This is a genomic window from uncultured Corynebacterium sp. (assembly GCF_945649885.1).
GTDB lineage: Bacteria > Actinomycetota > Actinomycetes > Mycobacteriales > Mycobacteriaceae > Corynebacterium.
The window spans coordinates 1-49,038 of sequence record NZ_CALZFS010000004.1; the positions used below are offsets into that span (position 1 = coordinate 1).

The following is a 49,038-nucleotide window of genomic DNA, read 5'->3' on the forward strand; positions in this document are numbered from 1 at the left end:
AGATCAAAAACAAGATCAAAGCCATCCGCCTCCTGGTCGAAGATGATGGTGGTCCTGCACCCAGCGAGAAGAAAACCTTCGCTGTTACCGACCAAGGTGATGGCACCTGCGAGATCTCAGCCAGCGTTGATGAAATCCAAGGACAAGCCATCAAACAAGCCGTCCAGGCCCATGCTGAAGCCACCGGCATGAATCAAGGTGAGGCTTTAGCGGACCTGATCTTGAACAAGATTGATCTGCGGATCGTCCTCAACATCTACCAGGCCAGTGACCTTGCTCATGCCCCGGTCTGGGTCAGTGGGCCCGGGTGGGTTGATGAAGCAACTGGCAAGAAGTGGGTTGCTAAAGCCACCAAGGTCCAGGACATGGATAAGGTGCGTGGCCAACAGATCAAGGGCCATGACCCATCCCCTGCAATGCGGGCAGCAGTTAAAGGCCGTGATGGTGGTTGTACTGCCCCTGGATGTGGGGTGAGTAGTCGGTACTGCGATCTGGATCATCGGATCAATTTTGATGATGGTGGGGAAACCAGTTTCTGGAACCTGCATGAGAAGTGCCGTTGTGATCATAACGGCAAGACCTTTGAACGCCAGCGCTACTGTGTGGATCCGCTGACGGGAATCATGGTGACGGTGTTCATGGATGGCACCTGGGCAGTGACCGTCCCGGAAGGTCCGTTGACTCCAGGTGGTGCCCGGTGGGCGCAGACGGTGTCGCAGTACCGGGCAGCCCGTCACCAGCGTGCCAGGGAGCAGGCAGCAGCGGTGAAAGCGACAGCCACCGCAGCCCAGACCCCACCACAGGAGGATGAACCACCCTTCTAGTGTGATGCGTCAGCCGGTACCACCGGCGGGGGAACCCTACCCCACAAGGGGCCACTCAGCCATGCCCTGGATCAGAGAATGGATGGGATGGAGCCACAGAAGTACATGGATTGTTAGTTCCAGCACTTAGATATCCAAGGCGTCTTGGCACTGATAGGATTTCCTGGTTGCAACTGCCTTCCGTGCTCACCTTCCGGAGGCAGGGCCACCTCCTCGCGAAAGCGCCATATTTTTAGTTGAAAGGATCTGGAGCCTTCAATGACCTCCAGTGAAAACAGCATGAACAGTGCTGTAATCCCAAAACCTATTGTCCTCATCCTGGCTGTACTTGTCTTCACAGCCTTTGTGATGATGCTCAATGAAACCACCCTCGCGGTGGCACTCCCGGCGATCATGTCGGATTACTCCATCGATGCCAATACCGCCCAGTGGCTGCTCACCGGATTCATGTTGACCATGGCCGTGGTGCTGCCCGCCACCGGTTGGATGCTGGAGAGATTCACCACCAGGTCGGTATTCATCTTCGCCACCGCGATCTTCCTGGTCGGCACGGTGATTGCGGCCGTCGCACCGACCTTCGCGATCATGCTGGGAGCACGCGTGGCGCAGGCGATCGGCACGGCAGTGATCATGCCCCTGCTGATGACCGTGGCCATGACAGTGGTGCCGATCCCACGCCGTGGTGCAGTCATGGGGCTGATCGCCGTGGTTATGGCTGTGGGACCGGCCTTGGGACCATCCGTGGCCGGTGTGATTCTGAGCTTTGCCTCCTGGCACATGATCTTCTGGGTGATGGTGCCCCTGGTGGGCATTGCAGCGGTCTTCGGTGCATTCAAGATCGGTTCCATCAATGAACCACGCTCCACCCCCTTTGATGTGCTCTCCCTGGTCCTGTCCGCCTTTGCCTTCGGCGGCCTGGTCTATGCGTTGAGTTCTATTGGCATCATCCTCAAGGGTGGGGAAACCGCCCGCAATGCCTTGATCATCCTGGCTGTCGGCGTTATATCTCTCGTGGTGTTTGTCTGGCGTCAGCTTTCCCTGGCCAAGGTGGATCGTGCCCTGTTGGATCTGCGTCCATTGGCTATCCGCAACTTCACCTTTTCACTCATCGTGCTGTTGGCATTATTCGGGGCACTGCTCGGCGTGATGAATACCCTGCCGTTGTACATGCAGGGTTCCCTGTTGGTGTCCGCACTGGTCACCGGCCTTGTGCTCATGCCCGGCGGATTGTTGGAAGGTGTGCTCTCCCCATATGTCGGCAGGCTTTATGATCAGCACGGCCCCCGTCCCTTGGTGGTCAGCGGCATGGTCGTGGCCACCGGGTCGTTGTTCTGGCTTGCCACCGTGGATGAAAACACCGGGGTGGGCATGCTCGTGGCCGTCCATGTGATCTTCTCCATCGCCCTGGCATTGCTGTTCACACCTCTGATCACCACTGCACTGGGTTCTGTGCCCAAGAACCTCTACGGTCATGGCTCTGCAATCATGAACACCCTCCAGCAGCTTGCCGGTGCTGCCGGCACAGCCGTCATGATCGCGGTTTACAGCACCGTCAGCCAGACCGGGATGTCCCACGGTGTGAATGAACAGGTGGCGCTTGCCGACGGCGCCAACTCCGCATTCTTCGCCTGTGCCTGCGTTGCGGCCGTTGCGCTGATCTTCTCACTGTTCATCACACGTGTACCCCAGTACGCTGATGAGGCAGAATAAGTTCTCATGATCACCATTGGCACCGACCTCGTTCACATCCCCGCCTTTGCCGAACAACTTGCACATCCGGGAAGTTCCTTCATTGAGGTGTTCTCAGCAGGGGAGCGTCGTCTAGCATCCACCCGGGTGGGTAACCGCCAGGCTGAACACCTCGCAGGACGCTGGGCAGCCAAGGAATCCTTCATCAAAGCCTGGTCACAGGCACTCTATGGACGTCCACCCGTGATTTCGGAAGAAGATGTCCAGTGGGCGCTCATTGAGGTGCGTGCCGACCGTTGGGGACGCGTCACCCTGAGTATCGCACCGTCGTTGGCTGAACAGGTGCGTGAGTCCATCGGGGACTTCACCACGGCACTGAGCATCAGCCACGACGGTGACTACGCCACCGCCACGTGCGTGCTGACCCTTCAGCCTTAGCCAGTGGCTACAGAGAACAGGTAGGACACCAGCATGCGCTTGATCTCCACGACGATCGCCTCAAAAGCTTCGTCGGGGATCTCCGCATCGCGCACTGCATAGTTCAGCAGTGAACTCACCGTGTGCACCAGCAGGCCAGCCAGTGACATACGCTCCTCATAGGAGGCACCACGGGCCAGAGGCTTCATCACGCCTGCGATGATCTCCAGCATCTCCTTCTCCGTGGCAGCAGCCGTGGCACGGGTTGCCGGAGTGGACTGGATGGCATGCCACACCGCGCGCCGGGAGGGATCCTCACGCCAGAGACGCGCCAGGTGCTCAATGAACTCATCCAGGATATCCGGCCACTGGAGGGCTGGAACCTGTTCGGAGAACTTCTTCAGCTCGGCAACAGCCTCCGCGTTATCCACACGGTCCAGTTCACAGATCAGAACGTACTTGTTGGCGAAGAACTGGTACAGCGTGCCAATCGGCACCTCAGCCCGCTTAGCCACCTCATCAAAGGTGAAGGACTCAAACCCCACATCAACCAGCACGGAACGCGCAGCGGTGAGGATCCGGTTGAATCGCTCACGACTGCGTTGCTGAGCCGGGCGACGCCTGGGGACCAGGATCTCTGATCCATCCAATAACGCGTCTGCTTTATCAGTGGTGGTCATATCGTGTGGCTGTTAAACAGCCTCGAGGTCACGCAGGATACGTGCGACGTGGCCGGTTGCGCGAATATTGTATTTGGCCATACCCACGGTGCCATCAGCTTCGATGACGAAGGTGGAACGGATGACACCCTGGACGACCTTGCCGTAGTTCTTCTTCTCCCCGAAGGCAGCCCAGGCGGTCATGACGGACTTATCCTCATCAGAGAGAAGAGGGAAGTTGAGATCGTGGTCCTCACGGAACTTCACCAGCTTGTCCACTGGATCAGGGGAGATACCAACAACCTTGATACCCAGGTCATTGAGCTGGGAAAGAGAATCACGGAAATCACAGGCTTCCTTGGTGCAACCCGGGGTGTTGGCCTTCGGGTAGAAGTACACCACAACCCGTTCACCGGCGAAATCACTCAGTGAAGTGGTTGAGCCCGAATCATTCGGGAGGGTGAAAGCAGGTGGGGTATCTCCAACATCAAGGCGCGTCACATCAGTCATATCCTCAACAATAGCCGGTGCCGTGGACTCATGGACATCTTGATCAGGGTGTTGTTTTAGGGGATGGTCTCACCCCAGTTGCGGGAAGTAAGTAATATGGTCTCCCAGTAACGGGTTTTCATGACGCGTTAAGACAAAAGCAGTTGATCGCAGATACACCAATCCAGGAGTGGCCCCGTGGCACGCAACATTGAAGACATTCAGCGCGACATTGAACGCACCCGCCATCAGCTGGCGAACACCCTCGACGAGCTGGCTGACCGCAGTAAGCCTGCGAACCTCGTTGATGATGCCAAGACACAGGCAACCGCCAAGCTGCAGGAGCCAAATGTTCAGAAGATCCTGCTGGGTGTTGCCGGCGTAGTGGTAGGCGCGGTGCTGTTCAGCGTTGTCCGCAGCCGCAAGAAGTCCAACGATTTGAAGGAAATCCAGCGACTGCTCTCGGAGCGCTAGGGTTTAGTTTTCCCAATAGTCTCAAAAGCCCGTGCCATCGCTGTAGTCAATTACAGCGGTGGCACGGGCTCTTTGTTATTTACTTAATCGGGTGATGTCAGAGCAGTTCTGCGCCTGCGGTGTGCATCTCTTCGAGTGCGGCATCACCGGATTCAATGCCCACGGCGGAACACATTCCTGTCAGTATTCGGACGGAGAAACCTGCCTTGAGGGCGTCCAGGGCGGTGGCACGGACACAATGATCGGTGGCAATGCCCGCGATATCCAGCGTGGTGATGTCACGGGATGTCAGCCAGTCAGCCATGGAGGTCTCGCCATCTGCTTTGGCGTGGCCTTCAAAACCGGAGTAGGCGGCGGTGTGCTCACCTTTAGGGAAATATTCCGTGATGAGGTCAGTGCGGATCTTTTCATGCATGGCCGCGCCTGCTGAGTCAGCGACACAGTGCACAGGCCAGGTATCTATATAGTCCGGGGTGTCAGAGAAGTGGCTGCCTGGATCGATATGCCAGTCCTGGGTGGCGATGACTGCGTCATACTCGGAGGCATGGGATAGCTGGTAGGCGCCGATGAGGCCTGCCACCTCATCACCACGGTTGGTGGCCAGGGATCCACCGGGACAGAAATCTTTTTGAACATCAACGAGAATCAGTGCGTGTGCCATGTGGTGAATAAAGCCCTTTCACTTTCTTAAACGTTTTCGTGCGGGTTGCGCTGTTGTGCTTTTGTGCCCGAGCTTAGTGAAATGACAGTGACGGCAGGGGGATGCAGAGGTGTCTTAGGGGGCGTTGCGGATCCACTTCGCGGCATCAGCAACGATGTCTTCCACGGTGTCAGCAATATCGAAGACCTTGGCATCCTCATCGTCATCGAGGTGCTCAAGGGTGTCGAACTGGGAATCCAAGAGAGTCGATGGCATGAAGTGATCCTCGCGGGAATTCATCCGGGAAAGCAACAGATCGTAGTCACCGTGAAGGTGGACAAACACGGTGCCTGGGCATTTGGTGCGGATCAGATCACGGTAGGAACGCTTGAGCGCGGAGCAGGCGATGACACCCTGGTTATGTTCGCGCAGCCACTTGCCCACCTGCACCAGCCACCAGGCACGGTCGTCGTCGTCAAGCGCTTGGCCGGAGGCCATTTTATCGATATTGGACTGAGGATGGAGCTCATCGCCATCCTTGTAATCGATACCGAGTTCAGCAGCGAGTTTCTCGCCCACGGTGGATTTACCGCAGCCGGAAACACCCATGACCACGATGTGTGTGCTGGTGGTGTCTGTCATGTCAGTTCCTTTCTGTACGCAACGATAAGGGGGGGGGGGAGATGTTGCGCTATGAGGGGGTGAGTTTAGGGAAAGTAGTGCTGTGGATTGATGGGAGGCAGCCCGAGATCATCTCCCCTAAAAACCATGCAATGGTAGTATCATATCTTGTTTAGATGAGGAAAAGAAGAGCTGACAATAAATCTCTTCCGTGCGATTACTCACAGGAGGTAGCACGGTGAAGAAGACAATGACAAAGGCAGAGCTCCTCTCCGCAAAAAAGAGAGAAACTCTGCCTTGAGATCAGCGGACTAACCCACCAACGTTCTGAAGAATCAGACCAGCTGACCCACCTGCGTGCGGATGAGCTCAACTACCGCATCGTTCTGCGCGAGGTCCGTATCCAACACCGCAATCAGTGCCTTCACCACATCATCCTGTTGCTTTGCCACGATGATCTCATCAACGCGGGTATCGCGGATCTCCTCGGTCCCCAGGACAAAAGCAATCCATGCCGCGATGGAGAAGGCCGCACCTGAACCACTACGTCCAGTCTCAAGCTCCGACTTCAGGATGGGGACGGCACGCATGCGCTGCTTGGTGGCACCATCAATGGCGATCTGAGCCAGATTGTGCACGATCCGTGGGTTTTCAAAACGCTCAATGAGTTGCTTACGGTACTGTGCAACATTGAGCTCCTCCACCGTCAGATGCTGGGCAGCCTCATCCCACAGCGACTCCACACGCGCCCGGCACTGATCATCAGCGATGGCATCCGCCACAGTGGTGTGCCCCAGCAGCTGACCGTAGTATGCCATCAGGGAATGCGAACCATTGAGCAGCCACAGCTTGCGACGTTCAAAATGCTCAATATCATCGACGAACTGAACACCAGAATTCTCCCAGTTAGGACGACCAGCAGGGAACTCGCCCTCAATGATCCAGGAGGCAAAAGGCTCAGCAACAACAGGGGCGCCATCGTGGAAACCGGTCTGCTTCTCAACATCAAGGATCAGAGCGGCCTCAGTTGCAGGAGTGATCCTGTCAATTGAAGTCGATGGGAAACTCACATGCTCACGGATCCAGGCTGCCAGCTCTGCATCAACCTTGTCCGCCATGCCCAGGATCGAGGCCCGGGTGGTTTCACCGTTGGCAGCGATATTGTCACAGCTCATGACAGCCAAGCCACCAACATCGGCAGCACGACGGGCCTCCAAACCGTGAATGATCTTGCCCGCAGCAGTGGCCAGTGCGGTCACCTTTGAACCAGAGGTCAGCATGGCAATATCATCCTGCACCGCCGCATCACTGCCGTTGAGCTCGCCAGCTGCATCAAGGTGATAACCAGATTCTGTGACCGTCAGGGAGACAACAGCCACCTGAGGATCTGCCATCAGTTCAATCAGACGCTCAATATTGGTGGCCGGCTGCGCCTCCACCAGAGCATTGATCAACTCTGGGACATCGCCCTCACCAGAACGGGTGACCAGGGTGTACAGACCATCCTGCGGGGCCAAGGCCTCAGCCATGGTGGGACGCCGCCCGGTGAAAGACACATACCCCCACTCCGGTGCCTCTGGATTGGCCTCTGCCTTCTGGGTGTACCACACCTGGTGAGCCCTATGGAAAGCACCCAGACCCAGGTGTACCAGGCGGGCAGGGGCCGGGGCGGCAGTCACTACTGCTGCTGCATTGGTGCGATTCAACTGCGTGGATTCACTCATAGCTTGAAGACCCTCCGTGGGGACGCATCGATCAGATCGACAATGATTTCAGAGGCACGTTCCTCAGAGATACGGTGCTCTGCGACAAGACGTGCCAGGTAACCGGCCTCCACACGACGGGAGGTGTTGTGGCGCGCCGGGATGGAACAGTAGGCGCGGGTGTCATCAATGAATCCGGAGTAGCGGGAGAAACCGGTGGTGCCGGTGGTGGAGGCACGGAAGCGATTCATCGCATCGATCTCATCAATGAACCACCATGGTGCACCCACATAGGCGGCAGGGTAGTAGCCAGCCAAGGGGGCGATCTCACGGGAGTAGACGGTCTCATCGATGGTGAACATGACAAAGTGGAAGTCCTTGTTCTCACCGAAATCGGACAGTAGGGGACGCAGACCGTTGGTGAACTCCAGCTGGAAGGGGATGTCCGCGCCGATGTCAGCACCGAACTTCTTCTGTGCAGAGGCGGAGTGGTTGCGGTACACACCTGGGTGGATGGTCATGACCAGACCATCGTCCTGGCACATCTCAGCAAAGCGGTAGGTGGTGTTGGCCTCAAAGGCGCGCATCTCAGCAAGTGTTGCAGTACCGGCCAAGCCCTTATCCAGGAGCTTCTGGGCATCCTCGTGGGAAAGCGGAGTGGTGTCGGTGTCATGCATGCCGTGGTCAGCGGAGGTGGCACCGTGCTCGATGAAGTACTGGCGACGGTTACGCATTGCCTGCAGGTAGCCTTCCCAACCGGCCTTCCCATCACCGGCGACATCAATCAGCTTGGTGGTCTTTTCAGCCCAACCGGAGTTGTACATCTTGGTGTAAGCATCCGGACGGAAGGTGGGAAGCACACGTGGGGAGAAGGTCGGATCCTGGGCAAGTGCCTTGTGGTCCTTCAGATCATCCAGTGGGTCATCGGTGGTAGCCAGGATCTCCAGGTTGAACTGCTCCGCCAGGGCGCGTGGGCGGAAGTCCGGCTTGGCCAGGATCTCGGAGAGCTCATCAAAGATATCATCAGAGTTCTCTGCGTTGATGCGATCTGGGTTGATACCGAAGACGTGTTCAAACTCCTGTTCCACCCAATAACCGGTGGCGGTGCCGGTGTAGAGATCCCAGTTGGAGGTGAAGACGCGCCAGGCCTCACGTGGGCTCTTGCCCTCGGTGCCACCGACGCGGAGGTCAGCCAGATCCACACCTGCGGAATGCAGCATGCGGGTCAGGTAGTGGTCCGGGCTGATCAGTAGTGAGGTGGGATCAGAAAAAGCCTCATCCTTGACGAACATGGAGGCTTCTAGATGGCCATGGGGGGAGATGATGGGAAGGTCTTCAACGTGGGTGAGAAGGCGGCGGGCAATGTCGCGGGTGCCGGGGTCCGCAGGAAGGAGCCTGTCGGGGTTGGCAGCGTGTGAAGTACTCATATCCTCATGATTGCCCGGTGGGAGAAGCTAATTCAATTTGTTGCCAATTGTTTCAGTGGGACACACGGGAATCTGACGCAGTTGAGTGATGATTCACATGAATTCAGGAGGTGACCTTCAAGGTGGACTCTCGGATAATGAGCCTGGTGGGCAATTCACGGGGTTTGGCCATCAATGGAGCTTTCATCCCTTTGATCAGGGCGATCAGGTTGGCGGTGCCTACCCGGCCCACAGCTCTGAGGGGTCCTGCGACGGTGGTGAGTGTGGGGGAGCTGAGCACGGAGATCTCCGTATTATCGAATCCCACCACCGCCACATCCTGTGGGATCCGCACCTTATTCATCCGTGCCTGCTGCATGAAGCCCATCGCCACCAGGTCGTTGAAACAGATCACGGCATCGGTGGGATTCTTTGCCCACACTTCAAACGCTCTGCGGCCCCCGATGAAGGAGGGCTCCTCCACGGGCAGTTGACGCAGTGTGGGCTTGGCCAGGTTACGCATGCGGGCTGGTTGCAGCGTCACGGTCCGGGACACCTTGAGGGAGGTTGCTCCCGCATTATCTGTGAAGAGGGAACCCAGCGCATTGGCGGCATCCACGATGCCACGCCACCGGGTGGAATCCGACCAGGAGTTGTAGGGACCTGCGATATAGGTCAGGGAGGTGCACCCCTGATCCACCAGGTGAACCACAGCCTTGACCGCGCCGTCGTAGTTATCCACCATCACACTCGGGATGCCGGAGACCGGCCTGCTCAACATCACCGTGGGCAGCCCGCGTGCAATCTTCTGGATCTCACTGGAATCCATCCGTGAGGACGCCAGCAACAGACCATCCACATGCGGCAGGATCCGAGCGATGGCCTCACGCGCCCTGGGCACAGATTCATTGGTATTGATCAGGGTGACCATCATGTCCTGGGCGGCAGCTGCATGTTCAGCACCGCGGAAGATCTCCACGAAGAAGGGATTAGATATGTCAGTGGCCACCAATCCGATCACACCGGTATGGCGGGTCTGATCAGAACGGATATCTGAACCGGTTTGGAGATCATTGCCATATCCGACCTCCTGGGCCGCCAATCTCACCTTTTCCGCAGTTTTGAAACTCACACGACCAGGCTGGGAGAATGCGCGGGACACTGTGGAGGGAGAAACACCCGCAGCGCGGGCCACATCATAGATGGTGGGCTGCTGCTCCACACCACCGTCAGTACCCCGCTGTTTCATGAATCTGAGTATATCGCCCGGGGCGAAGTTCGTCCCCGATGCACCAGGTGCAGGCCCTGAGCACTTCTCTGGGCGGTGAGCCCAACCCGCAAACGCCAGTAGGGTGGACGTTTACCGAAACCATAGAACAGACCATAGAACCGGACCTGTGAAGGACCCAGTCATGAGCACACATCCTTTGACCATGCCCATCCCGGAATATTTTGCGGAAATACTGGACTCTGTCCGAGGGGACAGGTCTGGAGAGGTGGCCCAGTACATACCGCAGCTCAAGGTTGCAGACCCCAACAGGTTGGCGCTGGCGATGTGTACTGTCGACGGCCATATCTACAGTGCAGGCGATGATGACACTGAGTTCACCATGCAGTCACTGTCCAAGCCCTTCGCTTATGCGCTGGCACTTCAAGAACACGGTCCGGACAAGGTTTTCCAGACCGTGGGGATGGAACCCTCGGGTGAGGCCTTCAATGAATTGTCACTGGATGGGCTCACCAACCGCCCGGTCAACCCCATGATCAATGCCGGCGCCATCGCCGTGAACCAGCTGATCAACGGTGAGGACTCCTCTGTGGAAGACCGCGTGGAGAAGATCCGTCAGTACTTCTCCGACCTGGCAGGTCGTGAGCTGACCATTGACCGCCAATTAGTAGAAAGCGAGATGGAAGGGGCCGAACGCAACCTCTCCATCGCCCACATGCTGCGCAACTACGGGGTCATTGAAGATGATGCGCATGATGCAGTGCTCAGTTACACCCTGCAGTGCGCCATCAAAGTGACCACCTGCGACTTGGCAGTGATGACCGCAACCCTGGCTGCCGGTGGCACCCAGCCGCTGACCGAGAAAAAGCTTGTCGACGCCAAGGTTAGCCGTCTGACCCTGTCCATCATGGCGTCATCCGGCATGTACGACGAAGCAGGACAGTGGCTGGCCACTGTGGGCATACCGGCAAAATCAGGTGTCTCAGGAGGGCTCATCGGGGTGCTCCCCGGCCAGTTGGGGCTGGCCACCTTCTCCCCACGGCTCAACAAGCAGGGCAATCCGGTCCATGGTGTTGAGGTGTTCCAGCGGCTATCTGATGACATGGGCCTGCACCTGATGTCTGCTGAGCTGCTCACCCAGCACGCGATCCGGTCCATCTCTGAGAAAAATGGTGTCACCACCATCCAGCTGCAGGGTGCGGTGAACTTCTCAGCTGCGGAGAATTTCCTCTTCTCCATCACAGAGCATGACTTTGTGGGGGAGACGGTGGTGTTGGATATTTCCCGTGTGCCAATGTTTCGCCCCATGGGACGCCGTATGGTCAAGGAAGGGCTGCGGCGTATCCGGGACCACGGTTTTGAGGTGGCCATTCTTGATCCCGAGGACCTCCTACCGGATTTCACCTTTTCTGATGGGACGGTCTGTCGGCAGATCTCCAGTCTCAGGGAACTCTGACCTCAGGTAGTTTTGTCGGGGAGTTGCACGGTAATCTGCACAGCACTATCAAACAGGAGTTTTCATGAATAAGAAGATGTTCAAAGCAGTGCCCGTCCTGGTCGGTGGCCTGGTGTTTGGTGCAACGCTGACCGCCTGTGGAAGCTCAGATGGAGTTGATTCTGTAGAGGCGCAAACCGGCACTCAGCTGCAGGAACTCCTGCTTACTGCCGAGGAAAGTGGCCTGGACGGTGCCACGGAGACAAATGACACCGTTCTGGAAGGCGAGACCATTCCCCTCGTTGTGGTGTCGGAGGCTGAAAAATTTGATGGTGCTTGTGGTGAAGCACTCCAGGCAGCTGAAGCGGCCGAGCTGAACACCGTCGCTTCTGCGGCACGCACCCTGGACCGTGGGGATGGTGACACCGGGGTGGCGATCGCACAGTTCTCAGTGGCTGATTCAGATATTTACCCGGCACAGCTTTATGCCGATATCGCTGAGGCCTGTACCGATCCGATCAAGGATGATGAAACCGGTGCAGAATACAGCTTTACCCCACTGGGCTCAGATGTTGATGGTTTCATCTTCGACATCAAGGTCACCCCAGGTAATGAATCATCCAGCGTGATGATGCTTGAGGATCTGGGCAACCACCATATTCTTGTTGCAGGCATGGACGCTGATGAGGACACCACCCGACAGGTTTTCGATGCCCAGGTGAAGAAGACCCGGGATGGGTTGACCTCAGCAGGGGAGTAGATCCCTTAGCGGTTCTGGTACCAGATCGTGCCGCTGAGAACTGTGGCAAAAGCAGTCCACGCGGCATAGGGGAGAAGGCAAGCACCACGTCGGCTATCCACAGCCATCGTTTTCTGGACCAAGCCTGCGCTTGAAGCTGCCAACGCAGCTGCCTCCAAGGTGGCGGTCCCTGCCTTTTTGCCGGTGAAGAACAGAATACTCCATCCCGTATTGAGGACAAGGTTTACTGCGAGTGCGTCACGCAGTTTCTTGTGCTCCACCACCCTGTCCTGTTCCTCCAGATCAGCCAGGGTCTGGCCCACCACTGTTGCGATGTCGATGTACAGGGCAGTCCAGGCCAGGGGGAAACCCCACCCGGGAGGCTGGATTGCAGGCTTTCTTAACGATGTGTACCAGGCTGAGGAAGTATCGGTTGCCGCAGATCCCACAGCAGCAGTGGTGAGAACTGCTGCAGATGTGAGTCCAATGGTGCGGTAGCGCCGCTGTTTGCGCGTACCCAGCTGTTGATAAGCTTGGCGGAGTCGGGTGAGAGGCGTGAAAGTATCCATAAATAAGATTCTATGGAAACTGGGTTACGTACGCTGCAGAAATAAAAATAACCCCCGTTCCTGATGTCAGGTAACGGGGGTATGTGGTGCGCCATCCTGGGATCGAACCAGGGACCCTCTGATTAAGAGTCAGATGCTCTACCAATTGAGCTAATGGCGCATGATGCTTGTTAAGATACCTTCAGTTGGCTTCAAGAAGCAAACCGCAGCCTGTGGGAACAGGCTGCGGTTCATTTCTTCGCTGTGCGCCATCCTGGGATCGAACCAGGGACCCTCTGATTAAGAGTCAGATGCTCTACCAATTGAGCTAATGGCGCAAGCTGCCTGAGATGAATACCTCGCTTGCAACGAGGAAAAATATAGCAGTTTCTTCAATCTCTTGTAAAGTCTGCAGGTCAGGGCGCACTTTTGGGTAGATGCGATGGTGCCTGTCGGGCGACTTGCTGTAGGGGTTGTGCTACGGTGATTGGGGACTATTTGTTGCCAAAACCGTATTCACTGTTTGATTGGGTAACGTTCCCTTGCAGTGAAGCGATGATTAAAGCAGTTTCTTCATGGGTCTGCGTGTAGTCTGAGCAGTGTTTCGGCCTGGGCGCAGAGTGAGTGGCTTCGGGAATATTTTCTGCATGATTGCTGTTGAGTGTTCCTGGATGTTTGTAGCGTTATTTGAGGATCGGTCTGTGGGGTAGTCCTGCAGGCAGCTGTGTTGTGTTTGTGCCGGGAGGGCGAAAGCAGTTGAAGAGGGTTCGTGGAATCGTGGCGGGCTCGGCGTTGGCGTTGCTGACGGCGAGCGCCCTGCTGCTCAGTGGCTGCACTATTGAGCGAAACAGTCACGCGCAGGAAAACAACCCGGAGATGTCCTCTTCTGGTGTGGATGGTGGCGAGGTTGCAGAGGCCCTGCCGCCGGTGGCTTCTGTGGAAGACGGTGCCGTGGATGTTGATCCTTCTGAAGCTATCATCGTGAAGTCCCTGGGTGAAGGCCTGAAGGAAGTAACCATGGTCAATGAAGAGGGCTACCAGGTTGAGGCCGCATACTTCGACGATGAGCCAACCTGGGCCACTGCCGAGGCGCTCGGATACAACCGCACCTACACAATTACCGCCACCGACCGGAATGGGGAGACCTCCACCACGGTGTTCTCCACCGCACAGCCTGCAGCCACCACCTCTGTGGCGCTGTCGCCACTGGCTGATTCCGTCGTGGGGGTTGGCCAGACCATCGGGTTCCGCTTCGGTCAGGTCATCTCAGACCGCCATGCTGCTGAAGCAGCAATCACGGTGACCACCTCCCCGGAGGTCGAGGGCGGTTTCTACTGGTTGAATAACAGGGAGCTGCGTTGGCGCCCGGCGGAGTACTGGGAGCCGGGCACCGAGGTGACTGTCACCGCAGACATCTATGGAACTGAACTCGGTGATGGGGTGTGGGGTGCGTCTGATAACGCCACCAACTTCACCATCGGTGACCGGGTGGAAACCGTGGTGGATGATGCTACCAAGTCCATGTCCGTCTACCAGAACGGAAATCTGCTGCGCACCATCCCGGTATCTCTGGGACGCGATAACTCTGAGTGGGCAACGCCCAATGGCACCTACATCATCGGTGACCGCAACCCGGAGATGATCATGGATTCCACCACCTTCGGTCTTGGATATGCAGAAGGTGGTTACCGCACCCCGGTGAAGTATGCGACCCAGATGTCCTATTCCGGCATCTATGTCCACGCGGCCCCGTGGTCTGTGGGGGCGCAGGGCAATACCAACACTTCCCATGGTTGTATCAACGTGACCACTGAGGCTGCCGAATGGTTCCAGAATGTGGTCAAGCGTGGGGATATCGTGACGGTGAAGAATACCGTTGGCACCACACTGAGTGGTTATGACGGATTGGGTGATTGGAATATTCCATGGTCCGTCTGGGGCGAGGGCAACGCCGACGAGACTTCGGCCTGGTAGCCCGTCATCAGGGTCTGCTGGAGGGGTGGCCATAATCCCTCCAGTGATATTAATATTGCCTGCATTAATACTCTGAACTAGACTGACAATCTGTTTTTCAACCGGCGGACAATCTCCCGCGCCCAGCACTTTTTATTGCTGGTGCGATGAGGGGGACTGACTGCCGGTATTGCGTGTTTTGTAGCTTAAATTGTCGAGTGTAGGGCCAAGGGGATAACTAGATGCCACCGTTGAGGCAGATCGGGGAGTGGGTGGACCGTTTCGGTTTCACCCACCAGGAGCTGTCTCCAACTGTGCCGCCAAGCGCCCCAATCCGCCAGACACGCGTCCCAGGCCCCATTGAAAAGGCCTGGTCACAAGCATTGAGCATCGGTGGGGAGCAGGCAGCCCGCCAATGTGGCGACATGGCTGTCACCGCGCTGGCCCAGCCCAATCCCATCATCTCTGAGGATCCAGACGGCGATCCTGACATGCGGCTCTACACCTGGGTGGTGGAAAGCCCCGGTGCCCATTCCGTATTGATGTGGGCCAACGGTGTATTTGATCACGCCAATGTTCAAGACTCAGAAATGCACCGGCTGGAGGGCTCTGATCTGTGGACCCTCACTCTGCGCATGCCCGCTGATTGGCGCGCCAGCTACACCATCACCTCCTGGGACCATGAGGAGGTACCCCCGTGGAGTACCGCAACTGACCGCTCAGAGATCCGTCGGGCCGCGATGGCCAACGGGCGTCTTGACGAGCGCAATGTCGGTCGCGTCATGAACTCCTCCCTGGTGGAAGGCCCCGCGGCGCTGGTGGACCGGTGGACGGCGACGTCGCAAAGCACCTGCACCAATGAGCACACCCTGGATGACACCCGGTTCTGGGTCTATGCGCCGCAGGACGTAGCGGAAAAGACCCCACTGCTGATCCTGTTCGACGGTCAGCACTGGAATGGTGCCCTGCATCTGCCAGCACAGGTTGATGCGGCGATCCGCGCCGGCATCTTGCCACCCGTGCACATCCTCATGATCGATGCACAGGACACCGACCACCGGTGGGACACCGTCGGTGTGCCCGGTGGCCAGGTGGATACGCTTATCGACGCCATCCTCCCGCACGTCCGCGAGAACTACCGCGTTTCCCCGCGTGGCGAGGACACCATCGTCTCCGGTGTCAGTTTCGGCGGCCTGGCCTCCCTGTGGGCGCTGGCGCTCTCTGATGGCGAGATCGGCCATGCCATCGCCCAGTCACCCAGCCTGTGGCGTTTTGATGTCGCTGATGCCCTCTCCGCTGCTGAGAACTGGGTGTCCATCCACCTGCAGGCTGGCAAATACGAAAATGAAATGCTCCGCCTCTCCCACAAACTGGCAGAAGATCTCTCCGGAGACATCCGTGATGTCCGCGTGCAGAAGGTCCACGGCGGCCACGACTGGGCCTGGTGGCGCGTTCACATGCTGACCGAGCTCACCAAGCTCCTCTACAGCCGTTAGTCTTCGAAGTGGCTGGCGAAACGTTCATTTGCCGCTGTCGCAGCAGTCTCACATTCTGTAGAAGTAGGACCGGGCTCCGCAGCAAAGAAGGAACGACGGTAATAATCCAGTTCACGGATGGACTCCACGATATCGGCCAGGGCGCGGTGCGCCAGGCCCTTCTGCGGCTGCTTGTAATACACCCGCGGATACCAGCGGCGAGCCAATTCCTTCACCGAGGACACATCCACCATGCGGTAGTGCAGAGCAGCATCTAGACGCGGCATCTGCTCACGGATGAAGGCACGGTCCGTGGCAATGGAATTACCAGCCAGAGGCGCCGGGTGGGCGGGATCGCAGTGCCTCTCAATCAGCGCCAGAACCGCATCCTCAGCCTCCTTCAGGGACACCGTGGAGGACTTGATCAGCGGGGTCAGACCGGAGGAATCATGCATGTTGGTGACAAAGTCATCCATCTGCGCCAATTCCTCCTCAGTGGCATGAACCACCAGATCAACACCCTCACCGAGGATGTTGAGGTTGGCATCGGTGACAAGTGCTGCAACCTCCACGATGACGTGGCGCTCCAGATCCAGACCGGTCATTTCAAGATCGACCCACACCAAGCGGTCATCGCGGGCAGCAACAGTGGGGAAATTATCCCCATTAACATCAGACATTAAGAATTCTTTCTAACTCATCTTTGAATAGACCCAGCCCATGACGGGGGAAAGCACAGCCGTCGGGGCAATGGCGGATACTGCATTCATGGCCTTGGACAATGGACCCGGCACCACACGGCGACGGTTCTTCGACAGTGCACGTAGTGTCTCGGCAGAGCAGGACTCGTAGGTCGTCCACAGGAAATCAGGCACCACCTTGTCAATGATGGACTGTTCAGCCTCAGGGACCACGGCCTCGCGGACAGGTCCCGGAGCCAGCAGGGTGCAGGCCACACCCGTGCCACGAAGCTCATAATGAAGTGCCTCGGTAAACGCATTCACACCGGCCTTGGTGAGAACATAGGTGGCATTGTTGGGGATCGGCACGTTGCCGGCAGCAGAGCCGACATTGCAGATTGCGCCGGTGCCACGCTCAATCATACCGTCGAGAACTGCACGGGTTAGCTCAAAGACAGCAGTGGCATTCAGATCGAACTGGGCTGTTTCATAGGTCCAATCCTGATCCTTGAAGGGACCGAAGCTGGCGATACCGGCGGAGTTGATGATGATGTTGATCTCGCGACCCTTGATTTCATCAACCAGTTTTCCCCGCTGCTCACGGTCAGCCAGATCCACAGCACGGACCTCCACGATCACGCCGTGCTTGTTCTCCAACTCACCGGCGATCTCCTGCAACAGCTCACCGCGACGTGCTACCAGGATCAGGTTGTGTCCATAACGGGCCAGATCCCGTGCTATCGCCAGGCCGATTCCCTGACTTGCGCCAGTGACAACTGCGCGGGCGCTCTGGCTTGGGATTGGCAATGCCATGAAAGCTCCTTGAATTTGATGATCACTAACGGACTAATCGTACGTTATAACGCACCCAACCAGCCGAGTCCCTCCACAGTGGTGCCAGCAGGATGATATTCAGCACCAATGGCACCGGTGTAGGGGAGGGAATCAAGAAGCTGGAAGATATGAGCATCGTTGACCTCGCCTGTGCCAGGCTCCGTGCGCGCCGGAACACTGGCCACCTGCACATGTCCCAGCAGGCCGGCATCATGAAGGGCGGTGAGGTGGCGGCTAAGATCCCCGTGGATCTGTTGGACATGGAAGATGTCAAAGAGGATCTTCGCATTGGGGATATCGCGGATGAGGCTGATGGCTTGACCTAGATCACGGAGGAAATACCCTGGCACCGTGTGGTGGTTGATCGGCTCCACCACCACGAGCACCCCCTGTTGAGCAGCCATCGCGGCAGCGGTACGAACATTGCGGACATAGGTTGCAGTTACATCTGGAGTGGTGGGTGCGATACCAGCCATCACATGAAGCTTGCTGGCACCCAGGGTGGTGGCATAGTGAAGTGCTACTTCAATGGACTCTGTGAAGTCTGTGGTTTCCAGTGCGGCGAGCCCGAAGGAGTCACCGGGAGGCGCATTGATGAGTGCCACTGGCAGACCAGCCCGGTGGACGCTGGCGGTGAGCTTATCCAGATCATGCTCGTAGGGGAACTGGAATTCCACAGCATCGAAGAGACCGGTATCCGCTGCAGCCTGAAATCTCTCCAGGAAGGGCAGTTCAGTGAAGAGAAGCGAGAGGTTCGCGGAAAATTTTGGCATTGATCAGTTTCCTGGTGACTAGGTTCATAAAATTGACTCAAGGTTGGGTTAGCAACAAATTTAGCCAAGAAACCACAGCAGCACCGCCGGGAAGAACTCCTCAGGTCAGTATTTCTCTGGTGGGGGTGTGCTGGTCAACGCGAGGGCTCCGTGATCCCTTTTTAGGTAATTCTCAGGTGATGTTAGAGTAGGTCTCGGATTCAGTCCCATTTCTAGAGTGGGATCAGCGAGGTTGTCCTTCGCCTGGATCCGGTAGGGGCGAGGGCCGCAATCTGTAGGGGGTTGCGGTCCTCCTTTGCATTTCCATGGAGAGCTGGCGGAGTCTGGCTCCCGAACAGGCCTAATTTTTGGTGGAAATGCAAGAAAACCCCTGACTTTGTTTCCAAAGTCAGGGGTTCTTCATCTTGGGGGTGGCTGACGGGGCTCGAACCCGCGACACCCAGGATCACAACCTGGTGCTCTACCAGCTGAACTACAGCCACCATTGCTGCATCAAATGCAGCGAGATTAACTCTAGCCCACTCTTTTGAAATAACAAAAACGCCAGGTAGCTGCGTTATTCGGAGGTTCCGACGGAAGATTTGTTGCTGTGGCGACCATTGTGGAAAATGAGGCTGGGAACTAAAAGACGAGACCAACCTGCTGGTCTTTCCGGCAGCTCCAACCAGAGGCTCATCGATTGTCCCAGCCTCTCGTGCCACTGGGCATCCCACCTGGCGCCGGGTTGTATCCTTGTCCCCATGAGTCTGTGGATCGATGCAAGTGCCGGGGTAGCTGGAGACATGTTGTTGGGCGCACTGGTTGATGCCGGAGCAAACCTGGAACAGATCCTCCAGGTCATTGACGCCGTGGTCCCAGGCGAGGTGCAGCTGAGTGCTGAGCAGGTCAATCGCGCCGGGCAGCGCTCGTTGAAGGTTGAGGTGGACACAGTTCATGAGCATCACTCGCACCGTACCTGGACCACCATCCGCACCATGTTGATTGATGCAGATATTCCAGAGCCGACCCGCAGCGACGCACTGGCTGTCTTTGAAAGAATCGCCCATGCTGAGGCCGCAGTCCATGGGGTGAATCCAGAAACCATCCACTTCCATGAGGTGGGCGCCCTTGATTCGATCGCTGACATCGTCGGGGTATGTGAAGCCATGAGACAACTGGGGGAGCAGGAGATCTTTTCGTCATCAATCGCTCTGGGCTCAGGCCGTATCCGGGCGGCCCACGGTGATATTCCCGTACCGGTGCCGGCTGTAGCCGAGTTGATGCGGGGATGGCCTGCGACCTCTGGTGGTGAGGGAGAACTGGCCACCCCGACCGGTGTCGCGCTGATCCGGCATTTCGCACAGGCAGCAGGACCCCTGCCCGATGGCGTGATTGCTCGTATCGGTGTGGGGGCCGGCACCAAGGATTTTCCCAATCGTCCCAACATCACTCGGGTGATCATCCTTGTGCAGGAGTCCGTGGCCAACTCTGATACCGGCCAGCTGGTGCAGCTGGAGGCAAATATCGATGACATGGATGCACGCCTGTGGCCAGGAGTGTTGGAACAGCTCTTTAGCATGGGGGCCCGTGACACGTGGCTGACCCCGATTCTGATGAAGAAGGGCAGGCCCGCACACACCATCCATATCCTGGCCCTGCCACAGGATGTAGCGGCCATCAAACAGGTGCTCTTTGCCACCACAACCACCTTCGGGGTGCGCTCCTGGACAGTGGAGCGGGAAGGCCTGGACCGCCGCTTCGAAACTATCACCGTGGATGGTCATCAGGTGCGGATGAAGATAGGTTCCCGCCAGGGAGTGGATCAGACCGCACAACCCGAATTTGACGATATCCAGGCAGCAGCAGTGGCCCTGGGCATCAGCGAGATGGAGGTACTACGCCGAGCCCAGCAGAGTTAACGCGCTGAGATCTGGGCCGCGAGATGCCCCGCGCCATAGCCATTATCGATATTGACCACCCCAACCCCCGGAGCACAGGAGTTGAGCATGGTCAACAGTGGCGCGATGCCACCGGAGCCTGCGCCATAACCCACAGATGTCGGCACCGCCACGATGGGGCAGGACACCAGACCACCCACCACACTCGGCAACGCACCATCCATGCCGGCGGCGATGATGATGACACCTGCCCTGTGCAGTTCCTCCTCATAGCTGAGCAGACGGTGAATACCAGCCACACCCACATCCGCAATCAGGGAGACAGCACGGCCCAGGTAACGGGCAGTATGCATGGCCTCCTTGGCCACCGGAAGATCAGAGGTACCAGCACACAACACCAACACCGAGACCCCGGTGGGTTCAGGTGCCACCGCAGGATAAGCCAGGAAACGGGCATCCGGATCATAGAAGACATTGTTCAACACCTCCATGACAGCAGCAGCCTGCTCCGGCTTGACCCGGGTGAACAACGTCGTCTGCTCCGCATCACGCAGACTCAGCGCAATGGCTGCCACCTGCTCGGTGGTTTTGCTCTCGCAATAGATGGCTTCCGGATAACCACGGCGGCGAGCCCGGTCAAGATCAAGATGGGCGAAATCGCCGACCTTCCTGGTGCGCTCCTCGCTCACAGGCTCCCCTTCGCATTGAGAATGGACAAGGTCATCGCCCCGGATTGAATACCCCGAAGATCAACCACCGCATAGGTGAAACCAGCCCGGGCCGATGAAGCCTGGATCTCCGCGGAAACCTCAGGGGCGTTGGCGCGGGGGATTTCGCCCACAAGCAACTCAATGCGGGCAATATCATCATGGTGGCGCACACGGGAATCACTGAAACCAAGCTGATAGAGCGTCAACTCCAGAGCCTCAACCTGCTTGAGTTTCTCCTCCGTGACCTCATGACCATGTGGGATCCGTGACGCCAGGCAGGGAGCCGCAGGCTTATCCGCAACCGGCAACTGGAAAGCACGTGCAACACTGCGCACATCCGCCTTGCTCAAACCAGCATCAGAAAGCGGACGCAGGACACCATGTTCCGTGGCAGCACGCGCGCCGGGACGGTCAATGCGCGTGGAATCATCAGCATTCTCACCATAAGCCACCGCAGAGAGCCCATGGGCCTGGATGAGGGAATCATCGATGACCTCAAACATCTCCTTCTTGCAGAAGTAGCACCGGTCCACATCGTTGGCGCGGTACCCCTCCACCGCCTGCTCATCAGTGGTGATCTGAATGACCTGCGCACCAATGAACTCAGCAGTGTCCAGCGCCAGGGCCTTTTCCCGGGATGCCAGGGAAGGGGAGACCGCCATGATCGCCAGGACCCGGTCAGGCCCCAGAACATGGTGGGCGATGGCCAACAGGGTCGCGGAATCAACACCACCGGAATATGCGATGCCCAACCGGCCCTCAGCGGGAAGATGCTTTGCGACGCGGTCGATGAGTTTGCCAGCTACTGCAGCTGGCTGGGGAAGAGGCATGGTGAGGTGACTTGAACCTTTCGGTGCTGAAGATTTAACTGGTGCTTACAGGACTAAATTCTTGGTTTCCAACCGGTGCAGGATCTCACCGGCATTTTCCATGATCAGGGTATCCGGATCAGCGGCAAAGCCATCCCAGTCCAGCGTGTTGGGATCTGCATAACCAAGGTTGTAGGCAGCACAGACCTCCGGGGAGACCTGGGACGCCAGGGTGACGTTGATACGCAGCTTCTCCTCACCGGTCTCCGGATCATATGTTCCAAGGCCACGGACGTGGGTGGAATGTGCGATCTCGCCCCAGGGGTGGTCCTTGAACTTGTCCCACTGCTTGGTGAAATACTCGATGCAGTGATAACCGATATCACCGATACCGGGGTGCATTTCTGAGATCTCCGTGATGTGTGGGGCATAAACAATGATCTCACCCCCATCAGCACACACCGGTTCCATCTTGTACACGCCCTTGGCGCCGGTCCAGAGATCCTCATACATCTCCGGAACCTTCGACACAATGCGCTGATAAGGCTCATCCACCCACTTGATGTGGGTACGTGATGCCACCTGGGCGTTGGCAGCCCACGCGGAACGGGTGGTACCAAAAGCAACCGAATGCAGGTTGGTGGCACCATCATCACCGGAGGTGGCCACATAGGTGATGGCCAGTTTCTCGCCCTGGATCATCTCGGCGGAAGTGTCGATGAGCTGACGCACCGGGGTGATGCCCAGAGTTCCGATGATGTCAGATGCGGTGATCAGGGCACCGACCCAGTGAGAGATATCAATGACATCATGAACGGAACAACCCGGGAAGAAGTACTTATTACCACCGGAGAAACCCACCACCTCATGCGGGAAGACCGGGCCGACAACCAGGTTCACATCAGACTCAGCGACGATCTTGTTGATCTGCACGGCCATGTCGCGGTCAGTGAGCAGCCCGCGGGTGAGACGCTCAATCTCTGCTGCCGGAACAGTGCCCAGAGTGGCGATGGCCTCCGGGTTCTGCCAATCATGATTGAGCACGGTGGCCTTGGGAAAACGCTGCGCAATGGTCTGGCCTGCAGGAACATCCAGCAGCTTTGCGATGGCGGATTCCTCCATCGCCGCGTGGGTACCCAGGGCGATCAGGATGGTGATGGACTTCGCCCGATCTGCGATGGCATCATAAGCCGCCTGGATCATCAGGCCATGCGGACCGGAACGGGTCCCATCAGGAATGACAATGCAGACACTCTTGCCATCCACATCAGTGGTGGCCAGCTGCTCCGTGACGAAGCTACGAGCCTGCTCTGCAGTGAGCTGATCAGTGGCACTACCCAGCAACGCTGCGGACTCAGCGAGACCCTCCGGCACGGGAAGGGTGAGACTTTCCTTATTCATACCTTTCAGTGTCCTTGGTGCCCACCAAGTTTTCAACACCTTGCCAGTTGTTGCAGGCGATGCTCTGCACGGGAGCACCACCGAGATTGGCAGCGAAACCCTCTGTGATCTGAAAGATAGGGGCCATGAAGACTCATAACATCGCACGTCCGTGGACTGTGGTGACAACCGCAGAATGGGAAGGGCGACCCCAAGTCTGGTCTTTCATTAGAAAGGCCTCCAGCACCATCGTCAATACTGGTACCGTGTGGGCAGCGTCGGCCGTTGGGGTCGGCTACCTTTCCTGGCGCTGGTGGAAGCCTTCGTCACCGGGAAACTCACCCCCTAGAGATCATGCCTTGGCCGCAGTACTACGCACTCCTTGTCTGCGGGGTGTTCCTGGTTTGTGCCGGTGAATGTGGTTTCATCTGGGTGCTATGGAACCCGACTAGAAGGATGGCCACGGTGTGCCCAGGAGTGGGTAAAGGGCCCTTTCTAAAGCTAAGAAAGTGCCCTCTACCTGCAGATATATTGTGCCCCCAGCAGGATTCGAACCCGCGACCAACCGGGTAGAAGCCGGTTGCTCTAATCCACTGAGCTATGGAGGCGTCGGATGGAAATACGGTCTACCAAAAGTGGTGAACCAAGCCATCCAAGAAACACACTATATAGGGTGCGCACAGGAAATCATCACAGACCCCCTGTGTGAATGGCCACAAAATCAATCCACCAAGGAACTTTAGCGCACACCCGTGTTCGGCTACCAACCAGATTCTGAAAACTGCCCGACTAGGGATACCAGTGGGAGCGGGGTTAGATTGGGGAATATGGATGAGCAGGTCGCAGACAGTGGTACCCCGGGACACACCCCGGTGGCCCCTGATGCAAGAAGTGAATCAATTATCTCGAATACACATGGTGGGGGAGCAGCCCCGGTGAAGAACCGGAGGGTTCGTTCCACCTGGCCTCTCTATGTGCTCTTTGTCATTGTGGCGGGCATCGTCGGTGGAACCATCTCCTGGGGTTTCCTGTCTGATTCGCTGGCAGCACTGGGTATCCCGGATCCAGGCACCATCACCACCGCAGGCCTTCCCTTCCTCCGGGGATCAGCCTGGATAGTTGCCGCACTGTCTGTGGGCAGCTTCCTCACCTCCACCTTCCTCATCAGTCCGCGCACCGTGGATGGGGTCAATGACTTGAAGCGGGGTGTGCTCAACGTTGATGGCACACTGGCTGCCCGCACAGGCTCTGTTGCGGCGATCTGCTTTGGCCTCATCGGTATTCTGATGATCCCCCTGGTCATGTCTGATCTATCTGGTCAGCCCTTCTCCACGGCGGTGCAACCAGCCAACTGGGCAGTGGCTTTTGAACAGGTTGCTCTGGCCAAGGCCTGGGGATGGTGTTCCGTCTTTGCCTTTGTCACCGGCATCGCAGGACTATTCACCCACCGCTGGTTAGCACAGCCACTACTGTTCATCGGGTCGATCGCCATGATCATCCCTCTCGGATTGGAGGGGCACTCAGCAGCAGGTGGTGACCATGATTATGGCACCAACTCCCTGCTGTGGCACCTGTTGTTCATGGTCCTGTGGGTCGGTGGGCTCATGGCTCTCATCGCGCATTGTCGACGCCTCGGACCGGACCTGGATCTGGCAATCAAGCGCTATTCCCATATCGCCACCTTCGCTCTGTTCGGTATCGCAGCTTCAGGCGTGGTCAACGCAGCACTTCGCATTGAATGGTCTGACTGGTTCACCACCCGTTATGGACTGATCGTGGTAGCCAAGGCTGTTGGTGTGATTGTGCTGGCGGGCTTCGGTTTCATCCACCGCGCAGCAGTGATCCCGAAGCTCCGGAAGGATCCAAGTAACTCCAAATTGTTCGCCAGTGTGGCCATCGTTGAAGTCATCGTGATGGCTGCAGTCACCGGCATTGCGATCTCCATGGGACGCACCCCGCCACCACCACCACGTGACCCCAACCTGTCCTACATGGCCATTGAGATCGGCTATGACCTCTGGGAAGAACCAACACTGACCTCGGTGTTCACCATGTGGCGTTTCGACGTCATGCTCGGAACCATTGGAATTCTGCTGGCCGTGTTCTACCTGCGTGGTCTCTACGTCCTGCACCGCAAGGGCAAGAAGTGGAACCATTTGCGCACCTTCTGGTGGATCCTGGGCTGCATCACCCTGGTGGTCACAGTGTCTTCCGGTATCGGAATGAACATGCCGGCAACCTTCTCCATGCACATGGTTGCCCACATGCTCCTCTCCATGGTTGTACCGGTGTTCCTGGTTCTGGGAGCACCACTGACCTTGATCCTGGAATCCGTCGATGCCGGTGAACCAGGCCGCCCGAATATGCATGACTGGGTGAAGGCGATGGTGGATAACCCACTGATGAACTTCATCATGCACCCGGCTGTGAACACCATCCAGTTCATCCTGATCTTCTACTTCCTCTACCTGACCCCGCTGTATGACGTCATGGTTTCTGAGCATGCCGGCCACCTGATCATGAACTTCGTCTTCGTGATCTCCGGTTATGTCTACTACTGGGAAATGATCGGTCCTGACATGAAGCCGGTGGAGCGCACCCACGTCTCCCGTCTGGCCTGGCTGACCTTCTCCATGCCCTTCCACCTCTTCTTCGGCGTTTATCTCATGCAGCTGCAGGAGATCCTGGCAGAGGACTTCTATGCACGCCTGGATCTGCCGTGGCATGTGGATCTCGCCTATGACCAGCTGGTTGGCGGTGGCATCGCCTGGGCATCAGGTTCCTTCCCACTCATCGTGGTCTTCGGTTACCTCTTCCGTGGCTGGCTCCGTGAAGAGCGTGTTGTCGAGGCGAAATATGAGCAACGTGCAGCGGAAACTGGCTTTGCGGACATGGAGGAATACAACCAGATGCTGGCCCGGATGAACCAGGGACATGACATGCACAGTGACTACTACAACGAGGAATTCAAGAAGGAATAACGAGTTATTCGAACGTACCCCCTGTCAAGTGTCCAGGGGCTTCGGCGGCGCCAATCTGTGGATGGTTTTTTCTATCCACAGAGTGGCGCCCCATCTGTTTTACCAGTGGTGATATTCCTGCCAGACTGCGCGGTGAAAGCACAAACAACATTGCAGAGAAAGGCACATCTACCATGTTTAACTCACCGATCACGATCACTGGACGCATCGTGGAAGACCCGACCTACTACGTGAATAAAGACAACACCGATGGCGTGCTGCGGCTCAGGATCGCCAGTTCCAGGTCCTTTCTGAAGGAACAAGAATGGAAGAATGTCGATCAGCTCTACATCACCGTGGAAGCCTGGGGCAGGCTGGGTATCAATGCCCATCAGGCACTGCTGAAGGGAACTGCGGTGATCATTCACGGCACGCTCTACACAAACAGCTGGAAGGTCCCGGCTCCAGAAGGAGAATCCCCAGATAAGGAATCATCACGGCAGGAAATCCGTTTACGTGCCTCATCCATCGGCGTGGACATGAACTACTACAAGGTGGGCTTCAAGGATGCCCGCCCGCTGCTGGAAAGCAACCTCCATGGGGTGGAGATCCCCGGAGGAGATGGCGAAACCTACCCAGATGTCAGCAGGAGGACTCAGGTAGAGAGGAAGGATCCCGCTGCAGAAACCACACCGGAACCCGCACCAGATGCCACATCAGAGACTTCAAACCCCGCTGCAGCCTCTGCTCCAGGTTCAATAACCGCCCAGACTTCGATGCCGGACTCCGAGACCAAACAGGAGCAAACTGGAAAACCACATCGTGAGCTTGTCGGAGCTACAGCACGGGTGGGCAATACCAACCCACCGTTTTGAACTGAAGTCTGAAAACCCACCATGCCAGCACCTGCCTGAGCAACACTGGCAGTCAGCCTCCCCACCTGCCCCGGTGCGTGCCGGGAAAGCGACTGGGGAAGCTGCTGTTATCGGTGGGTTTTCCCATGGTTGGCAAATTTGATCAATACCTATTATCTCGGGGTGCCGTTATCGGTCCAGCTCATGTAATCTGTAGCGTTGAGTACTCAAACGCAATATCGCAAATAAGGGGATACATTGGGCGAGTTCATCTACACGATGAGAAACGTGCGCAAGGTCGTTGGTGAAAAGGTCATTCTTGACAACGTCACCATGGCTTTCTACCCAGGCGCCAAGATCGGTGTCGTCGGCCCGAATGGTGCTGGTAAGTCCTCGATTCTGAAGATCATGGCCGGCCTGGATCAGCCGTCGAACGGCGACGCATTCCTCGATCCGGGAGCCACCGTTGGCATCCTGATGCAGGAACCAGTGCTGAACGAAGAAAAGACCGTTCGTCAGAACGTTGAAGAAGGTCTCGGCGAGATCTTCGAGAAGAAGCAGCGCTTCGAAGCCATCGCTGAGGAGATGGCCACCAACTACACCGACGAACTCATGGATGAGATGGGTGTTCTGCAGGAAGCACTTGATGCTGCAGATGCCTGGGAAATCGATTCCAAGATCGAACAGGCTCTTGACGCACTACGTTGCCCTCCGGGAGACGAGCCTGTCACGCACCTCTCCGGTGGTGAGCGTCGTCGTGTTGCACTGGCCAAGCTGCTGCTCTCAGAGCCTGACCTGCTGCTGCTGGATGAGCCTACTAACCACCTGGACGCTGAGTCCGTGCTGTGGCTGGAGAAGCACCTGGCTGATTACAAGGGTGCTGTCCTGGCTGTCACACACGACCGTTATTTCCTGGACCACGTTGCTGAGTGGATTTGTGAGGTTGACCGCGGAAAGCTGCACCCCTATGAGGGCAACTACTCCACATACCTGGAGAAAAAGGCAGAGCGTCTCGAGGTCGCAGGCAAGAAGGATCAGAAGCTTCAGAAGCGTCTGAAGGACGAGCTCGCATGGGTTCGCTCCGGCGCCAAGGCACGTCAGGCCAAGAACAAGGCCCGTCTGCAGCGCTACGAGGAGATGGTCACAGAAGCCGAGAAGTACAAAAAGCTCGACTTTGAAGAAATCCAGATCCCAACCCCACCACGCTTGGGCAACAAGGTTGTGGAGGTCGAGAACCTGATCAAGGGCTTCGACGGACGCACCCTCATCAAGGACTTGTCCTTCACCTTGCCGCGTAACGGCATCGTGGGCGTCATCGGACCCAACGGCGTGGGTAAGACCACCCTGTTCAAGACGATTGTCGGTCTGGAAGATCCGGATGCCGGCGACGTCACGGTTGGTGAAACCGTTCAGCTGTCCTATGTTGACCAGGGCCGTGAGAACATCGACCCGGAGAAGAGCGTGTGGGAGGTTGTTTCTGACGGACTGGATTACATCATCGTCGGCCAGAACGAAATGCCATCCCGTGCCTACCTCTCCGCTTTCGGTTTCAAGGGCGGCGACCAGCAGAAGCCATCCAAGGTTCTTTCCGGTGGTGAGCGTAACCGCCTGAACCTGGCGCTGACGCTGAAGCAGGGTGGCAACCTGATCCTGCTCGATGAGCCTACAAACGACCTTGATGTCGAAACCCTGGGTTCACTGGAAAACGCACTGGTTAACTTCCCAGGTTGCGCAGTGGTCATTTCACACGACCGTTGGTTCCTGGACCGTACCTGTACCCACATCCTTGCCTGGGAAGGCAACATTGCTGAGGGACAGTGGTACTGGTTCGAGGGCAACTTCGAGGACTACGAGAAGAACAAGGTTGAGCGCCTCGGCGCGGATGCCGCACGTCCTTCCCGTGTGACTCACCGTAAGCTGACCCGCTAAGGATTTTCCCACGGTGGGGGCGTCAACCCCCCCACCAGGTTTAATTCATTACCCGCATCTCATCTCCTTTTCAGTGATTGAACAAGGGATGAAATGCGGGTTTTGCACTCCCAGAACAACCGCGCTCCCTGGAGGGAAATACTGTGCACAAGAGAAATCCTCTTAGCACCACTTAGGTTTTCCCCAGTTCAAAAATCAGCCATACGCCACCATGACCGCGTCACACACCACAGGCTAGAAAAAGAATCTACGCAAAGCAGCACTGGTGCTCAATCACCTGTTCTTCCTGGCTGATACCGCTCCGGGAGTCGACATCCTCGCATCGATGGACACTCAAGCCTCTGGACGCACTCATCATGGGCCCGCTCGGGGACCGTTATGGACGCACATTCGCCCTCGGATGTCTTTCCACCTTTAAGCAGGCTGGGTATCTTGTGCCACATCATCCAGGGGGGGGCTGTCCGTTTCAGGACGTCGTGCACTGTTCGCCGTGGGTGCTGTCGGTTCGGGTCTAGCCATGAGCGACTACTTGGGAGCTATCCACTCTGGAAACTAGGTGGGCATCTTCGCCGCCGGCACCATTATGTCTGGACTGTTGTACTCCTGCTTCAATGCTGTGTGGCCACCCTTTTACACAGAGATGTTCCCACTGCAGTCAGGAGCACCGGACTGGCCCTGGGTACCCAGATTGGATTCGTGGTATCTCATGGCTTTGTCCCGGTGATCGCCTCCTGGATCGCGGGTGGTGCCGGTGACAACTGGGCAGGCGTGAGAATCTTCGTGACAGTGGTGTGCGTACTTGCAGCTGGGGCTGCATTGACAGCCAAGGAAATCACTCCACTCAACCTGGATGAGATCGATGCGCTGCACCTGGAACGTACCGAACAGGATGACCTTGTTCGGAGCAGAGCGAATGTGGAAAAGCGTCAAACATCCGTGGTTGTGGAGTAGCAAGTACCCCGCAGCACCAGATGGTCGGTAGAATGCTTGCGAGACGCATGAACACCCCTATAGAAAGAGGCCGAGGCTAACTCCATGGCAGCCAGCGAAGATAAGAACCTGAACTCTCTCCACACCGCAGAGATCAAGCTGCGATGGTCTGACTTTGACCGTTTCGGACACGTCAACAACGCCGCTCTCATTGAGATTGCGCAGGAAGCCCGACTGTCCTTCGCAGAGGATCAGTTCCGCGAGCGTGGCTATGAGATCCCTGCAGTGTTTGTCCGCCACCTCGAGGTGGACTACTTGCGTGCGATCCTGCCTGACACTGTCACCGCAGTAGTGGAAACCCTTGTCACCAAGATCGGCAATACATCCTTCACCACCCGCCAGGAAGTCAAGGACCGTACCGGACGGGTCTGCTGCGTCGTCGAATGCGTACAGGTCACCGTCAACATTCAGACTGCTGCACCGCGTTCCATCAGCAAGGTGGAGCGCAAGGTCCTGACACGCGTTGCCAGCTCCGAGGTCCAGGAGAAGGAAGCCCTGGAAGTCTAGTGGCTGAATTTCTCACCATTGAAGCCGGTGCCCAGAATCTCCAGGTGTTGGTGGCCCGTGCCGTGGGCATTGAATCAACCGCCAGCGCACGTTTCCGTCAGCTGACCCCGGACATGGTGGATGTTTTTGTCACCACTCCTTTCGGGGTGACTGCCGCCCGCCGGATCAAAGGTGTGGCAGGACGTGACGGTGCCACCGTCGGGGCATCTGATTTACTCAACGCACTCACGGAGGGATCTTCAGAGATCGGTCCGGCACGTGATGCCAACTGGCCAGGGTCCCTTCCTCCCGCCAGCGGGTTCATCCTTGTTGATGACATCCCGGTCAGGGTTGTCCGTCAGCTGGCGGATCAGGGACAGGCTCTGGCGCGCCAGTTTTCCGGCCCGATGGGCCCGCCAACTTCACTGATGGACCAGGAGGTCATCAGTTTGGAGGGCAATGGGAAGACTGCACAGATCCAGATGCGAACCATCTTCACCTGCACCTCTCTAGGCCTGATCCCGGGGTACGCAGCACCTGAGGATGTACCACGGCATCTGCGTGTGTCGGTCAACGGTCGATGGACACGGGTGGATGCCCCCTACGGCAGCGTCTACCATTCCGCAGGTTTAGGGCTCAGCGTTTTCTAGCCAAGTAACACCCATCCCGCCAGGGCTGATCCCACTGCGATCGCCCAGGGCGGGATTTTCCATTTGGCCAGTCCCAACCAGCACACTGCTGTAATGCCCAGGGAAGCAATACCTGTGATGCCGTGGGTGAAGACAGGGTCGTAGAGTGCTGCACCGAGTAGACCCACCACTCCGGAATTCACACCCTGTACCGCAGCCTGCAGCACCTGGTTCTTACGCCACCTGCCCCAGAAGTGGAGACCTGCCACCATGAGCAGGGCACCGGGGATGAAAATCAACACGGTGGCGATGACAGCACCGATGACTCCGCCGTGAACAGCACCGATATAGGTGGCGAAGGAGAACATCGGGCCAGGTACTGCCTGGGCTGCGGAATATCCGGCAAGGAAGTCGGTCTGTGTGATCCAACCGGGGATGACCACAAGCTGTTCAAGAAGAGGCAAGACCACATGACCACCACCGAAGACCACCGAACCGGCATGGAAGAAGGCCGGGTAGAAACCACCCAGGAGCACTGCTGCAATCAATCCCACGGCAAAGAGCATCAGGGCTCCAATACCGGCCCAGGTTGGGACCGGACGGATACCACTGGCAAGCGCCTCACCCTTATCTGCACCACCGCGCAACAGGATGGCACCGGCTACTCCCGCCGCCAGAATCACCGCAAGATGCGTGAAGGTGGAGGGCACAGCCAGTACTGCGATACCTGCCACCACGGCGATGGTGGCGGTGATCTTTGTGTTGGCCATATTTTTAGCCATGCCGCTGACGGCGTGGAACACCACTGCCACGGCGGCAGCCAATAGACCCATGGTCCAGCCAGCAGTGGGGGAATCAAAGAGCAGCGCGAAAGCTGCCATCAACACTGCAGCGGGCAGGGTGAAGGCCAACCATGCAACAGCCAGGCCACCAAAACCTGCGCGGTGGTACCCCAGGGCCATACTCACCTGAGAGGATCCGGGGCCGGGCAGTAGTTGACTGATGGCTACGACCTCGGCGTAGTCGGAATCATTGAGCCATCTACGACGAACCACAAATTCCTCACGGAAATAACCGAGGTGCGCAGTCGGGCCACCGAAGGCGGTGAAGCCCAGGAGCCCGAAGGTGCGCAGCACTTCAAGAATGCGGGATGGAGAAAGAGTCACGAAGTGTCACTCTATGGTGGATTTACCCACTCTGCTCATGTGGATCTGGGTTGGAGTTGATCAGCATATTTGCCACCTTCAGCATGTGATCCCAGAGTGCCGCACGCTGGTCGTCGTTAAGCGTCTCCTTATCGATGGTGTCCAGAGACTTCTGCATCATCTCCAACCAGCGTTCCGCCGCGGTGACGCCGATGGGGTAGTGGGCATGACGCATGCGCAGACGTGGGTGGCCACGTTGCTCGGAATAGTCGGTGGGGCCACCCCAGTACTGGACCAAGAACATTTTCAAACGCGCCTCGGCACCTTCCCAGTCATCTGGTGGGTACATCGGGCCGAGGATGTCATCCTTGCGTACCTGCTGGTAAAAGCGGTGGACGATGAGGGAGAAGGTCTCCTCCCCGCCGACGCTGTCATAGAAATTTTCTGGGACTGTCATACCTGCCAGTCTAGGCCCTGCCGAGATGGTCCTGGATGGTGCGGGCTGCTATGAGGGCCCCTTGTAGGGTGATGGGTATGACCGATACAGCTGCCGATAGCCTGGTTTTTTCTGATGTCACCGTGCGCCGCGGTGACAAGCTGTTGGTGGAGGGGGTCAACCTCCGGATTCCGCAGGGTTCACACTGGGCGATCCTGGGCCCCAACGGGGCGGGCAAGACCACCCTGCTGAAAATGGCCGGCACCATGCTGTTCCCCTCTGAAGGCAGCGTGGATGTGCTCGGCCACCGTTATGGACGGGTGGATACCCGCATGCTGCGTCGCCACATTGGTTATGTTGATCCCAAACAACGGTTGGATGACATGCCGGCACATGAGGCGGTGTTGTCTGGTGTCACTGCAACGAACGGTCTACTTACCCGTTGGGAACCCACCCGTGCAGACCTGATCCGACGTGATCAGTTGCTGGAGCTGGTCGGCATGGGCGACCGCGCTGATCGACGCTGGTCCGCCATGAGCCAAGGCGAACGCGCAAGAACCCTGATTGCCCGCGCGCTGATCCCCTCACCTGAGCTGATGCTTCTCGACGAACCCAGCACCGGTCTCGACCTACCAGGACGAGAGACCCTGCTGAAGGTCATAGATACGCTACGCACCGAGGTCCCCCGATTGACCACGGTGATGATCACCCATCATGTGGAGGATATCGCCGCTTCCACCACTGATGTGCTGATGATGAAAAATGGCCACATCACCTCAGCCGGGCCTGTGTGCGATGTGCTGACCGCAGAAAACCTCGGGGAACTCTATGACATGGAGGTCCAACTGGAGCGTGTCCGCGGCCGGTGGTTTGCCTTTGAAGCATGAGGGGTCGCCTGAATGTAATGGGGGGAGGGTTTGCCCATAAATGAACAGCTTGGTCTAGTATGGCCCACAGCCCCGCAGTTTATTTTTCAGGAGTTGATCTCACGTGTCCACCAAGCCCAGCAAACAGGGTTTCTCAACCGCCTCGATTCACGCAGGATATGAGCCGGACGATTACTATGGCTCGATCAACATCCCGATTTATGCGTCCACCACCTTTGCGCAGGATGGCTTGAACGAACTGCGCCGTGGTTATGAATACACCCGTGTCGGCAATCCGACCATCACCGCCCTGGAGCAGACTGTTGCCGCTCTGGAGGGTGCTGAATATGGCCGTGCCTTCTCCTCTGGAATGGCTGCCACCGATATCCTCTTCCGTATCCTGCTCAAGCCTGGTGACCACATCATCCTGGGTAATGATGCCTATGGCGGAACCTTCCGCCTCATTGACACCGTCTTCACTGTCTGGGGTGTTGAATACTCCGTGGTGGACACCTCTGTGGTGGAGGAAGTCAAGGCTGCACTCAAGGACAACACCAAGCTGATCTGGGTGGAGACCCCCACCAACCCGGCGCTGTCGATCACTGACATTGAAGCTGTGGCCAAGGCTGCTGAAGGCACCAGTGCCAAGCTCGTGGTGGATAACACCTTTGCATCCCCGTACCTGCAGCAGCCGCTGAAGCTTGGTGCTCACGCCGTGCTGCACTCCACCACTAAGTACATCGGTGGACACTCGGATGTTGTTGGCGGGCTTGTTGTCACCAATGATCAGTCCCTTGATGAGGAACTGCTGTTCATGCAGGGTGGCATCGGTCCGATCCCGAGTGTGTTTGATGCGTACCTGACTGCCCGTGGTCTCAAGACCCTCGGTGTCCGCATGGATCGCCACTGCGATAATGCCGAGAAGGTTGCAGAGTTCCTCGATGGTCGTCCTGAGGTGTCCCAGGTGCTCTACCCGGGTCTGGAGTCACACCCCGGACATGAGGTTGCGGCACGTCAGATGAAGCGTTTCGGTGGAATGATCTCCGTTCGTTTTGCTGGTGGTGAGGAAGCAGCCCGGAAGTTCTGTACCTCCACCAAATTGATCTGCCTGGCAGAATCGCTCGGTGGCGTGGAGTCCCTCTTGGAGCACCCGGCCACCATGACCCACCAGTCCGCGGCAGGTTCACAGCTTGAGGTGCCACGCGATCTGGTGCGTATCTCCATTGGTATTGAAGACGTTGAGGACCTGCTCGCAGATGTCGAGCAGGCCCTCAATGAGCTGAACTGATTGTGATTACTGCCCGAGGAGCTTTTCCACGTAGGCGATCCGGGCCTCAATGATCTGTTCGAAGAGTTCGTCAGCGGTGCTGACGGACTCTTCTGTTGCTTGACGGCTCAAGGGAGCATCAAGCTCGGGGTTCTGATCCAGCCAGGGCTTGGGAACCGGATGGAAGGTGGTTTCCTTGCTCTCCTCATCACGGTTGTCATAGTTGTAATCAGAGGTCAGGGCGAAGCTGAAGAGGTCAGCCAGCAGCATCTCGCGGACAATGGTGGCCTGTTTCAGACTGAGCCCGATGTCGGTGAGGAATTTGAGGGACTTTTCCGCCACCGCGATGCGGATGGGGGAGGTGCCTCGTGGGGTGATGTGTTCATCAAGTGCCACCAGGAGCACCCGGGGGTGCTTGCGGAACTGATTGCGGAGGCTGCTCCACAGCAGGTGGAAGGAGTCACGCCAGTTGGTGGGATCTAGGTCGGGTATAACGATGTCTTCAATGAGACGAACCCAGATCCTGTCGATGATCTCCTGGCGGTTGGTCACATGGTTATAAAGGGCGCGGGGGGTAACGCCCATGTCTCGCGCCAGACGGTTCATGGTGACCGCGGTGAATCCCTCCTGCCCAGCAATGTTGAGGGTGCGTTCCACAATGGCATCCACGGTGAGGATACGTTGGGTGGGGCGTCCCGGGCGGCGACCGGTGGAGCCGACGGTGGTGGAAGAGGGGGAGTCTACTACAGGCTTTATCGTTTCGCTTGGCATGATTGTTCAGATTACGCCTTTGGGACGACTTAATCCATAGGATTGTTTCAGAGTAGACCTGCAGTTTTAGGGATGTACCTAAATTTGGGTGTGAAAATAGTTTGGAAGGGAAATATTATGGCTGATTCTGTGGCTGTAGTCACCGGGGCGACCGGAGGAATGGGAATTGAGATTGTCCGGGACCTGGCCCGTGACCACGTGGTCTATGCACTGGGGCGCAATGAGGACGTATTGGCAGAAGTGGCGGAACTAGACAATGTCATTGCCGTGCACACCGATATCGTTGCGGATGTGATGGGTGGCAATGGTGTGGAGGCACTTGCCGGGTTGGACCGTGTTGATGTCCTGGTTCATGCGGCAGCCATCGCACGCAATCTCTCTGTTGAAACCGCCACCGTGGAAGACTGGAATGCCCACCTGAATCTCAACGTGGTGGTGCCGGCAGAACTCAGCAGGTGTCTGTTGAAGCCACTGCGTTCAGCGGAGGGGCAGATCGTCTTCATCAACTCAGGTGCCGGCAATGGTGCGCACCCGGGTAATACTGTTTATGCAGTGAGCAAGCATGCATTGCGGGGTCTGGCGGATGCCCTGCGCAAGGAGGAAGCTAACCATGGTGTGCGGGTGTCCACCGTGAGCCCGGGACCCACTGATACGGCTATGTTGCGTGGTCTGATGGATGCCCAGGGCAGTGATTATCAGCCTGAGCTGTACATCGATCCGGTTGAGGTGGCCTCTGCCATCCGCTTTGTGGTGGATGCGGGAAAGAGCACCCAGATCACCAATGTGGATGTGCGTCCCAGGATAGAACTGGGCGATCGCAGGTAACGCAGGAGGATGTCCCCTTCAGGTCAACGTCTCGGCCCTTTTTAGCTCTTTAATCATGGCAAAAGGCACAGGACGTTGACCTCGGCACACAACCCTGGATCAGAGTGCCGCGTCAACAGCAGCTGCAGCGGCATCGATGGCATCCAGCAGCTGGTTCAGCTCTTCCGCAGAGGTGATCAGGGGTGGGGCGATGTGGAAGCGGTGTCCGGAGATCATCGGCCAGACTCCGTGTTCCTTGAATGTGGAAGCGCCGGCGGCCATGGCCTCAGCACTTGCCGGGGTCTTGGCGGCTGCATCAGAGACGAATTCCAGGGCCCAGAAGAAGCCGACGCCACGGACATCGCCCACAACCTGGTACTTGTCAGCGATCGCAGCGAGACGCGGCGCGATCAGGTTCTGGCCAAGGTCAGACACACGATCGAAGATCTTCTCGTCTTCATAGACCTTGAGTGCCGCCAGTGCCGGGGCAACGGCCAGTGGGTGGCCGGAGTAGGTCAGCCCACCGGAGTAGGCCTGCTCGCCGAAGGTATCGCGGATCTCCTTGGTCATGATGACACCACCGAGTGGGGCATAACCTGCGTTGATGCCCTTGGCAAAGGTGATCATGTCCGGTGCCACCTCCTGGCCGGCGTGCTCATAGGCGAAGAACTTACCGGTGCGACCCAGCCCCACCATGACCTCATCGGCGATGAAGAGGATGCCGTGTTTATCGCATAGTTCACGCACACCGGCCAGATAGCCGGCTGGAGGCACGATGATGCCGGAGGAACCCACGACAGGTTCCAGGATGATCGCGGCGATCATGTTCGCTCCCTCAAATGCGATGGTGTCCTCCAGGTGTTTGAGTGCGCGTTCGCATTCCTGCTCGGGGCTGTCGGCGAAGAAGGATGAGCGGTAGAGGAACGGTGCCCAAAAGTGGTAGATATCGCCGTCGGTGGTGGGGTTGCCCAGACGACGGTTCTCACCGGTGAGCATCATCGCAGAACCGGTGGCACCGTGGTAGCTGCGGTAGGCGGACAGCACCTTGTTCTTACCGGTGTGCAGACGTGCCATGCGCACTGCGTGTTCGATGGCATCGGCACCACCGTTGGTGAAGAAGATGTGGGAGAAGTCTCCCTGCGCCTGCTCCACGATCTGGGCGGCTAATTCGGAGCGGATGTCATTGGCAAACGCCGGGTTCAGGTTGGTGATGCGTCCGGCCTGGGTGCGGATGGCTTCCACCAGTGCTGGATGGTTGTGGCCCAGGTTGGCGCTGACCAGCTGGGAACCCATGTCCAGGAAGGCGGTGCCGTCATAGTCATAGAGGGTGGCACCCTGTGCGGTTGCCCAGGCCTTGGGTGAAATCTTGTCCTGTGCGGACCAGGAATGAAAGACATGCGCCTTGTCCTGGGAGATGGTACGGGCCTCTTCGGCCTGGGCCTCAGGGGAGCCGAACTTAATGAAGTCGCCGTTGAAATTGGTGTAACCGGTGAGTGTTGAAGACATGAAAAAGTTCACTCCTATAAAGATTCAGAGAAATTCATTGTGAAGGACGCATATGTAGACCTTCAAACCTTGACTCTAACCTGGGAGTGAACTTTCTTTCATCCAGTGCTGATAGAAGGCTTAGGGCAACAACCCGGCGGTGCGCAGCACACTGAGTGCGGTGGCATCGGTTTCCTGCAGCATCAACGGGTTAGTTCCCGGCATCGGCGAGATGGTGGTATCCGGCAATTGACCATAGGTGGGGATGCCGATCAGGTGCACCCGCCTGTCCACTTCACCATCGAGATGGATCAGTTTGCGGGTGGCAGGATCGACCTCAGGGGAGCCGGAGGGGGCTTCCACACCATCGGAGGTGTAATTGTTGAAGGTTCGCACGCGGCCATCAGCCATGAGTGACTGACCCAGTGGATCGCCAGGGACGCGGATGTCAGGACTGTGCATCCAGGCGTCGATGAGCGTGGTGGAACGCAGTGGTGTGTCACCGGTGGTGGGGGAGGTCAGCTGCCAGGTGACATCGTCCCCGGTCATCTGCACGCTGATCTGTGGGCGGGCACCGGCGAAGGTGGCCAGGCCGGCGTCGATAAGCGCAAGGAGCTCACGGGTGCGGAACAGCGGTGGGCCGGAGCCAACCATCTGGCCGATCGCCATGACGGCGGCGAAACGGTTACGGCGTGATTCGAAGGTCAGGCGGCCTTCTGCGCCGAGAATGCTGCTGGGTTTACGTGATGCGGAAATAGACCACAGGGCTGATTTCAGGGGACTGTCCCACGCGAGCTCTGCGTGAATAATATCCTCAGCCATGCGCTCAGCGATGCGTGCGGTGACCTCCTCCACCGAACCGGTGACACCAGCCAGCGGGTACTCCCAGGCATGCAGATCAAAGAGGTGCTCGGCGGCGGAAACGTGGGCGCGCAGTGCAGTGGGCAGCTTATCGACGTCCACCTCATCAATGGTCGCGGTGATCGCATCCAGCGAGGTGGTGATGGCCTCCGGGTTCTGCTTATTCAGATTCTCATAATAAGCCTCATAAGCATCACGGGCTACTGCCGGCCAGACCTCCGTGTCATAGTTGATGCTGGCCACACCGCGTTGCTGGGCGTTGAGGGCACTGATCACAGCCTTGAGCCGAGCCAGCTTCGCAGCAGGTGGCAAAGACCTGTAATCAGACTTGGGCAGGTAGGGATAGCCACGGCCAGAGGAGATGACAAAGTGTGGCTCCTTGCCTGATGGTTCATAACGCAGGCCGGAACGCGTGCTGGGATCCTCATGGAAGATGCCACCGCGGTCAATGGTGGTCAGCGCCATGATATCGAAGAACCCCATGCCCAGTCCGCGGACCAGGACCTTGCCGCCTGCCGGAATGTCCTCATGGCTTTGCTCCAGGGGGTTGCCGGGCCTGATCCAGGTGAGCTCCGGGTGTTCTTCGGCGGCAGTTCCGAGGGCCTGCTCCTCAGCATTGGGAGCCGGGGTCTGCCAGCCCACCGCCAGCACGGTGGCATCAGCGGTCACCATCGTGGAATCGGACAGGGTGATAATGTCCCTATCGCCGTCCTCCCGGATATTAACCGCCCGGGCGTGATGCTGTTCCACCTGCACCCAGTCAGGAAGAAGCGTCAGTGCCACATCAAAAACCCAGCGCAGATACGCACCATAGAGGGCACGGGAAGGGTTGGACTCGGTGACGGTCTGCTCCAACTCCTCATGGAAATCCTCAGCAACTTCTGGTGCTGGCGGGTGCTTGTGGAAGAGTTCAACCGCGGCTGCCGGGATGTCAGTGAGGGTGTCCGGGGCGTCACCGCGCACCAGCCGGATCCAGTCATATTGAATGGGGCCTTCCACCACGGGGGCGGTGACCGTGGAGCCAGGTTCCGTGAAGAGGGTGACCGCACCGGCCAGGGTGTTCATGCACAGGGTGCGTGTCTGATCGGTGCGCCAGATATTGCCGGCACCCATCTCAGAATCCTCAATCAGATGCAGGGTGAGTCCACGGGACTGGAGCTCCTCCTGCGCGGCAGAGGCGATGGAATTGAGGGCGGCGGCGATTCTTTCAATAACTGAGATGCCTCGGGGACCCACCCCGACGATGGCGACCTGTGATGGGGGCATATTCAAAGAAACTCCTGCTCAATGGTGGAAAATAAACTATATAGACCGTGTAGTCTGTCACCCTAAAACCGATCTGTCTAAAAGTGTGTTATCTTTCAGTGAATAAATTAGCTGATACGGAAAGCGATTCACGAATCGATGGAAGGGGAACCCGGTGTTTAGAAAGCACACGCATGGAAAAAGACATGACCGGGAAAATGAACTAAGCGGTAGCCACAAACATACCGCTCGGTTTAGCAAGGTGTCAGGAGTGGTGGCTGCCACAGTCGCCAACCTGGCACTATTAGCAGGATGCACAGCAAGCCCGGCAGAGGGAAACGGCGAGGGCGGACACAACAACCTCACCTATCTCGAACCAGGCTTCTTTGCCACCCTTTACCCTCCATCAGCAGGCTTCTATCCCAACGGCGCCGTGGTCAACAACATCACCGACCGCCTGCTTTACCAGGACCCGGAAACCCTGGAACTCAAACCCTGGATCGCCACCGAACTGCCTGAGATCAATGAGGACGCCACGCAGTTCACCTTCACCATCCGCACCGATGTTACCTACTCCGACGGCACCCCCATGACCGCAGAGAACATCGTCAAGAACTTCGACCTCTACGGCAAAGGCGACCCCGACCGCCGCCTGACCACCTCAGAGCAGATCACCAGTTATGACCGCGGTGAAGTCATCGATGACAACACCATCCGCTTCCACTTCAACGAACCTGCACCCGGATTCGCCCAGGCCACCAGCTCCTTCAACGCAGGTCTCTACTCCGATGCCACCCTGGACTTCACCACCGAGGACTTCGCGCCGGGCAATGCCGTCAACATCATCGGCTCCGGCCCCTTTGTCATCACCGATGAAATCCTGGGCACCAACCTCACCCTCACGGCACGTGAGGATTATGACTGGGCGCCACCATCACGTGAGCATCAGGGACCTGCCAAGCTGGATTCCATTGACTATGTCCTGGCGGCAGAGGAATCCGTGCGCACCGGCGCGCTGGTATCCGGCCAGGCTGACATGGCCCGCCAGATTGAAGCCCCCGTTGAGGCACACCTTCAGAACCAAGGCTTGAACATTGTCTGGAACTCCACCAGTGGTGTGAACAACGGCTATTTCTTCCGCTTCAAGCACCCACTCCTGCAGGACATCAGGGTGCGCCAGGCACTCATCCACGGGGTGGACCGCGAAACCATCATGGATGTCCTGTTCAGTCCCTCCTACAAACTGGCCACCTCATCCTTGGCCTCCAATGCTCTGGGGTACAAGGAACAGGAGGGCGCCTATGACTATGACCAGGACGAAGCACAGCGTCTCCTCGATGAGGCCGGCTGGGTTATGGGACCTGATGGCTGGCGGGAAAAGGACGGAGAGATCCTCGAACTGACCTTTAACGAGGCCGTCCCACAGCCACGCTCCCGTGAAGTGACCACCATGGTGCAGGACCAGCTCTCCGCTATCGGTGTCAAGGTCAACATCAATCCCGGTGATCACGCCACCCAGACCGCAGACTCCCTGGACATCAACAAGATCCAGGTGCGCCACTCCATGGTGGGACGTGCCGATTATGACGTGCTGAAGTCCAAGTTCTACTCCAGCAACCGCAATGCACTGCTCAACTTCACCGAAGAAGAGGGCCAGGAGGACATCGGTGATCCCAAGCTGGAGGAACTGCTCTTCGCCATCGCCTCCAGCGCGAAGGAAGAAGACCGCGCGGCAGCATCAGCTGCAGCCCAGGACTACATCACCGAGATGGCCTATGTCCTGCCCCTGTTTGAAGAACCCGTGGTCTACGGTCTCCAACCCCATGTCAAGGGCTTCGCCCCGGAGGTCATCGGACGCCCAGACTTCTATGAAACCTATCTGGACTTCACTGAAGAGACTGCGAAGGACGACACCTCTGATGACGCTGCCGCTGGCGTTGAGGAAGAAGCAACACGAGAGAAGGAGGACTAAATGACCACCGCACAGATTCTGCGTCGTATCGGCCAGGCGGTCGTGGTGCTGCTGGTCACCTTCGTGCTGGCCTTCATCCTGCTGTCCGCACTACCTGGTGACGCCATCACCGCACGCTATGCCAGCCCAGATCTGGGACTCTCACCCAGCCAGATCCAGGAGATCCGTGAATCCTACGGAGCTGATGAATCCCTGATCAGCCAGTTCTTCCTCTCCCTGGGAGGATTCCTCACCGGAGACTTCGGCTACTCGGTCCAGTACGGCACCTCAGTGTCCACGATGATCGCGGAAGCCTTCCCCGGCACCCTGCTCCTGGCAGTGCTGGCCTTTGCCCTGGCAGTGATCTTGGCACTGGGTATCTCCATCCTGGCCACCCTGGACCGCTTCGCTTGGATCCGCACCATCTTCAACTCCCTGCCACCACTGTTCATCTCCCTGCCCAGCTTCTGGCTCGGCATCATGCTGATCCAGGTGGTCTCCTTCCGCCTGGGATGGGTCCCAGTGATCGGCGCATCCACCGCACAGGGACTGATCCTGCCCACCATCACCCTGTCCATCCCGATCGCAGCACCCCTGGCGCAGGTCCTCATCCGCTCCATTGAAGAGGTGAAGAACCAGCCGTTTGTGGCTGCTGTCCGAGCACGTGGTGCCAGCGAGATGTGGATCTTCTTCCGCAACATCATGCGCAATGCGCTCCTGCCCACCCTGACCATGGCAGGCATCCTCTTCGGTGAACTCGTCGGTGGTGCCGTGGTCACGGAAACCGTCTTCGGCCGCGCCGGTATCGGCGCCATGACGGTCAATGCCGTGGCTAACCGCGATACCCCGGTCATGTTGGCCATAGTGGTTATCGCCGCTGCCATCTACGTCCTGATCAACCTCATCGTGGACCTGCTCTACCCGGTCCTTGATGCTCGTCTGCGTCGCAGGGAAAGGGCATAACCCATATGTCTAACGCACAGATTCCCAAGAAACCGAAATTTGGCAATCAGCGCACCGGCGCTGTGGACCCGGGACGAAAGCGCCGTCACACCACCAATCCCTGGACCACTCCCGGCGCGATCATCTCCGTGATTGTTCTGGCTGTGGCGGTGCTGATGGCACTGGTGCCGGCACTGTTCACCAATAATGATCCCTTCAACTCCCAGACCACGGCCTTGTTGGAGCCCAGTGGTGAGCACTGGTTCGGTACGGATTCCGTGGGCCGTGATCTTTATGCCCGTGTGGTTTATGGTGCCCGTGAAACACTGCTGGGTGCCCTGATTGCGGTGCTGGTGGGGCTGGTGGTGGGCACCCTGATCGGTTTGCTCGCCGGTTCCCAACGTGGCTGGGTGGATACCCTGCTCATGCGTTTTGTGGATGTGTTGCTGTCCATCCCGGCGCTGTTGCTGTCACTGTCGGTGATCATCCTGCTGGGTTATGGAACGATGAATGCGGCGATTGCGGTGGGTGTGACTTCGGTGGCCACCTTTGCGCGCCTGGCACGTTCCCAGGTGATGACTGTTGCCGGTTCTGATTTCGTGGAGGCTGCCTATGGTTCGGGTGGCACTCAGGCGCAGGTGTTGTTCCGTCACATCCTGCCCAACTCCTTGACCCCGGTGATGGCGCTTGCCGCTCTGCAGTTTGGCTCCGCGATTTTGCAGTTGTCGATCCTGGGATTCCTGGGTTATGGTGCGCCGCCTCCGACCCCGGAGTGGGGCCTGCTGATCTCTGATGCCCGTGACTACATGGCTACCTCCTGGTGGCTGACCGTCCTGCCTGGTCTGGTCATCATCGCCGTTGTGTTGTCTGCGAATTACCTCAGCCGCATCATTCGAAAGGAGGCTTAAGAGTCATGAGTACCCCTGCATCACATTCCTCTGCTCGAAACGCCCAGGCTGGCACTGCCGCCAAGCAACCCCTGTTGGAGATCAATGACTTGGTGGTGTCCTATGGCACGGCCAAGGGGCTGGTTCATGCTGTGAACAATGTCAGTCTCCAGGTGCATCCGGGCCAGATCACCGCGATCGTGGGTGAGTCCGGTTCCGGTAAATCCACCACTGCACAAGCGGTGATTGGGTTGTTGGCGGACAATGCTGCGATTGACTCCGGTGAGATCACCTTCAATGGCCAGTCCCTGGTGGGGCTGAAGCCACGTGAGTGGAAGCAGCTCCGTGGCACCAGGATCGGTCTGATTCCCCAGGATCCCAACAATTCCCTGAACCCGGTGAAAACCATTGGCGCCTCAGTGGGAGAGGGGCTGGCCATCCACCGTCGTGGCACGGCGGAGACCCGGAAGAAGCGGGTCATTGAACTGCTGGACCGGGTGGGCATTGACAACCCTGAAGTCCGTTATGAGCAGTACCCGCATGAGCTCTCAGGTGGGATGAAACAGCGTGCACTCATCGCCGCTGCCATCGCCCTGGAACCAGAACTGATCATTGCTGATGAACCCACCTCCGCCCTGGATGTGACCGTTCAGAAGATCATCCTTGACCTTCTGGAAGAGATGCAGGAGGAGCTCGGCCTGGGCATCCTCTTCATCACCCATGACCTGGCTGTGGCCGGTGACCGCGCGGATCAGATCGTGGTCATGCAAAAAGGTGAGGTCCGGGAAAGTGGTCATGCTGCCTCCGTGCTGACTGACCCACAGGATGCCTACTCCCGTCAGCTTCTGGCGGACGCACCGTCCTTGGCCATCGGTGGGGTTCCGGCGCGCATCCCCGCGGTGGATCCGGGGGAAGCCAAGGCCAAGGGCCCACTGTTGGTGGTGGATAATTTTCTTAAGGAATATCAGCGGGGCAAGGACGATGTCTTTGTCGCCGTGGACAATGTCTCTTTCGAGGTGTTTCCCGGCACCACCCATGCGGTGGTGGGGGAGTCCGGTTCGGGTAAGACCACCATCGGTCGTGCCATCTCGGCGTTCAACACCCCGACCTCGGGTTCCATCACGGTGGCGGGTCAGGAGATCACCACGCTGAACAAGTCGCAGCAGCGTGAGCTGCGTCGTGAGGTTCAGCTGGTCTATCAGAACCCCTATTCCTCCCTGGATCCACGGCAGACCATCGGCACCACCATCGGTGAACCGCTGCGTAATTTCACCAACTTGTCCAAGCAGGAGATCTCCCGCAAGGTTGTGGAGTATCTGGATCTGGTGGCACTGGACCCACAGATGGCGTCACGACGTCCCCGTGAGCTGTCTGGTGGTCAGCGTCAGCGTGTGGCAATCGCACGCGCCATGATCTTAGAACCTGAGCTCGTGGTCTTCGATGAGGCTGTCTCCGCACTGGATGTGACGGTCCAGGCGCAGATCCTGCGGCTGCTGGATGAACTCCAGCGCGAGCTCGGCCTGACCTATGTGTTCATTTCCCATGACCTCGCGGTGGTGCGTGAGATCTCGGACACGGTGTCGGTGTTGAGCCGGGGCCAGCAGGTCGAACATGGCCGCACCGCCGATGTTTTCAACAACCCTCAGTCCGATTTCACCCGCCAGCTCATCGACGCGATCCCCGGATCGCGCTACCGTGGTGGCGACCTCAATTTAGGCCTCTAGGGCCCCGAACAGGAGAGATTCAAGTGGCAGATATTATCGATATGCTCGTCGGCGTTGACCTTCCCGAACTCCGTGACAATCGTCCCCAGGCACGCGACAATGCACAGAAGAGCTTCGAAGCACTTTTAGAGCCGATCAACCCGGGTACCTTCAGCTTCGGTGAGCGTTATGCCGTGGCCACCTACGTGGCAGGCCTCCACCGCTTTGAACCTGCGGTGGACCTCTACCAGGACCTGCTTCTCGACGACGCACCCACCACCCTGGCGTTGGCCGTCGCTGATGCCATCGACGCCACCGTCTCCGCCGGCCCCTATGGCACCTACCGTGAAAGCGGTCTGGCGGGGGAGTCGGAGCCGGGAGCGTCGGTACGCAATGACGCCGCCCGCCTGGGTGAGCGTCTGGCTGCGGCCTTCGACTACGCCCACCTGCTGGTTTTCCATCCCCGTGATTCCCGCCCTGAGGTTCTGGGACGCCTGTCTGCAGCGGGCTGGAGTGCGGATGACACCGTATCCCTGTCCCAGCTGATCAGCTTCCTCACCTTCCAGCTCCGTGTCGCCTATGGTCTACGCACCCTCAACGGTGAAGATATCCAGGCTCAGGACGTACAGCGTCTGGATGCCCCGGAGGTGGAGTGGACCTTGTCTGATCGTGGTTTCCCCATCACCACCTACGGTGAGCTCAACCGCCCGGATGTCTTTGTCAATCATGCCCTTGGCTGGAAGTCCTGGGTGGAGCCTGTGGCCAAGGCTGATCTTGATGAGGAGCAGATGGATTCCCTCATCAAGCCGGAACGTGCAGACATGCCCTACTTCCGTCTCCTGGCCCGTGATCCACAGGCACTGAAGGCCCGCACCCTGACCGACCTGGATATCTTCTACAACACCGAAGGTGAGGGCATGGGCAGGGCGGAGCGTGAAATCGCCGCCACCGTGACCTCCCGCTACAACGGCTGCGTCTACTGTGCCTCCGTGCACGCAGGACGCTCCGTCGAGGAGGCCCCAGAGCGTCTGGACCACGTCAATGCACTCATCAATGAGGGGGTGGATGCTGACCTCGGCTCTGAGCAGTGGAATGTCATCCGGGATGCCTCCCGTGCCCTGACCAGTACGCCGATGGCCTTCAACCAGGGCTGCATCAAGAAGTTGCGTGGCGTTGGTTTCAGCGATCTGCAGATCGTGGACATGATCAACTCCGTGGCGTTTTTCAACTGGGCCAACCGCCTCATGCTCTCCCTCGGGGAGCCGGAAGTGCCTAAGCGTTTCCTCTAGGCGTTCATCTGCCACTGACCTTTCTCCCTCCCCCCCCTGCGAAGGGCACATGTGATGTGTGTCTTTCCAGGGGGTGTTTCGTCTCTTCTCTAAGACATTGGATCCAGGGAGTCGATGGTGTTGTGTTTTTGATTCCCACCCCTTGATTGGGGTGAATATTGTTGGAACCTGCCCTTCTCACCTGCGGTTTCCCGCAACCTATGGACAAGTGTCTAGTCATTGTATTTGAATGTGTTCCACAGCACAGGAAGCACTTGGAGGGTATATGGTTCACAATAACGTCGGTTCACTTGAAGGCAGGGTCGCTCTGGTCACCGGTGCCGGATCCGGAATGGGTCTGGCAACTGTGAAGGCATTCGTGGAGCAGGGCGCCTATGTCTATGCACTGGATATATCCCAGGAGAACCTGGAACGCGAACTGGGATCTGAAGATCAGGTCACCGTCATCGCCGCGGACATCTCTGACTCGAAGGCTGTCAACGCTGCTTTTGACCAGGTCCGCGAAAACCACGGAAAGCTCCATGCACTGGTCAACGCCGCCGGTGTCAGCGTGCCCAACCGTCGTGCCGTCGAATGGGTCGACGATATCAACCACCGTATGGTCACTGCGATGAAGAAGGGTGAGCCCTTCGCACCGGAATTCCTCACGGAGATCCCAGATGAGGACTTTGACCGCGTCATGCAGATCAACCTCTACGGAACCTTCTACACCACCCGCGCTGCAGTCCCACTGCTCAAGGCGGCAGGTGGTGGAGCGATCACCAACTTCGCCTCTGTTGCAGGCCTGGTCGCACTGCTGATGCCGGCCTACTACCCGGCATCCAAGGCCGCCGTGGTCGGTATGACCCGCTCCAACGCCGGAGAACTCGCACCTTTCAACATCCGCGTCAACGCACTGGCCCCGGCCGGTATCAACACCGCCATGATGAACCAGTCCGGTGAGGACCACGTCCAGGCACTGCTCTCCCTGCAGCCCCTCAAGCGTCTGGCGGAACCCGAGGAGGTCGCCCAGACCCTCGTGTTCCTCTCCTCCGACGCCGGCGCCCACTACACCGGCCAGGTCTTCTCCCCGTCCGTCGTAGCGTACCTCACCTAGAAACACTCACCACAAAACATCTTCAACCCAAAGGAAACACACACCACCATGGCTTTGAACCCAGCACAGCTCAAGCGCATCGAAGAGACCATCCAGGCAGATATCGAGCGCGGCGATTACGACGGCGTCAACGTGATCATCGCCCAGCACGGTGAGATCGCACTCCAGGGAACTTACGGTTTCGCCGAGCGTGCCACCGAACGCCCTTCCCGACAGGATGACATCTACCGCGTCCTCTCCCTGTCCAAGGCATTCACCAATGCCCTGGCCTACCGTGCACTCGGTGAGGGCAAGCTCGCCCTGTCCACCCGTGTGGTCGAGGTTGTCCCGGAGTTCCTCGGTACCGATCCCTTCCGCATGATGCGCAAAGACAAGATCAACCTGTGGAACCTGCTCACCCACACCTCCGGCATGCCGGCTACCCCGAACCCGGGCATGCCCATCCAGGATTGCGTGAAGCTCCCGGAGATCGCCACGGCCATCGGCACCGTTGATGTCATCCACGAGCCGGGCACCCAGGTCAACTACTCCCCAGCGATCAACCACGCACTGATCGGTGAGATGGTCCGCCGCGCCTACGGTTACGACAGCTTCCAGGACATGGCCCGCGAGCTCATCTTCGAGCCACTGGGCATGAAGGACACCGCCTTCGGCCTGTCCAAGGAGAACGAGGACCGCGCCGTCCCGATCAAGGCATATGTCCCGGACACCGGGTTCCTGCGCCCCGAGGACATCGAGGGCCTCAACGAGGTCATCACCGAAGAGGCTGAACTGCCCTGGGTCGGCGCCACCACCACCGTGGATGACGTGTTCAAGTTCGTCGAGATGCTGCGCCGCAAGGGCGAGGTCAATGGTGAGCAGCTCATCGGCAAGGCCATCATCGAGCAGGCCACCACCCTCCAGACCGGCGATATGATGAACGACCTCTACACCATGGTCAACTCGGAAATGGGTTGGGCGGCACCGAAGGGCAACATCGGCCTCGGTGTCATCCTCTCCGGAACCGGCCCGGTCCCGAACTTCTTCGGACCGTTCACCTCCCCGAACGCCTTCGGCAACAACGGTGCCGGATCCACCCT

General features: G+C 58.0%; 43 protein-coding genes, 4 tRNA genes and 1 pseudogene. 25 read left to right on the forward strand and 23 right to left on the reverse strand.

Annotation, left to right across the window (positions count from 1 at the left end):
• From Q0M74_RS00800 to Q0M74_RS00810, 3 genes and pseudogenes are all read left to right on the forward strand, one after another.
• Nucleotides 1-824, forward strand: a pseudogene (locus Q0M74_RS00800) (HNH endonuclease); the annotation flags it as partial.
• A 258-nt stretch (nucleotides 825-1,082) separates the two neighbouring features.
• Entirely contained in the window at nucleotides 1,083-2,534 is a 1,452-nt protein-coding gene (locus Q0M74_RS00805; RefSeq protein WP_293950830.1) for an MDR family MFS transporter, read from the forward strand.
• Nucleotides 2,535-2,540: 6 nt separating this feature from the next.
• On the forward strand, nucleotides 2,541-2,951 hold the full coding sequence (locus Q0M74_RS00810) for a holo-ACP synthase (protein WP_293950832.1): 411 nt from the start codon (nucleotides 2,541-2,543) through the stop codon (nucleotides 2,949-2,951).
• Here the strand turns inward: Q0M74_RS00810 and Q0M74_RS00815 are convergent.
• Nucleotides 2,948-3,610, reverse strand: coding sequence for a TetR/AcrR family transcriptional regulator (locus Q0M74_RS00815; RefSeq protein ID WP_293950834.1), 663 nt, complete (start codon nucleotides 3,608-3,610; stop codon nucleotides 2,948-2,950). The two genes, Q0M74_RS00810 and Q0M74_RS00815, sit on opposite strands and share 4 nt — an antisense overlap.
• A 12-nt stretch (nucleotides 3,611-3,622) precedes the next feature.
• Nucleotides 3,623-4,099, reverse strand: coding sequence for a thioredoxin-dependent thiol peroxidase (bcp, locus tag Q0M74_RS00820; protein ID WP_293950836.1), 477 nt, complete (start codon nucleotides 4,097-4,099; stop codon nucleotides 3,623-3,625).
• 177 nt (nucleotides 4,100-4,276) lie between these two features.
• Between bcp and Q0M74_RS00825 the strand changes: the two genes are divergently transcribed.
• Nucleotides 4,277-4,552, forward strand: a complete 276-nt coding sequence (locus Q0M74_RS00825) for a DUF3618 domain-containing protein (protein WP_293950838.1) — start codon at nucleotides 4,277-4,279, stop codon at nucleotides 4,550-4,552.
• Nucleotides 4,553-4,649: 97 nt separating this feature from the next.
• Here the strand turns inward: Q0M74_RS00825 and Q0M74_RS00830 are convergent, their stop codons facing one another.
• The 5 genes from Q0M74_RS00830 to Q0M74_RS00850 all read right to left on the reverse strand — a co-directional run bounded on the left by Q0M74_RS00830 (nucleotide 4,650) and on the right by Q0M74_RS00850 (nucleotide 10,171).
• Nucleotides 4,650-5,213, reverse strand: a complete 564-nt coding sequence (locus Q0M74_RS00830) for an isochorismatase family protein (protein WP_293950840.1) — start codon at nucleotides 5,211-5,213, stop codon at nucleotides 4,650-4,652.
• Between the two features lie 114 nt (nucleotides 5,214-5,327).
• On the reverse strand, nucleotides 5,328-5,834 hold the full coding sequence (locus Q0M74_RS00835; RefSeq protein WP_293950842.1) for a gluconokinase: 507 nt from the start codon (nucleotides 5,832-5,834) through the stop codon (nucleotides 5,328-5,330).
• 314 nt (nucleotides 5,835-6,148) lie between these two features.
• Nucleotides 6,149-7,537 carry a mannitol dehydrogenase family protein gene (locus Q0M74_RS00840; protein ID WP_293950844.1) on the reverse strand — a complete coding sequence of 463 codons (1,389 nt, stop codon included), beginning with the start codon at nucleotides 7,535-7,537 and terminating at the stop codon, nucleotides 6,149-6,151.
• Nucleotides 7,534-8,943, reverse strand: coding sequence for a glucuronate isomerase (gene uxaC / locus Q0M74_RS00845; RefSeq protein ID WP_293950846.1), 1,410 nt, complete (start codon nucleotides 8,941-8,943; stop codon nucleotides 7,534-7,536). The genes Q0M74_RS00840 and uxaC overlap by 4 nt, the downstream gene beginning before the upstream one ends.
• Nucleotides 8,944-9,046: 103 nt before the next feature.
• Entirely contained in the window at nucleotides 9,047-10,171 is a 1,125-nt protein-coding gene (locus tag Q0M74_RS00850) for a LacI family DNA-binding transcriptional regulator (RefSeq protein ID WP_293950848.1), read from the reverse strand.
• A gap of 163 nt (nucleotides 10,172-10,334) precedes the next feature.
• On the opposite strand from Q0M74_RS00850, the gene Q0M74_RS00855 reads away from it, so the two are divergent.
• Complete coding sequence (locus Q0M74_RS00855) at nucleotides 10,335-11,606, forward strand: glutaminase (protein WP_293950850.1); 1,272 nt, start codon at nucleotides 10,335-10,337, stop codon at nucleotides 11,604-11,606.
• Between the two features lie 64 nt (nucleotides 11,607-11,670).
• Nucleotides 11,671-12,345: a hypothetical protein gene (locus Q0M74_RS00860; protein ID WP_293950852.1), complete on the forward strand. Its 675-nt coding sequence runs from the start codon at nucleotides 11,671-11,673 to the stop codon at nucleotides 12,343-12,345.
• A gap of 5 nt (nucleotides 12,346-12,350) precedes the next feature.
• Here Q0M74_RS00860 and Q0M74_RS00865 read toward each other — a convergent pair whose 3' ends face one another.
• The 3 genes from Q0M74_RS00865 to Q0M74_RS00875 form a co-directional block, all read right to left on the reverse strand.
• Nucleotides 12,351-12,893 carry a TspO/MBR family protein gene (locus tag Q0M74_RS00865; RefSeq protein ID WP_293950854.1) on the reverse strand — a complete coding sequence of 181 codons (543 nt, stop codon included), beginning with the start codon at nucleotides 12,891-12,893 and terminating at the stop codon, nucleotides 12,351-12,353.
• A gap of 84 nt (nucleotides 12,894-12,977) precedes the next feature.
• Nucleotides 12,978-13,053 (reverse strand) — tRNA-Lys (locus tag Q0M74_RS00870).
• 84 nt (nucleotides 13,054-13,137) lie between these two features.
• A tRNA-Lys gene (locus Q0M74_RS00875) sits at nucleotides 13,138-13,210 on the reverse strand.
• 418 nt (nucleotides 13,211-13,628) lie between these two features.
• On the opposite strand from Q0M74_RS00875, the gene Q0M74_RS00880 reads away from it, so the two are divergent.
• Together Q0M74_RS00880 and Q0M74_RS00885 are read left to right on the forward strand one after the other, a co-directional pair.
• Nucleotides 13,629-14,846: an Ig-like domain-containing protein gene (locus tag Q0M74_RS00880; protein WP_293950856.1), complete on the forward strand. Its 1,218-nt coding sequence runs from the start codon at nucleotides 13,629-13,631 to the stop codon at nucleotides 14,844-14,846.
• A gap of 221 nt (nucleotides 14,847-15,067) precedes the next feature.
• On the forward strand, nucleotides 15,068-16,321 hold the full coding sequence (locus Q0M74_RS00885; protein WP_293950858.1) for an alpha/beta hydrolase-fold protein: 1,254 nt from the start codon (nucleotides 15,068-15,070) through the stop codon (nucleotides 16,319-16,321).
• On the opposite strand, the gene orn is transcribed toward Q0M74_RS00885, so the two are convergent.
• From orn to Q0M74_RS00905, 4 genes are all read right to left on the reverse strand, one after another.
• A complete protein-coding gene (gene orn / locus Q0M74_RS00890) occupies nucleotides 16,318-16,980 on the reverse strand; it encodes an oligoribonuclease (protein ID WP_293950860.1) in 663 nt (220 codons plus the stop codon). The genes Q0M74_RS00885 and orn overlap by 4 nt on opposite strands.
• 12 nt (nucleotides 16,981-16,992) lie before the next feature.
• Nucleotides 16,993-17,793 (reverse strand): mycolate reductase, encoded by an 801-nt coding sequence (gene cmrA / locus Q0M74_RS00895; protein ID WP_293950862.1) that lies wholly within the window; start codon nucleotides 17,791-17,793, stop codon nucleotides 16,993-16,995.
• A 44-nt stretch (nucleotides 17,794-17,837) separates the two neighbouring features.
• Nucleotides 17,838-18,587 (reverse strand): hydroxypyruvate isomerase family protein, encoded by a 750-nt coding sequence (locus Q0M74_RS00900; protein ID WP_293950864.1) that lies wholly within the window; start codon nucleotides 18,585-18,587, stop codon nucleotides 17,838-17,840.
• Between the two features lie 409 nt (nucleotides 18,588-18,996).
• Nucleotides 18,997-19,069: transfer RNA gene (locus Q0M74_RS00905), tRNA-His, on the reverse strand.
• A gap of 258 nt (nucleotides 19,070-19,327) precedes the next feature.
• Here Q0M74_RS00905 and larC point away from each other — a divergent pair.
• Nucleotides 19,328-20,485 carry a nickel pincer cofactor biosynthesis protein LarC gene (gene larC, locus Q0M74_RS00910; RefSeq protein WP_293950866.1) on the forward strand — a complete coding sequence of 386 codons (1,158 nt, stop codon included), beginning with the start codon at nucleotides 19,328-19,330 and terminating at the stop codon, nucleotides 20,483-20,485.
• Here larC and larB read toward each other — a convergent pair.
• From larB to Q0M74_RS00930, 4 genes are all read right to left on the reverse strand, one after another.
• Nucleotides 20,482-21,153: a nickel pincer cofactor biosynthesis protein LarB gene (gene larB, locus Q0M74_RS00915; RefSeq protein WP_293950868.1), complete on the reverse strand. Its 672-nt coding sequence runs from the start codon at nucleotides 21,151-21,153 to the stop codon at nucleotides 20,482-20,484. The genes larC and larB overlap by 4 nt on opposite strands.
• A complete protein-coding gene (gene larE / locus Q0M74_RS00920; protein WP_293950870.1) occupies nucleotides 21,150-22,004 on the reverse strand; it encodes an ATP-dependent sacrificial sulfur transferase LarE in 855 nt (284 codons plus the stop codon). The genes larB and larE overlap by 4 nt, the downstream gene beginning before the upstream one ends.
• A gap of 45 nt (nucleotides 22,005-22,049) precedes the next feature.
• Nucleotides 22,050-23,384: a lactate racemase domain-containing protein gene (locus Q0M74_RS00925; RefSeq protein ID WP_293950873.1), complete on the reverse strand. Its 1,335-nt coding sequence runs from the start codon at nucleotides 23,382-23,384 to the stop codon at nucleotides 22,050-22,052.
• 513 nt (nucleotides 23,385-23,897) lie between these two features.
• Nucleotides 23,898-23,971 (reverse strand) — tRNA-Arg (locus tag Q0M74_RS00930).
• Nucleotides 23,972-24,190: 219 nt separating this feature from the next.
• Between Q0M74_RS00930 and Q0M74_RS00935 the strand changes: the two genes are divergently transcribed.
• The 6 genes from Q0M74_RS00935 (at nucleotide 24,191) to Q0M74_RS00960 (ending at nucleotide 31,232) form a co-directional block, all read left to right on the forward strand.
• Nucleotides 24,191-26,344, forward strand: coding sequence for a cytochrome c oxidase assembly protein (locus Q0M74_RS00935; RefSeq protein ID WP_293950875.1), 2,154 nt, complete (start codon nucleotides 24,191-24,193; stop codon nucleotides 26,342-26,344).
• 173 nt (nucleotides 26,345-26,517) lie between these two features.
• A complete protein-coding gene (locus tag Q0M74_RS00940; protein WP_293950877.1) occupies nucleotides 26,518-27,198 on the forward strand; it encodes a single-stranded DNA-binding protein in 681 nt (226 codons plus the stop codon).
• Between the two features lie 237 nt (nucleotides 27,199-27,435).
• Nucleotides 27,436-29,106 carry an energy-dependent translational throttle protein EttA gene (gene ettA, locus Q0M74_RS00945; RefSeq protein ID WP_293950879.1) on the forward strand — a complete coding sequence of 557 codons (1,671 nt, stop codon included), beginning with the start codon at nucleotides 27,436-27,438 and terminating at the stop codon, nucleotides 29,104-29,106.
• Between the two features lie 696 nt (nucleotides 29,107-29,802).
• Complete coding sequence (locus tag Q0M74_RS00950; RefSeq protein ID WP_293950881.1) at nucleotides 29,803-30,057, forward strand: hypothetical protein; 255 nt, start codon at nucleotides 29,803-29,805, stop codon at nucleotides 30,055-30,057.
• Nucleotides 30,058-30,141: 84 nt separating this feature from the next.
• Nucleotides 30,142-30,603: an acyl-CoA thioesterase gene (locus tag Q0M74_RS00955; protein ID WP_293950883.1), complete on the forward strand. Its 462-nt coding sequence runs from the start codon at nucleotides 30,142-30,144 to the stop codon at nucleotides 30,601-30,603.
• Nucleotides 30,603-31,232 carry a hypothetical protein gene (locus Q0M74_RS00960; protein WP_293950885.1) on the forward strand — a complete coding sequence of 210 codons (630 nt, stop codon included), beginning with the start codon at nucleotides 30,603-30,605 and terminating at the stop codon, nucleotides 31,230-31,232. The genes Q0M74_RS00955 and Q0M74_RS00960 overlap by 1 nt, the downstream gene beginning before the upstream one ends.
• Here the strand turns inward: Q0M74_RS00960 and chrA are convergent.
• Together chrA and Q0M74_RS00970 are read right to left on the reverse strand one after the other, a co-directional pair.
• Nucleotides 31,229-32,377, reverse strand: coding sequence for a chromate efflux transporter (gene chrA / locus Q0M74_RS00965; protein ID WP_293950887.1), 1,149 nt, complete (start codon nucleotides 32,375-32,377; stop codon nucleotides 31,229-31,231). The genes Q0M74_RS00960 and chrA overlap by 4 nt on opposite strands.
• Nucleotides 32,378-32,399: 22 nt before the next feature.
• Complete coding sequence (locus Q0M74_RS00970; RefSeq protein ID WP_293950889.1) at nucleotides 32,400-32,813, reverse strand: globin; 414 nt, start codon at nucleotides 32,811-32,813, stop codon at nucleotides 32,400-32,402.
• A 140-nt stretch (nucleotides 32,814-32,953) separates the two neighbouring features.
• On the opposite strand from Q0M74_RS00970, the gene Q0M74_RS00975 reads away from it, so the two are divergent.
• Nucleotides 32,954-33,679 carry an ATP-binding cassette domain-containing protein gene (locus Q0M74_RS00975; RefSeq protein WP_366087628.1) on the forward strand — a complete coding sequence of 242 codons (726 nt, stop codon included), beginning with the start codon at nucleotides 32,954-32,956 and terminating at the stop codon, nucleotides 33,677-33,679.
• A 103-nt stretch (nucleotides 33,680-33,782) separates the two neighbouring features.
• Complete coding sequence (locus Q0M74_RS00980; RefSeq protein ID WP_293950893.1) at nucleotides 33,783-34,946, forward strand: cystathionine gamma-synthase; 1,164 nt, start codon at nucleotides 33,783-33,785, stop codon at nucleotides 34,944-34,946.
• 6 nt (nucleotides 34,947-34,952) lie between these two features.
• Here the strand turns inward: Q0M74_RS00980 and Q0M74_RS00985 are convergent, their stop codons facing one another.
• Nucleotides 34,953-35,696, reverse strand: a complete 744-nt coding sequence (locus Q0M74_RS00985) for a TetR/AcrR family transcriptional regulator (RefSeq protein ID WP_293950895.1) — start codon at nucleotides 35,694-35,696, stop codon at nucleotides 34,953-34,955.
• A gap of 117 nt (nucleotides 35,697-35,813) precedes the next feature.
• On the opposite strand from Q0M74_RS00985, the gene Q0M74_RS00990 reads away from it, so the two are divergent.
• The gene (locus tag Q0M74_RS00990; RefSeq protein WP_293950897.1) at nucleotides 35,814-36,521 is read left to right on the forward strand and encodes an SDR family oxidoreductase; all 708 of its coding nucleotides are present in this window, start codon (nucleotides 35,814-35,816) and stop codon (nucleotides 36,519-36,521) included.
• A gap of 99 nt (nucleotides 36,522-36,620) precedes the next feature.
• Here the strand turns inward: Q0M74_RS00990 and Q0M74_RS00995 are convergent, their stop codons facing one another.
• A complete protein-coding gene (locus Q0M74_RS00995; RefSeq protein ID WP_293950899.1) occupies nucleotides 36,621-38,006 on the reverse strand; it encodes an aspartate aminotransferase family protein in 1,386 nt (461 codons plus the stop codon).
• A gap of 120 nt (nucleotides 38,007-38,126) precedes the next feature.
• Nucleotides 38,127-40,112, reverse strand: a complete 1,986-nt coding sequence (locus Q0M74_RS01000) for an FAD/NAD(P)-binding protein (RefSeq protein ID WP_293950901.1) — start codon at nucleotides 40,110-40,112, stop codon at nucleotides 38,127-38,129.
• 250 nt (nucleotides 40,113-40,362) lie between these two features.
• On the opposite strand from Q0M74_RS01000, the gene Q0M74_RS01005 reads away from it, so the two are divergent.
• The 7 genes from Q0M74_RS01005 to Q0M74_RS01035 all read left to right on the forward strand — a co-directional run.
• Complete coding sequence (locus Q0M74_RS01005; protein WP_366087624.1) at nucleotides 40,363-42,063, forward strand: TIGR04028 family ABC transporter substrate-binding protein; 1,701 nt, start codon at nucleotides 40,363-40,365, stop codon at nucleotides 42,061-42,063.
• Complete coding sequence (locus Q0M74_RS01010; protein WP_293950905.1) at nucleotides 42,064-43,005, forward strand: ABC transporter permease; 942 nt, start codon at nucleotides 42,064-42,066, stop codon at nucleotides 43,003-43,005.
• 5 nt (nucleotides 43,006-43,010) lie between these two features.
• Entirely contained in the window at nucleotides 43,011-43,892 is an 882-nt protein-coding gene (locus Q0M74_RS01015) for an ABC transporter permease (RefSeq protein ID WP_293950907.1), read from the forward strand.
• Nucleotides 43,893-43,897: 5 nt separating this feature from the next.
• Nucleotides 43,898-45,595, forward strand: coding sequence for an ABC transporter ATP-binding protein (locus Q0M74_RS01020; protein WP_293950909.1), 1,698 nt, complete (start codon nucleotides 43,898-43,900; stop codon nucleotides 45,593-45,595).
• 23 nt (nucleotides 45,596-45,618) lie between these two features.
• Complete coding sequence (locus tag Q0M74_RS01025) at nucleotides 45,619-46,863, forward strand: alkylhydroperoxidase domain protein (RefSeq protein WP_293950911.1); 1,245 nt, start codon at nucleotides 45,619-45,621, stop codon at nucleotides 46,861-46,863.
• 265 nt (nucleotides 46,864-47,128) lie between these two features.
• Nucleotides 47,129-47,959 carry an SDR family NAD(P)-dependent oxidoreductase gene (locus Q0M74_RS01030; protein ID WP_293950913.1) on the forward strand — a complete coding sequence of 277 codons (831 nt, stop codon included), beginning with the start codon at nucleotides 47,129-47,131 and terminating at the stop codon, nucleotides 47,957-47,959.
• 48 nt (nucleotides 47,960-48,007) lie between these two features.
• The coding region (locus tag Q0M74_RS01035) for a serine hydrolase (protein ID WP_293950915.1) at nucleotides 48,008-49,038 on the forward strand (1,031 nt) is incomplete at its 3' end.

What these genes read in the sequence shown, in the direction of transcription:
- Q0M74_RS00805 (WP_293950830.1), top strand. Translation starts at nt 1,083, where the DNA reads ATGACCTCCAGTGAAAACAGCATGAACAGTGCTGTAATCCCAAAACCT.
- Q0M74_RS00810 (WP_293950832.1), top strand. Translation starts at nt 2,541, where the DNA reads ATGATCACCATTGGCACCGACCTCGTTCACATCCCCGCCTTTGCCGAA.
- Q0M74_RS00815 (WP_293950834.1), bottom strand. Translation starts at nt 3,610, where the DNA reads ATGACCACCACTGATAAAGCAGACGCGTTATTGGATGGATCAGAGATC.
- bcp (WP_293950836.1), bottom strand. Translation starts at nt 4,099, where the DNA reads ATGACTGATGTGACGCGCCTTGATGTTGGAGATACCCCACCTGCTTTC.
- Q0M74_RS00830 (WP_293950840.1), bottom strand. Translation starts at nt 5,213, where the DNA reads ATGGCACACGCACTGATTCTCGTTGATGTTCAAAAAGATTTCTGTCCC.
- Q0M74_RS00835 (WP_293950842.1), bottom strand. Translation starts at nt 5,834, where the DNA reads ATGACAGACACCACCAGCACACACATCGTGGTCATGGGTGTTTCCGGC.
- Q0M74_RS00840 (WP_293950844.1), bottom strand. Translation starts at nt 7,537, where the DNA reads ATGAGTGAATCCACGCAGTTGAATCGCACCAATGCAGCAGCAGTAGTG.
- uxaC (WP_293950846.1), bottom strand. Translation starts at nt 8,943, where the DNA reads ATGAGTACTTCACACGCTGCCAACCCCGACAGGCTCCTTCCTGCGGAC.
- Q0M74_RS00850 (WP_293950848.1), bottom strand. Translation starts at nt 10,171, where the DNA reads ATGAAACAGCGGGGTACTGACGGTGGTGTGGAGCAGCAGCCCACCATC.
- Q0M74_RS00855 (WP_293950850.1), top strand. Translation starts at nt 10,335, where the DNA reads ATGAGCACACATCCTTTGACCATGCCCATCCCGGAATATTTTGCGGAA.
- Q0M74_RS00860 (WP_293950852.1), top strand. Translation starts at nt 11,671, where the DNA reads ATGAATAAGAAGATGTTCAAAGCAGTGCCCGTCCTGGTCGGTGGCCTG.
- Q0M74_RS00865 (WP_293950854.1), bottom strand. Translation starts at nt 12,893, where the DNA reads ATGGATACTTTCACGCCTCTCACCCGACTCCGCCAAGCTTATCAACAG.
- Q0M74_RS00885 (WP_293950858.1), top strand. Translation starts at nt 15,068, where the DNA reads ATGCCACCGTTGAGGCAGATCGGGGAGTGGGTGGACCGTTTCGGTTTC.
- orn (WP_293950860.1), bottom strand. Translation starts at nt 16,980, where the DNA reads ATGTCTGATGTTAATGGGGATAATTTCCCCACTGTTGCTGCCCGCGAT.
- cmrA (WP_293950862.1), bottom strand. Translation starts at nt 17,793, where the DNA reads ATGGCATTGCCAATCCCAAGCCAGAGCGCCCGCGCAGTTGTCACTGGC.
- Q0M74_RS00900 (WP_293950864.1), bottom strand. Translation starts at nt 18,587, where the DNA reads ATGCCAAAATTTTCCGCGAACCTCTCGCTTCTCTTCACTGAACTGCCC.
- larC (WP_293950866.1), top strand. Translation starts at nt 19,328, where the DNA reads ATGAGTCTGTGGATCGATGCAAGTGCCGGGGTAGCTGGAGACATGTTG.
- larE (WP_293950870.1), bottom strand. Translation starts at nt 22,004, where the DNA reads ATGCCTCTTCCCCAGCCAGCTGCAGTAGCTGGCAAACTCATCGACCGC.
- Q0M74_RS00925 (WP_293950873.1), bottom strand. Translation starts at nt 23,384, where the DNA reads ATGAATAAGGAAAGTCTCACCCTTCCCGTGCCGGAGGGTCTCGCTGAG.
- Q0M74_RS00935 (WP_293950875.1), top strand. Translation starts at nt 24,191, where the DNA reads ATGGATGAGCAGGTCGCAGACAGTGGTACCCCGGGACACACCCCGGTG.
- Q0M74_RS00940 (WP_293950877.1), top strand. Translation starts at nt 26,518, where the DNA reads ATGTTTAACTCACCGATCACGATCACTGGACGCATCGTGGAAGACCCG.
- Q0M74_RS00955 (WP_293950883.1), top strand. Translation starts at nt 30,142, where the DNA reads ATGGCAGCCAGCGAAGATAAGAACCTGAACTCTCTCCACACCGCAGAG.
- Q0M74_RS00970 (WP_293950889.1), bottom strand. Translation starts at nt 32,813, where the DNA reads ATGACAGTCCCAGAAAATTTCTATGACAGCGTCGGCGGGGAGGAGACC.
- Q0M74_RS00985 (WP_293950895.1), bottom strand. Translation starts at nt 35,696, where the DNA reads ATGCCAAGCGAAACGATAAAGCCTGTAGTAGACTCCCCCTCTTCCACC.
- Q0M74_RS00990 (WP_293950897.1), top strand. Translation starts at nt 35,814, where the DNA reads ATGGCTGATTCTGTGGCTGTAGTCACCGGGGCGACCGGAGGAATGGGA.
- Q0M74_RS00995 (WP_293950899.1), bottom strand. Translation starts at nt 38,006, where the DNA reads ATGTCTTCAACACTCACCGGTTACACCAATTTCAACGGCGACTTCATT.
- Q0M74_RS01000 (WP_293950901.1), bottom strand. Translation starts at nt 40,112, where the DNA reads ATGCCCCCATCACAGGTCGCCATCGTCGGGGTGGGTCCCCGAGGCATC.
- Q0M74_RS01010 (WP_293950905.1), top strand. Translation starts at nt 42,064, where the DNA reads ATGACCACCGCACAGATTCTGCGTCGTATCGGCCAGGCGGTCGTGGTG.
- Q0M74_RS01015 (WP_293950907.1), top strand. Translation starts at nt 43,011, where the DNA reads ATGTCTAACGCACAGATTCCCAAGAAACCGAAATTTGGCAATCAGCGC.
- Q0M74_RS01020 (WP_293950909.1), top strand. Translation starts at nt 43,898, where the DNA reads ATGAGTACCCCTGCATCACATTCCTCTGCTCGAAACGCCCAGGCTGGC.
- Q0M74_RS01030 (WP_293950913.1), top strand. Translation starts at nt 47,129, where the DNA reads ATGGTTCACAATAACGTCGGTTCACTTGAAGGCAGGGTCGCTCTGGTC.